The following is a 57,671-nucleotide window of genomic DNA, read 5'->3' as shown; positions in this document are numbered from 1 at the left end:
ACCACGTCGGGACGGAGCGCGAGCGCCTGGTCGACGGCGTCCTCACCGGTCGCGGCCTCACCGACCACCTCGCAGTCGTCGGTCGTGTCGAGGACCGCACGGAGACCACCGCGGACCAGGGCGTGGTCGTCGACGATCAGCACCCTCACCATCCGGACTCCCTCCCGGCGGGGACCGCGAGCTCCCAGGTGGTGCCGGCACCCGGGGCGGTCCGGAGCAACAGCGAGCCGTCGGCGTCCTCGGCGATCTGGCGGAGCAGGGTGGTGCCGAGGTGACCGCTGCGTCGTGACCGGAGCACGGCCTCCGCGTCGAAGCCGACCCCGTCGTCGGACACGCGGACGACGAGCTCGTCGTCCCGTCGGTCGACACGCACCCGGACGGTGGTCGCACGCGCGTGCCGGACGGCGTTCGCGACGGCCTCGCGGACGAAGCGCACGGCGGCGAGCAGCGCCGGGGGAGCGGCCGAGACGGTCGCGGGCACGTCGAGTCGCACCGCGAGACCGGCCGCGCGCCCGCGGGCGGTCGCGTCGTCGAGCGCTGCGCGGAGCCCGTCGCGGTCGGGGGCCGCCGGTTGGATCGCGGACATGGACGACCGCAGGGCCGACACCGCGGACCGCAGCGTCGTCGCGGACTCCTCGAGCACCGTGGCACCGGGTCCGGGCATGCTCCGGGCGGCGGCACCGAGGCCGAGCGCGAGTCCGGCGATGTCCTGCACCGGACCGTCGTGCAGGTCGGCGGCGAGACGGCGGCGCTCGGCGGTCTCAGCATCGAGGGCCCGGACGAGCAACCGCTCCCGGTCGTGTTGGCCGGAGCGCAGCCGCAGCAGCAGCCACAGCACGACGGGCAGCAACAGTGCGATGCCGACGCCGACGGTGCCGAACGCCAGCGTGGCGAACGCCGAACGGAGCGAGGCCGCGCTGCCGAGGACAGCGTCGTACGGGTAGTACACCTCGAGCAGCAGCGCGTCGCCGGAGGGCACGTGCACCGCCTGGTAAGCCTCGAGGAGCGGCCCCTGCCCCCGCTCGTACCGGTTCTCCGGCGCGGTCAGGTCGGACACCTCGGCGTCGGAGCGGTCGGACTCGAGCGCCTCGAGGTCGTCCTCGGACAGTGCGAACCGCTGCCCGACCAGGCGGGGTTCGTCGGACCACAGGACGGTGCCGTCCGCGGCCCAGAGCTTCACGCGGACTGCACCGGTCGCGGCGGTCACGGCCCGCACGGCGCGGTCCAGCCGGTCGGCGGCAGCACGACGGTCGGCGGCGGACGCCCCCGGGTCGGCCACGGCGTCGAGCAGCGCCGGTTCCACGACCGCGCGGGCGACGGCGGCGGTGTCGTCGGTCGCGTCCGCGACGGCGAACCCTTCCGCCGTGCGCTGCGAGACGAGCGTGCCGACCGTCGCCACGGCCGCACCACCGAGCAGGGCCGCGAGGACCACGCCCACCAGCACCCGTCGCCACGGTACCGACCGGGCCGGGCGGCGACGCAGGTCGCGTCGGACGACGAGCACGGCGTCGTCGCCGTACTCGGAGTCGAGGGTTCGTCGTCCGGGCACAGGGTCACCGTAACCCGCGCCCGAGCGGCCCCGGACGTGACGGGAGGCCCGTGGCGATCCCGCCACGGGCCTCCCGTCGAGGTGTCGACGTCGCTGCGTCAGCGCTGCTTCGTCGTCGCCACGAAGAGGTCGTCGAACAGCCCCTGGTCCTCCGTGGGCTGCTCGCCGTGCTTCCAGCGACGGCGCAGACGGCGGATGGTGGTGATGCGCACCGGATCGACGCCCGGCTCGGTCTCGTACAGGCCCATGGTGTCCCTTCCCGTCGGCGGTGACCCCCGTGCGAGGGGTCCTGATCGTGTCCGACGGTACGGCCGCGTTCGGAGCCACGCCCGGGCAAGTAGGTCGAGAAGTTACCCATCCGCGTTGCATGGACAATTCGCCCGGGTGCGAACCGACTGGCCCATAACCTGCCTTACGACGTGGGCGGCACCCCGCCGTCGAGCGCCCCGACGATGCGGTCGACGATGCGGACGAGGCGTCGGCGCTCTCGTTCCGAGAAGGAGGACAGGAGTTCGTGCAACTGCTCGTTGGTGCCGTCCAGCGCCGCTGCGAACACCTGCTCCTGGCCGGGCGTCAGCTCGATGAACCGGCTCCGACCGTCCTCCGGGTTCGGGACGCGCTGCAGGATCCCCTGACGTTCCAGCCGGTCGATCACGCCCGTCACCGCGGGCCCCGTGAGGCCGAGGTGCGACGTCAGGTCCTTCACCCGGACCGAGCGGTCGCCGCTCCTCGCTCGCCAGACGTACTGCAGGACCGACAGGTCCGTGCCGGAGACACCGGTGCGGTCGCGAAGGCGGTTCCGCAACGCGGCCGAGGCATGCTCCAGACGGGTCAGGGCACCCATGACGTCGAGGTCACTCACCGGATGCCCTCCTCGGTGCGTCGCGGCACACCGGAGTGGGGACCGGCGTGCTCGCCGCAAGGGTATCCAGATACCGCTGGTCTCGAGCACAGCGTGGTGACGACGTGAGCGAGTCGCTCGCTCCGGAACCCCGGGAGACCCGGGAGCCGGCCGGACGGGAGGCGCCCGCCGACACCGCGGTGCCGGTGCGGTTCGAGGTGGCCGGCTCCGACCCCGACGCCGCCGTCCGCGACCTCGCCGGCATCTACTCCGGCAAGCAGTGGCTGTCACGACGGACCGAGGGGGAGTACTCCTACCGCTACACGGCGATCGGCGACTCCGAGGTGTCGATGCGCCGGTCCACCATGAACGGCTTCCTCCGCGGCGCGTCGGCACCCGGAGACGACCTGGTGATGAGCTGGCTCACCGCGGGCTCCGGCACGCCGGACGTCCTCCGTGACCGGGTCGCCCTGCGTGTCGGAGTGCCGATGCTCTTCCCGGCGCACCGCGACGTCGTCTTCGTGGCCACCGACTACGACCAGCAGCTCGTCCACCTCGACCGTGGGTTCGTCCGGGAGGTCGCCGCCGAACGCTTCGACGTGGGCACGCGTGAGATGCGCTTCGACCACCTGCGGCCCGCGGACAGCCTGATCGTGCGGCACTGGCGGGACTCCCTCGGTGCCCTGGCCCGCGCACTGCGGGAGGGCGGGACCGGCTCCCTGGTCTGGCACGAGGCGAAGCGGCAGACCGTCGACGCCTTCCTGCGGGTCGTCCCGCCGCAGCTCGACCAGCTGCCCGCGGAACTGCTGCACCCGCGGCAGGCGAAGCTCCGAGCCGCCGTCGAGCACATCCACGCGCATGCCGACGACCCGATCACGATCACCGAGCTGGCGCAGGTCGCGGGGCTCAGCGTCCGCAGCGTGCAGGAGGCGTTCCGGCGCACCTTCGGGGTGTCGCCGCTGAGCTACCTGCGGCAGGTGCGGCTGGACCGGGTGCACGAGGAGCTGCTCGCGCTCGACCCCAGGACGGTCTCGGTCGGGCAGGTCGCCACCCGCTGGGGTTTCGCGCACCTCGGACGGTTCTCGGCGTCCTACGCGGAGCGGTTCGGCGAGTACCCCAAGCAGACGCTGCGGCGCTGAGGCGCGCCTGCCGGACGCCCGGAGGCGCTACGGTTCCGCCATGACCGGTACGCCGATGACCGCCGAGGCACCGCCGACCCCGCTCCGGCGTCGAGCGCTGGTGTCGTGGGCGCTCTGGGACTGGGGCTCCGCCGCCTTCAACGCCGTCGTCACGACGTTCGTGTTCAGCACGTACCTGGCCAGCCGGGCGTTCGTCGACCCGGCACTCGTCGCCGCCGAGGACTCGTCGTCCGCCGCGGCCGCCGCCGTCGAGCGCGAACTCGCCCACAACGCCGCGGTCGTCTCCACGGCGCTGACGATCGCCGGGATCGTCGTCGCCCTCGTCGCGCCGGCGATCGGCCGGCTCGCGGACACGTCCGGCCACCGGAAGCGCTCGGTGCTCATCGCCACGATCGGCATCGTCCTGTCGATCGTCGGCATGGTCTTCGTCGCGCCCGAGCAGCCGTACCTCGTGCTCGGGGCGGCCCTCATCGGCATCGGCACCGTCGCCTACGAGATCGCCTGCGTCGGCTACAACGCCATGATCGGCCAGGTCGCCACCGGGCCGAAGACCGGCCGCGTCTCCGCGATCGGCTGGGCCGCCGGGTACTTCGGCGGCATCGTGCTGCTCATCGTGCTGCTGCTGCTCTGCATCCAGGACTTCGGCGTCACCGGCAAGGGTGGCTTCCTGCAGTTGCCCGCGACCGTCGCGACCGGGCAGTGGGACGTCCGTGTCGCGATCGGCATCGCCGCCGTCTGGCTCGCCGTCAGCTCGATCCCGCTGTTCGTCGTCGTCCCGGAGGCGCCCGCCGACCCCGACCGCCGCGCGTCGATCTGGTCCGCCTACGCCGACCTCGGCCGCGACGTCGCCCGGCTCTGGCGCACCCGGCGGAACGTGCTGGCCTTCCTGCTCGCCAGCGCGGTGTTCCGCGACGGCGTCGGCGCGGTGTTCACCTTCGGCGGCATCATCGCCGCGCAGGTGTTCGGCTTCAGTCCGTCCGGCGTCATCATGTTCGCGATCGTGGCGAACGTCGTCGCCGGCATCTCCACCGTGGTCTCCGGACGGCTCGACGACCGCTTCGGGTCCCGGCCGCTCATCATGGTGTCGCTCGTCGGCCTGTCGGTGTTCGGCACCGCGGTGCTCTTCGCCGGGTCCGCGCAGGCGTCGTTCTGGGTGCTCGGTCTCGGGCTCTGCATGTTCGTCGGGCCGGTGCAGTCGTCCTCCCGGGCGTACCTGGCGAAGCTGGCGACGCCCGGCCGCGAGGGGGAGCTGTTCGGCCTGTACGCCACCACCGGGCGGGCGGCGTCGTTCATCGCGCCGGCGCTCTTCGGGGTCGCGGTGACGATCGGCGGCTCGACGCGGTACGGGATCCTCGGCGTCGTCGTGGTGCTCATCGCCGGACTCGTGCTCATGGCCTTCGTCCGCGACGAGTCCGCAGCGCCCGCCGCCTGACGCGCGGGACCTGCCGCCCCGCCCCCTTGCGGCCGCGCCGCGCCGCGCCTCCCCGCGCCCCTCTGCGGCTGCGCCGCGCTCTGCCTCCCCGCGGCCGAGCGGTCACGACACCCCGCTCACTTCCGCCGAGGTGTCGCGATCCGTCCCTCTCGCGCGCCCAGAGCGACGCATCGTGGCCTCTCGACGTGGGGCAGCCGGGGGTGTCACGGTGGCCGGCGGGCGGGAGGCGCGGTGCCGGACGCGGGGCGTGCCTCCCGTCCGGGGGCTGCCACGGTCGCGCGACACCCCGTTCACTTCCGCCGAGGGGTCGCGATCCGTCTCTCTCGGGCGCCCACAGCGACACATTGCGGCCTCTCGGCGTCGGGCAGCCGGGAGTGTCGCGGCGGCCGGCGGACGGGAGGCGCGGTGCCGGACGCGGGGCGTGCCTCCCGTCCGGGGGCTGCCGCGGTCGCGCGACACCCCGCTCAGTTCCGCCGAGGTGTCGCGATCCGTCTCTCTCGGGCGCCCAGAGCGACACATTGCGGCCTCTCGACGCCCCGCGCCCGCGCGCGTCGACGCCCAGCGCCCGCCCGGCCAGTACGCCCGCCCGCCTGTCCGCATGCCGCTCCGCCCTCCGTCGCCGCGGAGACCCCCGCGCGTAGCGTCCGCCCGGACGACCCACGAGGAGGAACCCATGAAGGCAGTTGTCTGGCACGGCATCGGCGACATCCGGCTCGACGAGGTTCCGGAGCCCACCATCCAGGACCCGCACGACGCGATCGTGCACATCACCCGTTCCGCGATCTGCGGCACCGACCTGCACTTCGTGCGCGGCACCATGGCCCCGATGGTCGAGGGCACGATCCTCGGGCACGAGGCCGTCGGCGTCGTCTCCCAGGTCGGCGAAGCCGTCCGCGGCTTCAGCCCGGGCGACCGCGTCGTCATCAACTCGACCATCTCCTGCGGCGCCTGCCGGTACTGCCGCATGGGCCAGACCGCGCAGTGCGACGTCGCGAACCCGAACGGACCGCAGGCGGGCACGAGCTTCTTCGGCGGCCCGCAGTCCACCGGCCCCGTCGACGGACTGCAGGCCGAGTACGTCCGCGTGCCGTGGGCGCAGAACACCATGCACCCGCTGCCGGAGAACGTCAGCGACGAGCAGGCGATCCTGCTCTCGGACATCTTCCCGACCGGCTGGTTCGGCGCCGAGCTCGCCGGCGTCCGCCGCGGCGACGTCGTCGTGGTGTTCGGGGCGGGCATCGTCGGCCAGTTCGCGGCCGCGTCCGCCTACAAGCAGGGCGCCGGCCGCGTCATCGTGGTCGACGGGCACGAGACCCGGCTCGCCGCGGCACTCGCGCAGCACTGCGAGGTCGTCGACTACAACCGGGAGGACCCGGTCCAGGCGATCATGGACCTCACCAACGGCATCGGTGCCGACGCGGTCATCGACGCGGTCGGCGTGGACGCGGAACGCCCGAAGCACGGCCCGGCCGCCGTGTCGGACGAGCAGGCTGCCGCGTTCGACGCCGAGGTGCAGCAGGTCGCTCCGGACGCCTCACCCGACGGGTTCGGCGACCAGCAGCAGTGGAAGCCCGGCGACGGGCCGTCGCAGGTCGCGCAGTGGGCGGTCGCCTCGGTGGCCAAGTACGGCCGGATCGGGATCATCGGCGTCTACGGCCCGACCGCGCAGTCCTACCCGATCGGCGAGGCGATGAACAAGAACCTCACCATCCGCATGGGCAACTGCGACCACCACTCGGTCACGCCGCCGCTCATCGACATGGTCGCGGCCGGGCAGTTCGACCCGACGGCGCTCATCACCGAGCACGAGGGCATCGGCTCCGCCATCGAGGCCTACGAGGCGTTCGACCGCCGCGAGCCCGGCTGGATCAAGGTCGAGCTGACGGACTTGACCGCCTGACGGTGGTGCCGGCCTGGAGGCCCGGTGCCGGTCCGACGGGCCGGCACCGGGCCTCCCGTGGTCCGGCCGCGACAGCCGGTGCGTGGCTCGGCGGCTCGGTGCGGCTTCCCCTGCACCGATGCGGTTCTCCGCGCAGTTGCCCACACATCGGCGCGACGGTCGGCCGCGGCCGGGGCAGTGCGCCAGGATGGGACGCATGACCGACCAGCGGATCGCCGTCGTCGTCCTCGCCGCCGGGCAGGGCACACGCATGAAGTCCTCGCTCCCCAAGGTGCTGCACCGGCTCGCCGGCCTGCCCCTCATCGCCCACGTGCTCCGGACCGCGGAGTCGCTGTCTCCGGAGCACGTCGCTGTCGTGGTGCGGCACGAGCGCGACCGCGTCGCTGCCGAGATCACCGAGCGAGCCCCCGACGCCCTCCTGGTGGACCAGGACGACGTCCCGGGGACCGGGCGTGCGGTCGAGGTCGCGGTGGACGCGCTCCCCGCCGACTTCGACGGTGTCGTCGTGGTGCTCTCCGGCGACGTCCCGTTGCTCGACGCGCAGAGCCTGCGCACCCTCGTCAACGCCCACGGCGGTGGTGGCCACGGCGCCACCTTCGTCAGTGCGATCGCTCCCGATCCGACCGGACTCGGGCGGATCGTGCGCGATGCCGACGGGTCGTTCGCCGGGGTCGTCGAGCACAAGGACGCCACACCGGAGCAGCTGCAGATCACCGAGGCCAACGCCGGCATCTACGCCTTCGACGTCACCGAGCTGCGCGCCGTGCTGCCGTCCCTGACGACCGAGAACGCCCAGGGTGAGAAGTACATCACCGACGTCCCGGCACTCATCGCCGCCCGCGGTGGCCGGGTGGACGTCGTCACGCTGACCGACCCGTGGCTCGTCGCCGGCGTCAACGACCGCGCGCAGCTGTCCGACGCGGCGCGGGAGCTCAACGCCCGGATCGTCCGCCGGCACCAGCTGGCCGGGGTCAGCGTGCAGGACCCCGCCTCGACGTGGATCGACCTCGACGTCACGATCGAACCCGATGCCGAACTGCTGCCCGACACCCAGCTCCTCGGTGCGACGGCGATCGCCACCGGCGCCGTCGTCGGGCCTGGCACCACGCTGCGGGACACCGAGGTCGGGGCGGGCGCCACCGTGAACCGGGTCGACGCCACCCTCGCGGTCATCGGGGAGGGCGCCTCGGTCGGACCCTTCGCCTACCTGCGGCCCGGCACGATCCTGGGCGAGCGGGGCAAGATCGGGACCTTCGTCGAGACGAAGAACGCCGTGATCGGCCGCGGCAGCAAGGTGCCGCACCTGTCCTACATCGGCGACACCGAGGTCGGCGAGGACTCCAACATCGGCGCGAACACCATCACGGCGAACTACGACGGCGTCCACAAGCACCGCACCGTCATCGGCTCCGACGTCCGGACCGGGTCGCACAACGTGTTCGTCGCCCCGGTTAGGATTGGTGACGGGGCGTACACCGGTGCAGGCACGACCGTCCGCAAGGACGTGCCGGCCGGGTCGCTCGCGATCAGCTACGCCCCACAGCGCAACACCGAGGGATGGGTCGAGGAGAACCGACCCGGTACCCCGGCGGCCGAGTCCGCTCGGCGTGCGCGAGGCGAATGACACCTTCGACGGTCCCCGCGGCCGTCAGCGGTGGGCCCCGACCGGAGCCCAGGACATCGGCCCCGGCGGGTCAGATCGGCCCCTCCACGGGGTCAGGGAGTGAGCACCACACGTGTCCGGAATCAAGACAACCGGCCAGAAGCGACTCGTCCTGGTCGCAGGGCGAGCGCACCCGGAACTGTCGAAGTCGATCGCGGAAGAGCTCGGTGTCGACCTCGTCCCGACCGACGCCCGGACCTTCGCCAACGGTGAGCTCTACGCCCGCTTCGACGAGTCGGTCCGCGGCTGCGACGCCTTCGTCATCCAGTCGCACACCGCGCCGATCAACGAGTGGCTCATGGAGCAGCTCATCATGGTCGACGCCCTGAAGCGTGCTTCCGCCAAGCGCATCACGGTCGTCGCGCCGTTCTACCCGTACGCCCGGCAGGACAAGAAGGGCCGTGGCCGCGAGCCGATCTCGGCCCGTCTGGTCGCCGACCTGTTCAAGGCCGCCGGCGCGCACCGCATCATGAGTGTGGACCTGCACGCCCCGCAGATCCAGGGCTTCTTCGACGGCCCGGTCGACCACCTGTTCGCGATGCCGGTGCTCCTCGAGCGCTTCCGCGAGATGCTCGACCCCGAGACGCTGACCGTCGTCTCGCCCGACATGGGTCGCGTGCGCGTCGCCGACATCTGGTCGGAGAAGCTCGGGGCGCCGCTGGCGATCATCCACAAGCGTCGCGACCCGCTCGTCCCGAACCAGGTCTCCGTGCACGAGATCGTCGGTGACGTCTCCGGTCGCTGGTGCCTGCTCGTCGACGACCTGATCGACACCGGCCGCACCATCGCCAAGGCGGCCGAGGCCCTCAAGGCCAGCGGGGCCAAGGGCGTCGTCGTCGCAGCCACCCATGCGGTGTTCTCCGACCCGGCGACCGAGCTGCTGCAGAGCGAGTTCATCGACCGCGTCGTCGTCACGGACACGCTGCCGGTCCCGCACGAGAAGCGTTGGGACAAGCTCGAGGTCCTGCCGATCGCACCGCTCATCGCCCGCGCCATCCACGAGGTCTTCGACGACGGCTCGGTGACGTCGATGTTCGACGGCGCCGCCTGAGTCCTCCGACGCAGCCGTGGCACTGACTCCGCGGGACGCCCTCGCCGCCCGACTCCGCGCGGCGGGGAGCGTCTTCGCCGAGGACGAGGCCGACCTGCTGCTCGCTGCCGGCGACGGCGACCCGACCCGGCTCCGCGGGCTGCTGCAGCGGCGCCTCGCGGGGGAGCCGCTCGAGTACGTCCTGGGCTGGGCGGCGTTCGACGGGCACCGGGTCCGCGTGACACCCGGGGTGTTCGTGCCGCGGGCTCGGACCCGGGTCGTCGTCACCGAAGCCGCCCGACGCCTGCACCGGTACGACCGCGTCGTCGACCTCTGCTGCGGTGCCGGCGCGATCGGCATGGCGCTGCTGGAACGGATCGGCGCGCTCGACCTCGTCGCGTCCGACATCGACCCGGACGCCACCGACGTGGCAGCGGAGAACCTCGGCGACCGGGGGATCGTCGTGACGGGTGACCTCTTCGCACCGCTGCCGACCCGGTTCCACGGCCAGGTCGACGTGCTCACCGTGAACGCCCCCTACGTGCCGACCGACGCCATCGGCACCATGCCGCCGGAGGCCCGGGACCACGAACACCGGGTCGCCCTCGACGGCGGCGCGGACGGCCTCGACGTGCACCGGCGGATCGCTGCCGGTGCGGCTTCGTGGCTGCGGCCCGGCGGGGCCGTCGTCATCGAGGTGTCGGGAGCGCAGGCGCCGGTGTCCGCGGGCCTCTTCCGTGCGGCCGGCTTCGCGGCCGAACTCGCCCGCGACGACGAGGTCGACGGCACTTGCGTGGTCGCGACCCTCCCCGCCGCCTGACGACTGCGGGCCGGAACGCCGCCGACTTCCCGAGACGCCGCCGTACCCCCGAGAGGGCGCCGAACCCCCGAGACGGCGCCGAACCCCCGCGACGGCGCCGAACCCCCGCGACGCCGCCGAAGTCGACGGCGTCGCGCGACTCCAGCGCCGCCGGAAGGAGACGGGGGCGTCTCGACGGCGGGACGGACCCGTCGGCGGGGACCCGCGCCTCCCGTCAGGACGCGGAGATGGTGACCCCGTGCCAGCCGCTCGCACCGTTCGGTGCCGGCGGCCGCTGCACGCTCGTCTGCACCTCGCCCTCGGCGCTGACCGCACGGACCTGCACCTCGTGCTGCCCGGCGACCGCCGTCCACCGGTAGACCCACTGCCGCCAGGTGTCGGACGAGACGGAGTCGGCGAGCTCGGCGTCCTGCCACCCGGCGGACCCGACCTTCACCTGCACGGCCTTCACGCCGATGTGCGGCTGCCAGGCGACGCCGGCGATCGGGACCCGGTCACCGACCTTCACGGAAGTGCCGTCGGCGGGTGTGTCGATCCGCGACTCGAGCTTCACCGGCCCGCGCTCGGACCACCCGCGGGGCGTCCAGTAGCCCTGCGCCTTCGCGAACCGCGTCACCTCGAGCTCGGTCACCCACTTGGTCGCCGAGACGTACCCGAACAGTCCCGGGACGACGAGTCGCGCCGGGAACCCGTGCTCGGCGGGCAGCGGCGATCCGTTCATGCCGACGGCGACGAGCGCCTGCGTCCCGGCGTCCTGCAGCACGTCGAGCGGCGTGCCGGCGGTGAACCCGTCGATGCTCCGCGAGAGGACCATGTCGGCTCCCGGCTTCGGCCGGGCACGGGCGAGAAGCGACCGGATCGGGTAGCCGAGCCAGAGCGCGTTGCCGATCAGGTCGCCGCCGACCTCGTTCGAGACGCAACTCAGCGTGGCCATGTGCTCTTCGAGGGGGAGGGCGAGCAACTCTGCCCAGGTGATCTCGACCGCTTCCTCGACCTCGCCGTGGATCTTCAGCGACCAGTCGGCGGGGTCGATCGACGGCACGCGGAGGGCGGTGTCGATCCGGTAGAAGTCGGCGTTCGGCGTGACGTAGGGCGTGATGCCCGTCACGTCGAGGCTCGCGCCGCTCGGCACCGGTGGCGCCGTGGTCGCCGGGGTCGGCAACCGCACGGCTCGGCGGACCGCGGCTGCGGCCTGCAGGGACGCCGACCCCAGCCGGGAGGCGCTCCCCACCACCGCCGTGACCGCTGCGGTGGTCACCGCCCAGCCGATGAACGAGCGACGCTGGACCCCGCCGGCGCGGTCGGCACCGGCGGTCGGGACGGCGCGGGCGTCCTCCCACCGGCGGAGGCGCTGCAGCAGGAGTCGGAGGGCGATGATCGACGCGGCCACCCCGAGGACGGTGGGTGCGCCGTCGAAGGTGCCGCTGCCGGAACGGGTGGTGACGGCGAGCAGGGCGAGCACTCCGCCGGCGGCGAAGACCAGGGCGCCGTACGGCGGTCGGCGACGCTCGAGGACCCCGGCGCCGGCGGTGACGACGACCAGGATGACCGTCATCAATGCGAACAACGCCACCTTGTCGCCGGTGCCGAACAGCGACACCATGAGGTCCTTCGCGGCCCGGGGCGCGAGGTCGATGACCGCCGAACCGACGGCGACGAGCGGACTGCCGGCACCGCCGAGCAGCAGCGCGCCGAGCTCCGCGACGGCCAGGAACGCGAGCATGGCGATCACCCCGACGAGCGCGGCGGCCCAGCGACGGTGCGGGAGGAGGCGCGGGTCAGGCTCGGTCACCCTCGGATGCTAGGTCAGCGCCGCTGGGAACGGGCGATCCAGGTGCGGACACCGGTTGGGGGAGCGTTCACCCATGGACGTGCCGACGGAGTCCGTCGCCGTGGCAGGATCGTCACCGTGCCGAGGCGACCGATCCGTGTTCCGGGTCCTGGTCGTGCCCGCGGCGACCGGGAGCGCTGGTCGCCGTACCGTCGGCTCCTGGCCCTGCGGTGGGCGATCGTCGGACTCTGGGCAGCCCTGGTGACCGCGCGCATCATCGTCGTGAACGCCGATCCGGACGCGGACCTGACGGCGTTCGGCATCGCCGAGGTCGCCGCCGTCGCGATCGGGGTGACGGTCATCGTCATCGCCGTCCTCCGCGCGCGGGCCATCGCCCGGCGACGAGCGGACGACCTGCTCGCAGTGGCCGTCCGGCGCGTGGACCCGACCGTCTGGCTGGTGCCGGCCTCCGCCACACCGGAGCTGCGCGGCGCGCTGGAAGCTGCACGCCCCGAGGTCACGCTCGCGCAGCACGTGACCTGGGCGTTCGGGGCGACCGAGGCGTCCCTGTGGGAACTCGACGGACGCCGCGCCACCCGGTTGCTCGTCATCCGGTGGAGCCGCGTCGTGCACGTCGGGGTCGAGGACGTCCTGGTCCCCGGTGCCGGGCGACGCACCGCGCCGGCGATCGTCCTGCACTACGTCCGACCGGACGACACCACGGCGGTCGCGACGTTCTTCGTCCGTGCGGCCCCGGGGTCCGACCGTCTGGTCGGCCGCGGCGACCGCCTGGACGAGTTGCTCGCCCGGCTGGCCCGCGAGCGCATCGTCGCCTGAGTCGCACATGGCGCGGCGAACACGGCGAACACGGCTCGCTGGACACCGACGGCCGACCACGGCTCGGCCAGGAGCGGGCCGGGTCCGCGCTGCCCCGGACGCACCGAGGGCCCCGTCGACGACGAGGCCCTCGGGCTGCAGCGGGTGCGATCAGTGCGTCGAAGGCTCCTGCTCGACCTCGGGGCGGCCGTCCTCGGACCAGAGCGTGTGGAACGTGCCGTCCTTGTCCGTGCGCTGGTAGGTGTGCGCTCCGAAGAAGTCACGCTGCCCCTGGATCAGGGCGGCGGGCAGGCGCTCCGACGCCAACGAGTCGAAGTACGACAGCGCCGACGAGAACCCGGGTGCCGGGATCCCGGATGCAGCCGCGATGCCGACGATGCGACGCCAGGCGGTTTCGCCCTCGGCGACGGCGTTCGCGAAGTACGGGTCGACGAGCAGGGACGCGAGCTCCGGGTCCTTGTCGTACGCCTCGACGATGCGGTTGAGGAACTGGGCGCGGATGATGCAGCCGCCGCGCCAGATCTTCGCCATGTCCCCGAGCGCGATGTCCCAGTCGTACTCCTTCGCCCCGGCGATGATGAGGTCGAACCCCTGCGCGTAGGCCACGACCTTCGAGGCGTAGAGCGCGGCGCGGACGTCATCGGCGAAGGTGTCGGGCACCTCGGCGATCGACGGGCGCTCCCGCACCGACTCCTGCACCGCAGCGCGCTGCGTCGCGCGTGAGGACACCGCGCGGGCGAACACGGCTTCGCCGATGCCGGACACCGGGATGCCGAGGCCGACCGCGTTCTGCACGGTCCACACACCCGTGCCCTTCGAACCGGCGGCATCACGGATGACGTCCACCAGCGGCTTGCCGGTGTCGGCGTCCTGCTGCTTGAGGACCTCTCCGGTGATCTCGATCAGGTAGGACTCGAGGTCGCCCTTGTTCCACTCGTCGAACACCTGCACGAGCTGGTCGACGCTGTAGCCACCGACGCGGCGGAGCAGGTCGTACGACTCGGCGATGAGCTGCATGTCGGCGTACTCGATGCCGTTGTGGACCATCTTCACGAAGTGGCCCGCGCCGTCGGTGCCGACGTGCGTGACGCAGGGTTCACCCTCAGCCACGGCGGCGATCGACTTGAGGATCGGCCCGAGGGTCTCCCACGCCTCGTCCGAGCCGCCGGGCATGATCGACGGCCCGTGCAGCGCGCCTTCTTCACCGCCGGAGATGCCGGTGCCGACGAAGTTGAGGCCCTTCTCCTTCAGGTCGTGCTCGCGGCGGATGGTGTCGTGGAAGTTGGCGTTGCCGCCGTCGACGATGATGTCGCCCTCCTCGAACCGGTCGGCGAGTTGCGAGATCACCGCGTCAGTGCCCTTGCCGGCCTGGACCATGATGATCGCGGTGCGCGGCTTCGACAGTGACGCCACGAACCCGTCGATGTCCTCGGACGCGATGAAGCCCATGTCGCCGTGCTCGTTCATGAGCTCTTCGGTGCGGGCGTAGGTGCGGTTGTAGACCGCGACGGTGTTGCCTTCGCGCGACGCGAGGTTCCGCGCCAGGTTCGAGCCCATCACCGCGAGGCCGATGACCCCGATGTTCGCCTTGTCGTTGTTCTCTGCCACGTCGACTCCTTCGTGTCTGGACGGCCATGGCCAACCTATGCAGGGCCACGTGTGCTCACCCAGGTCTTCCGCATGCTGTGGATCACGAGACCCCCTGTTCGTAGTGTGGAGGAATGGCCGATGCGACCGTCCTCCAGCCCGTGCTCGTGATGGGGGTCTCCGGATCCGGCAAGTCGACGGTGGGTGAGGCGCTGACCCGTGCACTCGTCGATCGGGGGCAGGCGGCGGAGTTCGTCGACGCGGACGGGCTGCACCCGCAGGCGAACAAGGACAAGATGCACGCCGGCATCCCCCTCACCGACGAGGACCGACGCCCCTGGCTCGACGCCTGCTCCGCACGCATCGCCGACGTGCAGCAGTCGGGCTCCCGGTGCGTCATGGCGAACTCGGCGTTGAAGCGCGCTTACCGCGACCGCCTGCGCGAGGACGCCCCGGACCTGTTCATCGCGTTCCTCGACGGCTCGCGTGAGCTCATCGCCGAGCGGCAGAGCCACCGGCACCACGAGTACATGCCGAACTCGTTGCTCGACTCGCAGTTCGCCACGCTCGAGCGTCCCGGTCCGGACGAGGCCTCGGCCGCGGTCCCGATCAGCGGATCGGTGGACGAGACGGTGGCGGCGATCCTCGCCGTCCTGCCCTGAGCATCCCGCGCAGGACGGCCTGAACGGGTGTCGGGCCTACTTCCTGTTGAGTTCCGATCGACGGGCGCGGTACTCCTCGGCGTCGATCTCGCCGCGGGCGAAGCGGTCGGCGAGCACCGATCGTGCGTCGGCGATCGCCCGTCCGGCACCACGGCGCAGGACTCCGAAGACGAGAGCCCCGATGACGAGCAGGAGCAGGATCACCGGGAACACGGGGAATCCGTGGGACGGCATCCCGCCGTGCCAGTACGGAGCGGTGGCAGCGAGTGTGGTGAGCATGGGGACCTCCGAGGTCGGTTGTGGTGCCGCGGTCGCGACATGACAAGGCTGTCGGCCGGGGGGCGCCACCCGCGTCCGCCAGGAGAGCCCACTCCGACCTGCTCCCGCCGGCCCACCCGCGCCCGTTCCTCCACAGGTGAGTACTCCGTCGGGCGTAGTCCACAGGCCCTCCCGGTGCGCGATGTCCTGAGCGAGCGCCGACCGTAGGCTCGCTGCATGACCACCGACACGCGCTCCGACACCCGCCCGGTGGGTGGACACCGGTTCGCCCGCGTGGGACGGGTGCTGCCGGTGGCGCTCGTGCAGATCCTCGGGACCGTCGTCGCCACCCGGTGGGCAGCCGGGGTCGGTCCCGGTCCCGGTGCCGTCGGTGGTGGTGGCCCACCGTGGACACAACGCCTGGGTGACGGCGTCGACCCGGTGTTCCTCGGGCCCCTGGCATGGGTGCTGCTCGTGGGCGGGATCGTCGTCCTGCCCTTCCGGTGGCGGTGGCCGGTCGTGGTCCTGGCCCTGACCCTCGGCACGACGATCGGCTACGCCCTGGTCGTCAGTCCGCGTGGACCGTTCGTCGCGGCGCTGACCATGGCGCTCGCGAACGCCTGGTTCCGCGGCCACCGGGTCCCCACCTACATCGCGGCCGCGGTCGCGACGGTCGTCCTGCCCTCGGCGGACACCCTGACCGGTCGCGCGCCCTTCCCGACCGTCACCACGATGACGCTCTGCCTGGCGTGGCTGACGGTCACCATCGCCGTCACCGAGCTCGTCCGGGTACGCGTGGCTCGCGCCGCCGACGTCCGTCGTGCCCGACTCGCGGTGGAGCAGCAGCGCGCCGGTGCCGAGCGGGTCCGCATCGCCCGGGAACTCCACGACTCGGTCGCCCACAGCATGTCGCTCATCAACCTGCAGGCGGGGGTGGCCCTGCACCTCGGGGCGGAACTGCCCGAGCAGACGCGGGAGTCGTTGCTGAACATCCGCGACTCCAGCAAGCAGGCGCTCGTGGAACTCCGGACGATCCTCGGCGTGCTGCGAGCCGTCGACGCGCCGTCCGGCACCTCCGACCGGGCCCCGGTCGCCGGCCTCGACCGCGTCCCCGACCTGGTGGACCGCGCCCGCGCAGCCGGAGTGGACGTGGAGCTGCACCTCGAGGGCCCGGTGGACGCCGTCGCCGGCGTCGTCTCGCGCAACGCGTTCCGCATCGTGCAGGAGTCGGTCACGAACGTCATGAAGCACGCCGCCGACCACCGCGCCACGGTCGTGGTCGACGTCGGTGCCGAGGTCGTCGACATCACGGTGACCGACGTCCCGTCGTCCGTCTCGACCGTCGCCGGTGCTCCGCGGACCGAGGAGGCGCACCGTGGGCACCGCCCGTCGTCTGCCCTCGCTCGTGCGGCGGGCCCGGACAGCGACGCCGAGCGGGTGGACCGCAGCAGCGGCAGCCGTCAGGGCAACGGCCTCGTCGGGATGCACGAGCGGGCTGCGGCCGTCGGCGGCACCCTCGCCGTCGGACCGACACGTGACGACGGTTGGTCGGTCCGCGCGCGCCTGCCCATCGGCGAACCCGCACGCACCGTGACCGTGCAGAAGGAGAGCGACGGATGACCACGCCCTCGACCACCACCACGCCCGACCCGATCCGGGTGGTGTTGGTGGACGACCAGAGCCTCATCCGGGCCGGGCTCCGCGCACTCGTCTCCGCCGAGCCCGGGATGCAGGTCGTCGGTGAAGCGTCGGACGGTGACGGTGCCGTCACGGTCGCCGCGAGGGAGCTGCCCGACGTCGTGCTCATGGACATCCGCATGCCGGGGACCGACGGCCTCACGGCGACGCGGCGGATCTCCGCGGACCCGGCGCTCGCCGCGGTGCACGTGGTGGTCCTCACGACCTTCGAGGAGGACGACACCGTGTTCGAGGCGATCCGCGGTGGTGCTGCCGGGTTCCTCGTCAAGGACACCGAGCCCGCCGAACTCCTCCGGGCGATCCGCACCGTGGTCGCGGGGGAGTCGTTGCTGTCGCCCGGACCCACCCGTTCCCTGGTCGAGGCGTACGCAGCGCACGCGAAGCCGGTGGCGCTCGCTCCCGAGCTCGACGCCCTGACCGACCGCGAACGCCAGGTCATGCGCCTGGTCGCGAGCGGACTCACGAACGCCGAGATCGCCGAGCGCCTCTTCGTCAGCCCGGCCACGACGAAGACCCACGTCTCCCGCGCGATGATCAAGCTCGGCGCTCGCGACCGCGCCCAACTCGTGGTCTTCGCCTACGAGACCGGCCTCGTCACCCCCGGGTGGACGGGATGACCAGGAACACCGGATCGATACCACTGCTCGACGACGTCCGAGCATCATCAGACACCTGACACCCGCCGTCCGTCACGCCTGAGCCGGGTCGCCGACCGTGGACACGCGGCCGCCGCCGGTGCCAGGCTCGACACGTGGACGTCGGACGCACCCGCACCGCCGCGGAGGGCCGCCGCGCCCACCTCGAGGAGGAACAACGCCGTGACCGATCCCGCGAACCCGACCCCCGGTGCGACCGATGCCCGACCTGACGGCGGAGGCCCAGCCTCCAGGCCGGACACCTGGGCGAGCACGGACCGCGGCCAGCTGCTCGACCGCGCCGAGGTCATCGTCACCAGCCCGGACCGCAACTTCGTCACCCTCAAGCTCACCACCGCCGACGGCGTCATCGGCCTCGGCGACGCCACCCTGAACGGCCGCGAACTCGCCGTCGCCGCGTACCTGTCCGAGCACGTCGTGCCGCTGCTGATCGGCCGAGACGCCAGCCGCATCGAGGACGCCTGGCAGTTCCTCTACCGCTCGTCGTACTGGCGCCGCGGCCCGGTGACGATGGCCGCGATCGCCGCCGTCGACATGGCGCTCTGGGACATCAAGGCCAAGGTCGCCGGAATGCCGCTCTACCAGCTGCTCGGCGGGGCGTCCCGCACGGGGCTGATGGCGTACGGGCACGCCTCCGGCAAGGAGCTCCCGGAGCTGTTCGACTCGATCCGCGAGCACCAGGCCGAGGGCTACCGGTCGATCCGCGTCCAGACCGGCGTGCCCGGGTTGGAGTCGATCTACGGCATCGCCTCGAACCGGACGACCGAGGGCAACACCGGCGTCCGCTACGACTTCGAGCCGGCACAGCGCGGCTCGTTCCCGGCGATGGAGGACTGGGACACCCGCGCCTACCTCCGGCACCTGCCGACCGTGTTCGAGGCCGTCCGCAACGAGTTCGGCCCGGAACTGCCGCTCCTGCACGACGGGCACCACCGGATGACCCCGATCCAGGCAGCGAAGCTCGGGAAGTCCCTCGAGCCGTACGACCTGTTCTGGCTCGAGGACTGCACACCCGCCGAGAACCAGGAGGCGCTGCGGCTCGTCCGGCAGCACACCACGACGCCGCTCGCGATCGGCGAGGTCTTCAACACCGTCTGGGACTTCAAGGACCTCATCCGCGACCAGCTCATCGACTACGTCCGCGGTGCCGTGACGCACATGGGCGGCATCACGCCGCTGCGGAAGACGATGGACTACGCCGCGATGTACCAGGTGAAGTCCGGGTTCCACGGGCCGACCGACATCTCCCCGGTGGGCATGGCCGCCCAGATGCACCTCGGGCTCGCGATCCACAACTTCGGCATCCAGGAGTACATGCAGCACGGGGACCGCACGAACCGGGTGTTCCGACAGACGTTCACCTTCACGGACGGGTTCCTGCACCCGGGTGACGAGCCCGGCATCGGCGTCTCGCTCGACGTCGACGAGGCCGGGAAGTACCCGTACGAGCAGGCCTACCTGCCCTTCAACCGACTGGCCGACGGCACCGTCCACGACTGGTGAGCCGTTCCCGGGCGTCCCACCGTGGGCGACGGGCAGAGTGGTGGCGTGGACTCCGCAGCGCTCGCCGACATCGCCCGCGAGTTGCTGCGCACCGCCCCGGGTGACTTCGTGGCCGACCGGACGACCCGCCAACGAGCTGTCCGCACGGACGACCGGGAGCTCGCGGCCGCGATCGGGAAGCTCAGGAAGCCCACACCGGCCGCGTGGATCGTCGACCTGCTCGCCTCCGAGAACGCGCTCGACGACGCCGTCGACCTCGGCCCTGCCCTCCGACAGGCCCAGGCCTCCGCCGATCCGCAGCAGATCGCGACGCTTCGGAAGCAGCGGTCCGAGGTCGTGGCGGCGCTCGCCGACACCGGAGCCGACCGCGCGGCGGCGGCCGGTCACCCGGCGACGCCCGCGGTGCTCGACCAGGTCCGGGCGACCATCGAGGCGGGCATGGCCGACCCGCACGCCGGCGCGGCCATCCGGTCGGGACTCCTCCTCCGGCCCCTCGAGAGCGTCGGCTTCGAGGACGTCGACCTGACGGATGCGCTCGCCGTCCCGGACGCCGTCCCCGACGCCTGGTCCGGCAGTGATGCCCCACCGATCCCGATCACGGCCGGGAGGCGCGGTGCACGCCGGTCCCGCGAGTCCGGTGCCGCAGAGGACGTCCCGGCGACCCCTGACGAACCGCAGACCGCCGACGAACCGCAGACCCCTGGCGAAGCGGAGAAGCCCGACGAGACGGACGCCCCTGGCGAACCGGACACCTCCGAGGAGCCGGACGCCCCGGACGCCCGGAAGAGCCCGGCCGCCGACGAGGACCAGCGCGACCCCGCAGCCGACCGCCGCGCTGCGCGCCAGGCCGAGGCGGCAGCACGGCGTGCCTCCCGCGACGCCGATGCCGCCCTCGACCAGGCGGAGTCCGCCCTCGAGGACGTCGAGGACCGCCGCACCGACCTCGACCGCCGTCGGCGCGACCTCGAGCGGCAGCTCAGTGCCCTCGACCAGGAGCGAGCCGACCTCGACGCAGAGGCCGACCGGCTCGGCCAGGAGCGCGACGACGCCGAGGCCGCGAGCGACCGCGCCCGGGAGGCCCTCGTCGCCGCCCGTCGGCACCGCCGCGCGGGCTCCTGACCGGTCCACTCATCCACTCGGATGAAAGCGGCTGTCTCCGCTCGCTCCGGCCGTGACCCCCGCCCTACGCTCGGCGCCATGCTCCTCTTCCTCCGCCGGTGGGCCCGGCACCTCGTGGCGCCGGTGGCCGGTGCGGTGTACCTCGCACTGTGGATCGTCGCCGAGGCCGGTCGCGCGGACCTGATCGGGCACGTCCTCGTGGTGTCGGCCTTCGCGGTCACCATCGGCCTCGCGAGTTGGATGCCGTCGACGAGCCTCGGTCTGGTCGTCGTCGTCCCCGTCCTGCAGGCGCTCCGGCTGCTCGACCGTCCGACGAGCACGACCTGGCCCGAGTACCTCGCCATCGCGATCGTCGTCGGCATCATCGGTGCCGGTCGGTCCGGACTGCTCCGCTGGCTCGCGATCCCGGCGCTCGGCCTCGCGAGTTCCGCAGCGGCCTGGGCGATGGTCGTCCCCACCGTCGCCGACCAGGACGTCTGGGGCGCGTGGACCGGTTCGCTCTCCGGGACACGGTCCGACCTGGCGTTCCTCGCCCTCGCGATCGCCGGTGCGAGCGGCATCGCGTGGGCCATCGGCGTGGCGGTCGGTGCGACCTGGCGCGTCGGGCTCGCCCGGGTCCGCGTCGTCGAGGCCGAGCAGGAGACCGAGGTCGCCAGCGCCGAGCTCCGCGCCGAGCAGGAGCGTGCCCGCATCGCGCGGGACGTGCACGACTCCTTGGCGCACTCCCTCGCCGTGGTCGTCTCGCAGGCGCAGGGTGCCGCGGCGCTCACGCTCCGGGACGGACCAGCCGCCACGGCGCTGCAGGACATCGCCGAGGTGAGCCGCACCGCCCTCGGGGACGTCCGCGCCCTCGTCGAGCGGATCCAGGGCACGGGCCAGGAGGCCCGACACGGCCTGACAGACGTCCCGCACCTGGTCGAGGACATGCGGGAGCTCGGCATGCAGGCCGTGTTCGAGCAGTACGGGGACCCACGGCCGATCGGGGCCGAAGCCGGGGGAGCGGTGCACCGGATCGTGCAGGAGAGCCTGACGAACGTGCTGAAGCACCAGGGCCGGACGGCGGCCGTGCGGGTGGTGCTGGACTGGCGCGGGCCGGGGCTCGGGGTCGTCGTGACCTCCACCGGCAGCAGTCCGCTCGTCGCGCTCGACGGCCCGGGGTCCGGGGTGTCGGGGATGCGGGAGCGCGCACGGCTGGTCGACGGTTGGCTGCGCGCCGGGGTCGGGGACGAGGAACACGAGTACGTCGTGACCGCGTGGTTGCCGACGGTCGGCGGATCGACGGTACCGTCCGGGACGGACGCGAGCACGGGCCTCCCGGTGGTCGTCGGAGCCGGAGCGGTCGACGCGACCGGACCCGGCGGGACGAGCGCCACGGGAGCGTCCCGGTGACGGCGATCCGCGTCGCCGTCGTCGACGACCAGCGGCTGTTCGCCTCGGGCATGCGGATGCTCGTCGATGCCCAGGACGACATGACGTGCGTCGGGACGGCAGCCGACGGCGCCGAGGCGCTCGCGCTCTGCGCGACAGAGCGGCCGGACGTGCTGCTCCTCGACCTCCGGATGCCGGTCCTCAACGGCATCGAGACGATGGTGCGCCTCGCCGAGCAGGGTGACGACCGGCCGCGGGTCGTCGCCCTCACGACGATCCGGCGCGACGACGCGGTCCTCGCCGCGCTGCGTGCCGGAGCGGCGGCGTTCCTGACGAAGGACGCGTTACCCGAGGTCGTCACGGCCACGATCCGTGACGTGCACGAGGGACGACCGGCACCCACGGAGACCGAGGCGCTCGACCTCCTCCGCGCCCAGGGCACCCTCGTCGAGTCCGAGCGGCGGGACGAGGTCCTCGACGCGCTCACGGCTCGTGAGCGCGAGGTGTTCCTGCTCGTGGCCAAGGGGCTCAGCAACCAGGAGATCGCCGCGTCCGTGTTCCTCAGCGAGGCCACGGTCAAGACCCACGTCCGGTCGGTGCTCACCAAGCTCGGGCTGCGGAACCGGATCCAGGTCGTCATCACCGCACACGAACGCGGCCTCGTCCGCGCCTAGGGGGAACCATGCGCATCACCGAACGGGCCGCGAAGACCGGGACCCTCGTCCTCGTCGTGGCCGGTCTCGGCGGAGCCGTCCTGCACGGCCTGCCGGAGCCCGTCGACCATGCTGTTCGACCGACGACCACGAAGGACGTCGCCGCGTGGACGATGCCCCTCGACGGGTACGTGCTCGCGTGGGGGCCGGCCTCGTACGCCGAGGACCTCGTCGAGCAGCCGTGCCTCCGGGCGGCCGGGATCGACGACCCGCCGCCGTGGGCGACGGTCGCGGGCCTCCGCGCCGAGGACGCCGCGCACGAGACCGCCGCCAGGGGCAACACGTCGCCGTCCCTCGCCGAGACCCGACCGTTGACCGCCGACGAGGCCTCGGCCCGGGGGTACCGCGGTCCGTCCCTCGCCGGAGCGAACAACGAGGGCTTCCGGCGGTGGGGCTCCTCCACGGAGCGCAACGCGGTGTTCGACGCCCTCCCTCCGGGGACCTCCGAACGGTGCATCCGGGAGGCGCGGTCGACGCTCGGCACAGGGGACGACGGGTCGAAGGACGCGGCCGCGCAGGTCGCGAAGCGGCTCACCTACCTGGCAGCGGTGGCGGCGCGGTCGGACCCGTCCGTCGTCGCCGCGGCTGCCGACTGGCGGTCCTGCCTCGCGGACGCCGCCGTCGGTCCGGTGGCCGGGGGTCTGCCGGCCGACCCGTCGGGGTTGCCGACCGCGTCGATGCGCGCCGTCGACCGGGTGACGGACCTGGACGACGAGGACGTTCCACGCGCCGAAGTCCGGCTCGCGGAGCAGGACGTGGCCTGCCAGGAGTCCACCGGCTACCGGCAAGCCCTGTACGACGCGGAGTGGCGGCGGCTGCTCCGGGTGACGGCGTCCGACGCAGCGGTGCTCGCGGCGGGTTCCCGGGACCAGGCGACCGTGGACAGGCGGGTGGAGGAGACGATCCGCCGGCTCGCTCCGAAGGCGCCGGCGGGCGTCCGCTGACCTCCGCTGCTCGCCGCGGGACGCGTCGGGCCGTCGGCAGCTGCACGTGGGGGGAGCTGCCGCCGGCCCGGGCGCTCGGACGGTGCGACACGCCCGGGCTGGTACTGGTAGGCTTGCGCAGGACTTCGGCGAGGGCCGCGTACGCGCGGCCGTGATCGACGCAGTGGGAGACCCGGCCAGACTCTGGGACCGTTCCTCACGCGTGCACGCGTTCGAGTTGCAACACCACAGACCCCCCGATGCCGGCACTCCGGCGTCGTCCCCGACACCAGGAGGCATCATGGCTGACTACACCAAGCTCGCGGCGGAAGTCCGCACCAAGTTCGGCAAGGGTGCGGCCCGCAAGCTCCGCGCTGCCGACAAGATCCCCGCCGTCGTCTACGGCCACGGTACCGAGCCGCAGCACATCAGCCTGCCGGGCCACGAGACGATGCTGCTCGTCCGTACCGCCAACGCGGTCGTCGACCTCGACATCGAGGGTGCGGCCCAGCTCGCCCTCGTCAAGGACGTCCAGCGTGACCCGGTGCGCCAGATCATCGAGCACATCGACCTCGTCGTCCTGCGCCGTGGCGAGAAGGTCACCGTCGACGTCCCCGTGGTCATCGAGGGCGAGTCCTTCTCAGGCACCATCCACGTGCAGGACCTCAACACCGTCTCGCTGCTCGTCCTCGCGACGGACATCCCCGAGCACGTCACCGTCAACGTCGAGGGCCTCGAGGACGGCGTGCAGATCCACGCCGCCCAGCTCGAACTCCCCGAGGGTGCCGAGCTCGAGACCGACGCCGAGGCGCTGGTCGTCGCGATCGTCACCCCGCGTGGCACCGCAGACGACGACGCCGCAGACGAGGCCTCGGCCGAGGCCGGCGCCGAAGCCGGTGCCGAGGGCGGCTCCGAGCCGGTCTCCGAGTAACACCCCTCTGCAGGTATCTGGTCGACGTTGATGGCGCTGCGCTCATGACGACGGGGACGTTCGTCGTGGTCGGGCTCGGGAACCCCGGGCCCGACTACTCGGGCAACCGCCACAACGTCGGCCAGATGGTCCTCGACGAACTGGCCGCCCGGATGGGCGCCACGTTCAAGAAGCACAAGACCCCGAACCAGGTCGCCGAGGGGCGCCTGGTGCCGGGAGGCCCGAAGCTCGTCCTCGCGAAGCCCGGGTCGTTCATGAACACCTCCGGGGGCCCCGTCTCGGCCGTCCTCGGCTTCTACAGCGTCTCGCCCGCAGACCTCATCCTGGTCCACGACGAGCTCGACCTGCCCTTCGACACCGTGCGCCTCAAGGGCAACGGCGGCCACGGCGGGCACAACGGCATCCGCGACGTCATCAAGGCGACGGACACGAACGAGTTCGCACGCGTGCGAGTCGGCATCGGCCGTCCCCCCGGGCGTCAGGACCCGGCGGACTACGTGCTGCGTGACTTCTCCGCGGCCGAGAAGAAGCTGCTGCCGAACCTGCTGGCCGACGCCGCCGACGCGGTGGAGGCGATCGTGTCCGACGGCCTGCTCGCGGCCCAGCAGCGCTTCCACGCTCCGGCATGACGACCGCGGTCGTGTTCGCGACGAGCCCGCTCGCGATGGGCGCGATCATCGTCGTCGCGGTCGTGTGCCTCACGCTCGTCGGGACTGCGCGCTTCCTCGGCCGCCGTGCGGCCGGGCAGGCTCGCGAGAGCGAGCCGACGACCCCGCCGGACGACCTGGAGCCCGGCAGCTCCTGACCCCGGACCGGCCGGGAGGCCCGTCCCGACTCCGCCAGTCGCCTCCTGTTCGCCCGTCGCGCACGGGGCGACGGCTGTCGGGGGCCCCCGGTACCATCGTGTGAGTGACGATCTCGGGCCTCATCCCTGCGCTCTCGCGCGCCTCCTCCTTCGATCGTGCGCTCCGTGCCGCTCCTCGCGACGCCGACTTCTCGGTCGTCGACGGGCTCCGCGTGCCGCTGTTCGCCGCCCTGCTGGCCGCTCGGAGCGGACCCCAGTGCGCCTTCGTCATCACCGCCACCGGTCGTGAAGCCGAAGCGGTCCGTGACGCCCTGAGCTGCACGATCCCGGATGCCGACGTGCTCGAGTTCCCGGCGTGGGAGACCCTGCCGCACGAGCGCCTCAGCCCCAGCCCGCAGACCGTCGGCACCCGCATCGCCACGCTCCGCGCACTGCAGCGCTGGCAGGACACACCCACCGACGAGCGTCGCACGACCGTCGTCGTCGCCAGCGTCCGGGCCGCGCTGCAGCCGATCGCCGACAACCTCACCGAACTCGCCCCGGTCGTCCTGCACACCGGGTCGCGGGGCAACGACCTCAGCCGACTCGCGTCGCAGCTCGTCGACCTGGCGTACGCCCGCGTCGACCTCGTCACCCGCCGTGGCGAGTTCGCCGTCCGCGGTGGCATCCTCGACGTCTTCCCGCCGACCGCCGACCACCCGGTGCGCGTCGACTTCTTCGGCGACGAGATCGACGGTGTCAAGGCCTTCTCGGTGGCCGACCAGCGTTCGACGGAGGACGACCTCGGCTCGGTCGAGCTCACCGCCTCCCGCGAACTGCTGCTGAGCGAGGACGTCCGGCAGCGGGCACGCGAGATGCTGCACGAGTTCCCCAACCTGTCCCAGATGCTCGCGAAGGTGTCCGAGGGGATCCCGGTGGAGGGCATGGAGTCCCTCGCACCCGCACTCGTCCGGAAGCTCGTGCCGGTCACGCACTACCTGCCCGACGCGGCGACGATCGCGGTGTTCTCGCCCGAGCGGGTCAGCGGTCGTGCGCACAGCCTGGCCGAGACCAACCAGGAGTTCCTGCAGGCAGCCTGGAGCGCCGCGGTGGCCGGGGCGCAGGCACCGATCGACCTCGACGCCGGCAACTTCATGACGGTGCAGCAGCTCAGGAACACCCGCGGGCAGCGCACCTGGTGGACGGTGTCGCCCTTCGACTCCGGGGCCGACGAACCGATCACCGACTCCGACGCCGTCGCCGAGGCGGGGGAGTACATCCGCGTCCCAGGCGACTCGGTCCCGAGCTTCGCGGGCAGCGCAGACGGTGCCGTCGCGCACGTCAAGGCGCTCACCGACGACCAGTGGGCCGTCGTGGTGACCGCGCAGGGCCAGGGGCTCGTCGAGCGGGCGGTCCAGGTCCTGGCGGAGGCCGGTGTCGCGGCACGGGCCGAAGCGCTGGTCGGGCCGCCGCAGCCGGGTGTCGCGATCGTGACGACCGCCAGCGTCGAGCACGGGTTCTCCGTCGCCGACCCGCGGATCGCGCTGTTCAGCGAGGCCGAGTTCTACGGCCGCAGCGTCCAGCAGGGCGCCCGAACCGTGAAGAAGCTCGCGAGCCGCCGCAAGAACGTCGTCGACCCGCTGCAGCTCAAGCCGGGCGACGTCGTCGTGCACGCGACGCACGGCATCGGCAAGTTCGTCGAGCTCGTCAGCCGAGAGGTCAGCTCCGGCGGCCGCAACGCCGTGAAGCAGCAGCGCGAGTACCTGGTGCTCGAGTACGCACCATCGAAGCGCAACTACCCCGGTGACAAGCTCTTCGTGCCGACGGACCAGCTCGACCAGCTCTCCCGGTACGTCGGCGGCGAGAACCCGACCCTGTCCAAGATGGGCGGTTCGGACTGGTCCGCGGCGAAGTCGAAGGCACGCAAGGCCGTCCGGGACATCGCGGTCGACCTCGTGAAGCTGTACTCGGCGCGCATGGCGTCGAAGGGGCACGCGTTCCGCCCGGACACCCCTTGGCAGCGCGAGCTGGAAGAGGCGTTCCCGTTCGCGGAGACCGCCGACCAGCTGACGACCATCGACGAGATCAAGCGCGACATGGAGAGCCCGATCCCGATGGACCGGCTGCTCTCCGGTGACGTCGGCTACGGCAAGACCGAGGTCGCGATCCGGGCCGCGTTCAAGGCCGTGCAGGACGGCAAGCAGGTCGCCGTCCTCGTGCCCACGACGCTGCTCGTCCGCCAGCACATGGAGACGTTCCAGGAGCGCTTCGCCGGGTTCCCGGTCAACCTCCGCGCGCTCAGCCGGTTCCAGACCGAGAAGGAGTCCAAGGAGACGCTCGCGGGTCTGGCCGACGGCACGGTCGACATCGTGATCGGGACCCACCGGATCCTGTCGCAGAACGTGCAGTTCAAGGACGTCGGCCTCGTCATCATCGACGAGGAGCAACGGTTTGGCGTCGAGCACAAGGACCAGCTCAAGAAGCTCAAGACGAACGTGGACGTGCTGGCGATGTCCGCCACGCCGATCCCGCGCTCGCTCGAGATGGCTGTGACCGGCATCCGCGAGATGTCGACGCTCGCGACGCCGCCGGAGGACCGCCACCCGATCCTGACGTTCGTCGGTCCGCAGTCGGACCTGCAGATCGCTGCGGCGATCAAGCGCGAGATGCTCCGGGAGGGGCAGGTGTTCTACGTGCACAACCGCGTGAAGGACATCCAGTCGGTCGCGTCGCACCTCGCCGAGATCCTGCCGGATGCCCGCATCGCCGTCGCGCACGGGCAGATGGGCGAGCAGGCCCTCGAGCAGGTCATGGTCGACTTCTGGGAGCGCCGCTTCGACGTCCTGGTGTCGACGACGATCATCGAGACCGGCCTGGACATCGCGAACGCGAACACGCTCATCATCGACAAGGCCGACAAGTACGGCTTGTCGCAGTTGCACCAGCTCCGCGGTCGTGTCGGTCGTGGACGCGAGCGCGGGTACGCGTACTTCCTCTACGACGCCGACAAGCCGCTGTCCGACACCGCCCAGGACCGGCTCGAGACCATCGCGGCGAACAACGAGCTCGGCGCGGGCATGCAGGTCGCGATGAAGGACCTCGAGATCCGCGGTGCCGGCAACCTGCTCGGCGGCGAACAGTCCGGGCACATCGCGGGTGTCGGCTTCGACCTGTACCTGCGGATGATCGGCGAGGCGGTGTCGCAGTTCCGCGGTGACGTCGCCGAGGGGCAGACCGAACTCCGGCTCGAGATCCCGGTCGACGCGCACATCCCGGACGACTACGTCGAGTCCGAGCGCCTGCGCCTCGAGGCGTACCAGAAGCTCTCGGCTGCGTCGGCTCCGGCCGCCCGGGCCGAGGCGATCGACATGGTCCTCGACGAGCTCACCGACCGCTACGGCACGCCGCCGCAGGCCGTCCTCACCCTCATCGAGGTCTCCCGTCTCCGCCGGATGGCGCAGCAGGTCGGCCTGTCCGACGTCGTCGTGATGGGCTCCAACCTCCGGGTCGCCGGCAAGGAACTGGCGGACTCCGCGCAGGTGCGCCTGAAGCGGATGTTCCCGGGAGCGCGTTGGTTCCCGCAGCAGGACGCGGCGAGCATCCCGGTGCCGAAGCCGCACGGCGAGACCCTGCCGGACGACGCCCTCATCGGCTGGGTGGAGAGCATCCTCACCGCCGTCTACGGGGCGCCGGCGCGCGAAGAGGCGTCGACCGTCTGACTCGTCTGATCGTTCGGCCGTCGGTCCCCCTGTCGGACGGGAGGCCCGTGGTGGATCCGCCACGGGCCTCCCGTCCGACAGCGGTCCTGCTACTCGGTGGCTTCGGCTTCGGAGAGCTCGCGGCGCTGGCGGTAGCGGCGGGCGCGAACCGAGACGACGATCGCGGAGGCGACCATCGCGATCCCGGACCCGACGAGCACGGCGAGGACGCCCTCGTCGACGATCTCCTGGTTCGCGGCGAACGCCAGCTCGTTCATGAGCAGCGACACGGTGAACCCGATGCCGCCGAGCACCCCGACGGTCATCACCGAGCCGAACGACAGCGCCGACCGGCCGGGGCCGCGGAAGACCCGACCGGCGATCGTGCCGAAGAGCGTGATGCCGATGACCTTGCCGACCGGCAGCGCGAGGACGACACCCCAGAAGGTCGGCGAGAGCTCGGCGATCCCGACGGCGGGGATGACCACCGCGGCGGAGACGAACGCGAACACGGGCAGGACGATCGCGTTCGACCACGGCTCGACGTGCTCGTGCAGGGTGCCACCCGGACGTCGGGGCAGGACGAGCCCCAGCGCCACTCCGGCGATCGTGGCGTGCACGCCGGAGTGGTACACGAGCCACCAGGTGACCAGGCCGATCAGGACCATCGCGACGATGCGGAACGGCTGCGCACGGCCACCGGGGCGCAGACGACGGCCGAGCACCGCGAACAGCACGAGCAGGACCGCGGCACCGCCGAGTGCCAGGAAGTCGGTGCCGTGCGCGAAGACGACGGCGATGATGACGATCGCGATGAGGTCGTCGAGGACGGCGAGGGCGAGGAGGAACACCCGGATCGTCGAGGGCAGTCCGCGGCCGAACATCGCCAGGACCCCGAGCGCGAACGCGATGTCCGTCGCGGTCGGGATCGGCCAGCCGTGCGTGTACTGCGTGCCGGACGTGACGAGCAGGTAGACCAGCGCGGGGACGAGCACGCCGCCGACGGCCGCGATCGCGGGGACCACGGCGGTCTTCGGGTTCGCGAGCTCCCCCACCACCAGCTCGTGCTTGAGCTCGACGGCCACGAGCAGGAAGAAGACCGCGAGCAGACCGTCGCTGACCCAGTGCGCGATCGACAGGTCCAGGCCGACCGCTCCCCACGGCGTGTGCCAGTCGAGGCCTCGCTCGAGCCCGGGGCCGAGGGCGGTGTTCGCGACGACCAGGCCGAGGACGGCGGCGGACAGCAGCGCGATGGCGCTGAAACGAGGGGAACGGACGAAGGAGGGCATGCGTCTCCGGAGGCGATCGGGTACGGGGAACGGATCGTCGACCAGACTTCCCGACACGCCTCGACCACCGTACCGTTCGGACCCTGGTGTTCGATCCGTGCAGAGCGGACGGTGGCAGCATGGCGTCATGACATCCGTTGACGAACTCGTCGCCGTCGTGGACCGCCTGCTCGACCCGGAGCACGGATGCGTCTGGAACCGCGAGCAGACCCACGCGAGCCTCGCCCGGTACGCCGTGGAGGAGACCTACGAACTGGTCGACGCCATCGACGGCGACGACACCGACGAACTGCGTGAAGAGCTCGGCGACGTGCTGTACCAGGTGGTGTTGCACGCCGGGATCGCCGCGCACGAGGGACGGTTCGACCTCGACGACGTCGCCGACGGTGTCCGCGAGAAGATGCAGCGCCGCCACCCGCACGTGTTCGGCGACGAGGAGGCGCACACGGTCGAGGACGTCGTCCGCGTCTGGCGCGCCGCGAAGGCCGCGGAGAAGGCCGGACGCAGCAGCGTGTACGCGGGGGTGCCGCGGGCGATGCCGCCACTCGAGCGTGCCGTGAAGCTGTTCGAACGGCTGGAGGAGCGCGGCGAGTTGCACGCGGCGGTGGCCTCCGTGACGGACGGCAGTGTCGTCGAGCAGGTCGGTGGGTCGGACACGGGCGGTGCCGGTGCGACCGCGCAGCAGCCGTTCGGGAGTCGCGTCGACGCGGCCTGGGGAGCGGGCATGCTCGCCGAGGTGGCGGTGGTGCACGAGCAGGGCGTCGATCCGGTCGCGAGCCTGCGGGCGGCGGTGACGCTGCTGGAGGCGGCGGCTCGCCAGGCGGAGCAGGCGCTGGCCGGGCAGGAGCCGGAGGTGCAGGCACCGTCCGGGCAGGAGCCGGAGGTGCCAGCCGGGCAGGAGCCGCAGGCGCAGACACAGCAGGGTGACGAGGAGCGGGCGTCCTCCTAACCCGAAAAAGGAGGACGCCCGCGAGCGGGAGAAGACGTCGCCAGGGAGCAACGTCGTCAGGGGATCCCGCTCGAACCGCGTGGGCGATTGCAGCACTTGCCCCCGCTGACGACCGACGAGTGGATCAGGCACCCATCGGCCGAGGTTCTGGATGAAGCATATCAGCGGACACCACTCGGCTGCAACCGGGCACCGTGCTCTGCGACAATCGACGGCATGGCGACGACCGTGACGGCCCCCCGGGGCATGCGAGACCACCTCCCCGCGGACAAGTCCCGGCGCGAGCACGTGCTCGGGGTCATCCGGGGTGTGTACGCACGCCACGGGTTCGACGAGATCGAGACGCCCGTGCTCGAGGACGCCGCCCGGCTGCACTCGGGACTGGGTGGCGACAACGAGAAGCTCGCGTTCGCGGTGATGAAGCGCGGCCTGACCACCGACGACCTCCAGCGGGCCGGAGCACCCCTGGACCTCGCCGACCTCGGCCTCCGGTTCGACCTGACCGTCCCGCTCGCCCGCTTCTACGCGTCGCACCGCGCCGAGCTGCCCACCGTCTTCCGCGCCGTGCAGATCGCGCCGGTCTGGCGGGCTGAACGGCCGCAGAAGGGCCGGTACCGCCAGTTCGTGCAGTGCGACATCGACATCCTCGGAGAGCCGGGGCAGCTGGCCGAGATCGAACTGATCACCGCGACCACGGCGGCACTCGACGCCCTGGGCATCGCCGGGACCTCGATCCGCATCAACGACCGCCGCATCCTGCTCGCGCTCCTCGCCTCGTGGGGGATCACGGAGCAGGCCGCGGCCGACCGGGCCCTCATCACCGTCGACAAGCTCGACAAGATCGGGCCGGACGGCGTCGCGAAGGAGCTGGGCGAGTCGCTGGACCTCGACGGCGCCGGACTCGCGGACACCATCCGCGCGCTCGAGTCCGCCGACTGGGACAGCGTCCGCGGCGCCGCGTGGCTGGATGCCGACGCGTTCGCCGACCTCGAGCGTCTGCGGGCAGCCCTCCCGGGCGTGGACGTGCGCTTCGACCCGACGCTCGTGCGCGGCATGGGCTACTACACGGGCACGATCTTCGAGGTCGCGCACCCGGACTTCGGTTACAGCCTGGGCGGCGGCGGGCGCTACGACGGCATGATCGGTCGCTTCCTGGGCCAGGACGTGCCAGCGGTCGGGTTCTCGCTCGGGTTCGAACGGCTCGTCGACCTGGTCACGCTGCCGGACGCCGACGCGGACGACGCCGTCGTGCTCGTGTACGACAAGGACGTCGACCCGGTGCGCCTCGCCGCCCTCAAGACCGAGGCCCTCGGGTCGCACCACCGGGTGCGTCTCGAGAAGCGCACGAAGAACATGAAGAACCTGCTCGCCGGCCTGGTGGAGCAGGGCTTCGGGTCGTTCGCCACGGTGGACGCCGACACGACGACGCTCGACGGCGTCACGTTCCGGCCGCTCGCCTGATCGACGCCCACCGGTCATCCACAGGCCGCCGTCGTCCGAGACCGGCGTCGCTAGGATCGACCGTGAACCACAACAACCCAACGACAGGGAGTACCAAGTGGCAGTGATCGATGCCGTAGGCGCACGCGAAGTCCTCGATTCCCGAGGCAACCCGACGGTCGAGGTCGAGGTCCTCCTGGATGACGGCGTCGTCTCGCGCGCGCTCGTCCCCTCCGGTGCCTCCACCGGCGCCTTCGAAGCGTACGAACTGCGTGACGGCGACGACTCGCGCTACGGCGGCAAGGGCGTCCTCAAGGCCGTCGAAGCCGTGCTCGACGAGATCGGCCCGGCGCTCGAGGGCTTCGACGCCACCGACCAGCGACTCGTCGACGCCGCGCTCATCGAGCTCGACGGCACCGAGAACAAGTCCCGCCTCGGCGCGAACGCGATCCTCGGCGCCTCGCTCGCCGTCGCCCGTGCCGCGGCCGACTCGGTCGACCTGCCGCTGTTCCGCTACCTCGGTGGCCCGAACGCGCACACGCTGCCGGTCCCGCTCATGAACGTCGTCAACGGCGGTGCCCACGCGGACACCAACGTCGACATCCAGGAGTTCTTCCTGGTGCCCTACGGCGCCGAGTCCTTCTCGGAAGCGCTCCGCTGGGGTGTCGAGACCTACCACGCCCTCAAGGGTGAGCTGAAGAAGCAGGGCCTGGCGACCGGCCTCGGTGACGAGGGCGGCTTCGCCCCGGAGCTCGCCTCGAACCGCGCGGCGCTCGACTTCCTGCTCGCCGCGATCGAGAAGGCCGGCTTCACCCCGGGCAAGGACATCGCGCTGGGCCTCGACGTCGCCAGCACCGAGTTCTTCCACGACGGCAAGTACACGTTCGAGGGCAAGCAGCTCTCGAGCCAGGAGTTCACGCAGTACTTCGTCGACCTGGCGCGCGACTACCCGCTCGCCACGATCGAGGACCCGCTGGCCGAGGACGACTGGGAGGGCTGGACCCACCTGACCGCCGAGCTCGGCTCGAAGCTGCAGATCGTCGGCGACGACCTGTACGTCACGAACCCGAAGCGCCTGCAGCGTGGCATCGACGAGAAGGCCGGCAACTCGATCCTGGTGAAGGTGAACCAGATCGGCACGCTGACCGAGACCCTCGACGCGGTCTCGCTCGCGCAGCGCCACGGCATGACGGCGATCCTGTCCCACCGCTCCGGTGAGACCGAGGACACCACCATCGCGGACATCGCGGTCGCGGTCGACGGCGGCCAGATCAAGACCGGTGCGCCGGCTCGTTCGGACCGTGTCGCGAAGTACAACCAGCTCCTCCGTATCGAGGAAGAGCTCGGCGACGCCGCGGTCTACGCCGGCCGCTCGGCGTTCCCGCGCTCGGCTTCGCTGTAACCAGCACCTCCGGAACGCCGTCCTCCCGCCGGGAGGGCGGCGTTCCGCCGTGTCGGGCCGATGCGATCCCGGGAGGCGGGTCGCGCCTCCCGGCCGAGACGCCTCCGTCTGCCCGAGACGCCGCCTCGTGCCCGAGACGCCGCGGACCCCGGCGGCGTCTCGCGGCCTCCGCGGCGTCTCAGGGGCACGGCCGTGTCTCGGCGCGGGAGCCCGGGGAGGCGAGCCGACGGGAGGCGAGCGGACGGGAGGGCCGGGGCGCGCCTCCCGGCCGGCTGCCGTCCCTGAGAGGGTCCGGCACACGCGCGTGCCGGAGTGGCGCACCGCCGGCACCGCGTTATCGTCGACGGGTGCCCAGCCAGAAGCCCCGAGTCCGCCGCGTCCCCGTGGCGATGCCCGAGGGAGCCGCCTCCGCGCAGCCCTGGTACCGCTCGCTGCACTTCTCCGGCTTCAGCCTGCTGATGCTCGCGATCATCGTGCTGTTCGTCGTCGTCCTGGCGCCGTCGCTCCGGACCCTCGTGCAGCAGCAGGAGCAGATCGCCGGCATGCAGCGGCAGGTGGCGGCGCAGAAGGCCGACGTGGCGCAGAAGAAGCACGACCTGGCCCGCTGGGACGACCCGGCGTACATCGAGGCGCAGGCTCGCGACCGTCTGCTCTACGTGTACCCGGGCGAGGAGAGCTACCTGGTGATGGGTGCCGAGAAGGGCACCACGGCGACGCCGCCGCCCACCACTGAATCCGGCACCCCGGTCAGCTCCACCGTGCAGACCCCGAAGGTGGACTGGGTGCAGTCGCTGCTGTCCTCCGTCATGCAGGCCGGTCTGTCCGACGAGACCCGCAGCGAACTCGAGCGCACCGGCAGCACCGACAGCGACTCGTCACCGAAGTAGGGGCCGCGCGCGGAGTCCGGTAGGCTCACGTCCCCGTGACGACCCCTCCGTTCGACCCGCCGACCGCCCACGACGTCGCGGTGGTGTCCGCTCAGCTCGGACGTCCCGCTCGTGACGTCATCGGCATCGCGGCGCGCTGCGTCTGCGGCAACCCGACGGTCGTGTCCACGAAGCCGCGTCTCGGCAACGGCACCCCGTTCCCGACGCTGTACTACCTGTGCCACCCCGCCGCCACCGCGGCGGTGAGCACCCTCGAGGCGAACCAGGTCATGCCCGAACTGGCCGCGCTCCTCGAGGACCCCGACACCGCTGAGCAGTACCGCCGCGCACACCAGGCGTACCTCGACGACCGCGAGTCGATCGAGCACGTCGAGGAGATCGCGGGCATCAGCGCGGGCGGCATGCCCACCCGTGTCAAGTGCCTGCACGCGCTCGTCGGTCACGCCCTCGCCGCCGGCCCCGGCGTCAACCCCATCGGTGACCTCGCGCTCGAGCGCGCGGACTGGTCGCCCTCCCGGTGTGTGTGCCGGGCATATGATGAGGATGCAGACGCCGGAGTCGGGGCGGGTGGCGGCGAGAACTGACCAGCCTCCCAGCAGCTCACCCCACCCCAAGGAGAACACGAACCGTGCCCAAGATCCTCGTCGTCGGCGGCGGTTACGCCGGCTTCTACACCGCCTGGAAGCTCGAGAAGCACCTTCGCAAGGGCGAAGCCGACGTCGTCATGGTGGACCCGCTGCCGTACATGACGTACCAGCCGTTCCTGCCCGAGGTCGCCGCCGGCTCCATCGAGCCGCGTCACGCCGTGGTGTCGCACCGCCGCCACCTCAAGTCCACGCGCGTCGTCACCGCGAAGGTCACCGCGGTCGACCACGCGAACAAGACCGCGACGATCACCCCCGAGCTCGGCGAGCCCTGGGAAGAGTCGTACGACCAGATCGTCATGACGGCCGGCGCCGTGTCCCGCACGTTCCCGATCCCGGGTGTCGCGGACGAGGCCATCGGCCTGAAGACCATCGAAGAGGCCGCCGCGATCCGCGACAAGATCCTCACCAACTTCGCCAAGGCGGCGAACCTGCCGGCCGGCCCCGAGCGTCAGCGTCTGCTCACGGTCGTCGTCGTCGGCGGTGGCTTCGCCGGCATCGAGGTGTTCGCCGAGCTCCGCTCCTTCGTGTCGGACCTGCTCAGCAGCTACCCGCAGATCGCCTTCGAGGACACGCACTTCCACCTGGTCGAGGCGATGGGCCGCATCATGCCCGAGGTCTCGCTCGAGACCTCGCACTGGGTCCTCAAGAACCTCGCCGAACGCGGTGCCACGGTGCACCTCGAGACCCAGCTGGCCTCGGCCGTGGGCGGTGTCTGCCAGCTCAAGGCCAAGGACGAGTCGATCGAGGTCATCGAGTCCGACCTGATCATCTGGACCGCCGGCGTGATGGCGAACCCCATGGTCAAGGGCACCGACTTCCCGCTCGAGCCCCGCGGTCGCATCACCGTGCAGCCCGACCTCCGCATCGTCGACGAGGGCACCGTCATCGCCGACGCCTGGGCCTGCGGCGACGTCGCAGCCGTCCCTGACCTCACCGGTGGTGGCGTCGGCGGCATGTGCGTCCCGAACGCCCAGCACGCCGTCCGTCAGGCCAAGCAGCTGGCCAAGAACCTCGTCGCCACGATCCGCGGCGAGGCGACGGTCGACTACAAGCACGAGAACCTCGGCGCAGTCGCGGGCCTCGGTCTCGGCATCGGCGTGTTCCAGTCCGGCAAGTTCGCGATGAAGGGCTTCCTCGCCTGGGGCGCCCACCGTGGTTACCACGGCCTGGCCATGCCGTCGTGGGAGCGCAAGATCCGTGTCGTCGGCGACTGGGTCGGCAACTTCTTCCTGGGCCGCGACATCGCGTCCCTCGACGACCGCGAGACCCCCCGCGCCGCCTTCGAGGCCTGGGCCTCCCGCCCGAAGCCGGCCGTCGAGGCCGCTCCGGAAGCGGAGTCGCCGGCCGCCGGCCAGCCCGCCGGTGCTGCCGGTCCCGCGTACGCGACGCCGGCCGAGGACGTCTCGAAGGAAGCCGAGCCCGTCGCTGCCGGCGAGTCGGCGAAGACCGAGTAGAGACCGCACGCACGCAGTCGAGAGGGCGGTCACCCGATGGGTGGCCGCCCTCCGGCGTCGGTAGGCTGTCCCGGCCCGACCGTCACGGTCGTGCGCCCCCGTGGCCCAATCGGTAGAGGCATGCGACTTAAAATCGCCGAGTTGTGGGTTCGAGTCCCACCGGGGGTACGAGCACGGACGGGTAGGCGACTCAACATCGCCGAGTTGTGGGTTCGAGTCCCACCGGGGGTACGAGGACCGGGCGGGCAGCGCCGTCGGAACGCCACCACTCGTTACGCTGACCCTGTGGTCGGGATCGGGAGTGCGCTGACGAACCTCCGGGACGCCCTCCGGCGCCCCGAGGCCCACGTCGAGGTCATCGACGGCGAGACCGTCCCGATCGGCATGCTCCTCGGCACGCTCGGCACCCTGCTGCTGGACGCCGGCAGCTCCGTCACCGACGTCCGGTCCGCGCTCGAGAAGACCCGCGACGCCGCCGGTGTCGGCGACGGTCTGGCGATCGGCGTGCTGCCGGCGCTCGTGATCGTCAGCGAGACCGCGACCGGCGCCGCCACCATCGTCAACGCCGAGGGCATCGAACTGTCGTTCCGCCAGTCGGCCCGCGCGAACCGTCTGGTCCTCGGCCTGGAACGCGGCGCGATCGCGCTGGCCGAGATCCCGGCCCGTGTCCGCAGCATCCGGCAGGGCACCCGTCCACCGGCACCGCTGCCGTGGGTGCTCGGCAACGCGCTGACGTCGGCCGGGCTCGCCGTCGTGTTCCGGGTCCCGTGGTGGGCGGTGCTCGTGGCCCTCGTCGTCGGGGCGCTGGTCGGGGTGATCGGGCTGCTGCTCCGGCGCTTCCGGGAGGCCGTCGCCGTCGTCCCGTTCCTGGCGGCCTTCTGTTCGACCGCGGTCGTCGGGCTCGTCGCTGCGAGCACCGGGTTCGACCACGTCCCCCTCTACGCCGTCTGCGCGCCGGTCGCGGTGTTCGTGCCGGGAGCGCTCATCACCAACGCGCTGCTCGAACTCACGGCAGCCGACATCGTCACCGGTTCGGCGCGGCTGATGCAGGGCCTCATCATGCTCGGCTTCATGGCGGCGGGCATCGCGGCCGGTAGCGCCGTCACCGGGCTGCGCGTCGACCCGACGTCCGCGGCGCTCGTCGGCGAGGTCGCCGGCATCGGCACGGACCGCGCGGGCTGGGAGGCGGTCCCGGCCCTCTGGGTGTCGTGGGTCGCCGTCGTGGTCCTGGCGACCGGCATCAGCCTGGTCTTCGGCTCGGGGTGGCGCCTCACCGCGGCCTCGGTCGTCGTGATGGTCACCGCCTACGCGGTCGTCTCGTGGCTGACCCCGTTCAGCGGCAGCGTCGTCGCGACCGGCCTGGCCGCGGCACTGCTCTTCGTCGCGACGCGCGTGCTGGAGCGGATGGTGCCGGTCATCCCGGCGACGGTGTCGTTCCGACCCGCGTTCCTGTTGCTCGTCCCGGGCACGGTCGGCCTGGTCGCGGTGGCGACCTTCGACGCCGGAGCGCTCGCGACGCCGCTCGCGACGTTCGTCAGCCTCTGCGTCGGCACGAAGATCGGTGGCCTCCTGCCCGGCCTGTTCGCCCGCTCGGCCCCCACGCACTGAGCCCGGTCCCGGGACACCGCCGATGGCGGGACGGGAGGCCCGTGGCGGGCTCGTGCCGAGCCTCCCGGCAGTCAGGCAGTCAGGCAGTCACACCGACAGACCGACAGGCAGACAGACAAGGTGACCGGCAACTGTTGCCGGGCGCTTCAAGACCGGATGCCGGCCCCGTCGAACCGGAGCCACGCCCAGGCGGCCGCGGCCGCCACGAGCACCACGCCGACCCCGGTGGCCATGGCGGCGACCGGGACGTGGGTGCCAGCCGTGCCGGAGTAGACCGCTGCGGCCAGGCCGACGCCGACCGCCGTGAGGGCCGCGTAGCTCGGTCGCGAGACCGAGGCGAGCGCGGCACCCGCGGTCCCCCGGAGCGGCAGCAGCGTGACGACGAGAGCACCGAGCCCACCGACGCAGAGGGTGCTGGCGAACTCGGAGACGAGCGACCCTGCGAACCCGGAGGCCGGGGTGAGGCTGTGCAGCACCCATCCGACGACCGCGAGGACGAGCAGTGCCACCGAGCGCCAGATCGCACTCCGCGCACACGCGGCGAGGCCCCGTCCGAGGTGCATGGCGGCGGTGCCCCCGTCGGTGCGGGCGACCGGGACGAGGAGGACCCCGACGACGAGGGCGGGGGAGAGGTCGGCGGCGCGGGTCAGTCCGCTCGCCAGGACCGCTGCGAGGAGCAGGCCGGGGGACAGCTGGTACGTGACGGTGTGTCGGTCCTCGCCCGCGGTCCAGCGGGTGGCGAGGACGACCCCGGCGCTGAGCACGGCGACGCCGGCGACGACGCCGATCGCGAGACGGACGTAGCGTGCCTCCAGCGCGATGCCGGTCCCGAGGAGCGTGAGCACCCCGGCGACGGCGATCCCGAGGGTGACCGTGACCCAGCTCGCCACGGCGTCGTCGCCGTGGCGACGTTCGGAGCGGGTGCGGTTGCGGCCGGTGAACCGGGCGGCCCGCAGGGGTGCCCGTTCGCGGAGGGCGCCAGCGAGGACGCGGACCGGGCCGGCGACGAGCAGGAGGAACACGGCGGCGACGCCGGCCGCGACGGCGAGGGTGCGCCACGAGGACGCGGACTGGATGGTGGGCACGGCGTGGTCGTACCCGGTGGCGACGGTCCAGTCGCCGGCGGGACCCGTCCAGTCGGGGCGGCCGCCGTGGCTGCCGGAACCGCCGGCGCCACCGCCGGGCAGCGCGCTGCCGGACGTACCGTCGTCGCTCGACCCGGTTCCGGCCCTGCCGATGCCGGACCCGTCGGCCGTGTCGGAGCCCGATCCGTGGGCCGGGGCGGTGCCGCTGCCGTGCGCGCCGCCACCTCCGGCGCCGCTGCCGGGGGTGGTGCCGGGGGAGCTGGCGGCGTCGACGGAGGCGCCGCGGGAGACGCGGAACGCGACGGCGGTCGCCGCGGACGAGGTGTTGCCCGCTTCGTCCTGGGCCACCGCACGGGCCATGTGGGACCCGGCGCGGAGGCTGTCGGCTGCGCGGCAGGACCACGATCCGTCCGCGGCGACGGACGCCCGGCAGACCGCGGTCGAGTCGACGTAGGCGGTGACGACGGTGCGCGGCTCGGCCGTCCCGGTGATCCGGACCCCCTGCGTGCTGCCCGGGGCCGATCCGGCCGGCGCGGTGATCCGCGGCGCGGCCGGGGCGGTCCGGTCGACGACGAGGGTCCGAGCGGCCGAGGCGGCACTCCGGAGGTCCGATCGGTACCCGGTCGCGGTGCTCGCGGTCTGCGTGGCACTGACACTGACGCTGCCCTCGGCCGGTGCGCCCGGGCCGGTGCCCCATCGAGCCGCCCAGGTGCCGGCCGCGGTGACGACCGCGGTGAGCGCGGCGGAGGAGCCGGCCCGGCCGACGGTCACGGTGGCACCCGGGAGGCCCGTGCCGGTGACGGTCCCCGTGGTCGGGCGCCGGGCGTCGATGGTCGGCGGCACGATGACGTCCGACGGTGCCGCATCGGCGTTCGGCAGCGCGGACGCCGTCATGTCCAGGACGGTGAAGACCTGGGCCGGGCCGGAGCGCACCGTCCCGACGCAGGACCAGGTCCCGCCGGGCGTCGCGGTGGCGCGGCAGACCGACGCCGAGGGGACGGCGGGCTCGGCCACGCGGACCTGGTGGCCCGGTGTCGCACGACCGGCGAACCGCGCGAGGGCGGTCGTGATGTCCCCCGGGTCGACGATCGTCGGCGCGGTCGGGGTACCGCCGGACGGTGGGATGGGGGTGTTCGTCGGGACCGGGCTCGAGGCGTCCCCCGGGCCGGGCGCCGGCGCGGGCACCGGGTTGGAGTAGACGGGAGGCTGCGTCGGGGACGGCTGCGGCGCGTCCACCGTTCCAATGCCGGCTCCGGTCCCGGCGCCGGGGAGCGTGGTGGTCGTCGCGAGGGCGGGAACGGACACCAGGGGCAGGAGCACCAGCCCGACGATGGTGACGAGCGACCGGGCGGCAGTCCTCCGGGATCGTCGACGACGGACGTCGCCCCCGACGTCCTGGTGCTGCACGTTGTCCCCGCCCGTGTCCATCCTGTCCATCCCATGCGATCCGGGCCCTCCGGTCAACACCCCGCGCGGCGGAACACCCCGGTTCCGCATCATCCGTGCCCTTCCGTGCGTCGATCGGGGCCCCCTCCGGACGCGGTCCGCGAGCCCGGTGTGCGTCACTCGGGAATCGGCCGTGAAGATCGGCGAGCGGCGAGGTCGCTCCGAGGCGCTCGGTAAGATCGATCCGGACCGCTGAGGTCCGACAGCGGGCTGCGGAGGTCCGCACGCAACTGCGGCCCGACGCGCAAAGGAGTACGCCCGAATGGACACCGGACTCGTCACGACGCTCATCGTGATCGGCGTTGTGGTCGTCGTCCTCGTGGTGATCGGCATCTGGTTCTGGTCCAGCCAGAAGTCCCTCGTCGCGTTGCAGCAGCGCGTCGACACGGCCTGGGCCGAGATCGCCGCGCAGCTCCACGAACGCGCCGAGCTCCTCCCCACCATCGTCGACACCGTGCAGGGTCATGCGGCGCACGAGAAGTCCGTCCTGACCGCCGTCACCGACGCCCGGGCCGAGACACTCGCTGCGCACGACGCCGTCGCCGCCTCCACTGCCGAGGGGCACATGCAGAAGGCGCTGAAGAGCGTGTTCCGGGTGGCCGAGGGGTACCCGCAGCTGCAGTCCAGCCAGTCCTTCCTCGAGTTGCAGTCGCGGCTCGTGTCCACCGAGGACAAGATCCAGTCCGCCCGCCGGCACTACAACGGTGGCGTGCGCGAACTCAACACCAAGGTCAAGTCGTTCCCGGCTTCGAGCATCGCGAAGCGTCGGGGCGTCGGGCCGGCGCCGTTCTTCGAGACCGCCGAGCCGGCCGCCATCGCCGAGCCGCCGCGGGTGCAGTTCTAGCGGTCCCGGCCGTCGAGTCCCCGGCACGCGCCGTCGAGTCCCCGGCGCGCGCCGTCAGGGCCGGGGAGTGACTCCGAGCGCTGCGGCGAGTGCGCGTGCCGCAGTTCCGCGGTCGGTGACCTCGACCCCGTCGAGCCCCTGCCACGCCGCCGTCCGCCGGAGCAGTGCTGCGAGCCGCTCGACGTCGATCACGGCTCCGGGCTCGTGCCACGCCGTCCGGACGTGCAGGACGCCGCGCTGCCGATCGCTCTTCAGGTCCACCCGCCCGACCAGGGCGTCGTCCTGCAGCACCGGGAGCACGTAGTACCCGAACACCCGTTTCGGCGCGGGCGTGTAGATCTCGATCCGGTAGTGGAAGCCGAACAGCCGCTCGGCCCGCGGACGGAACCACACCACCGGGTCGAAGGGGCTGAGGACGGCGTCGACCTCGACCCGACGCGGCACCCGGGCGTCGACGTGCATCCACGCCCGGTCCCGCCAGCCCTCGACCGTGACCGGGACCAGCTCGCCGGCGTCCTGCAGGTCGGCGATCGCGGCAGCGGTGTCGTCCGCACGCAGTCGGTGGTGGTCGGCGAGGTCGGCGCGGGTGCCCACGCCCACGGCCCGGGCCGAGCGGCGGACCAGCTCCCGGACGGCGTCGGCCCGGCCAGGTGCGGTCGCGAAGTACCCCGACGGCAGCACCTGCTGCGGCAGGGCGTAGACCCGCTCGAACCCGGACCGTCCCGCGCTGACGACGTCACCCCAGCGGAAGAGCTGCTCGAGCCCGTGCTTCACGTCGCTCCAGCCCCACCAGGGGCCCCGTCGGACGTTGGACTCGTGTTCGACCGCACTCGCGGGCATCGGTCCCTCGGTGGCGAGCAGGGCCAGGAGCTCGTCGCGCACCCGGGCAGTGCGTTCCACGCCGGGGATCCGGAGCGGGTTGGTCGTGTCACGCTGCCGGTAGGCGTCCATCCGCCACCGGAACAGCCGGAGGTCATCACGCGGGACGAACGCCGCCTCGTGAGCCCAGTACTCGATCCAGGGGCTGCGCTGCGTCAGCGTCAGCCGGTCGAGGGCGCCCTTGTCGTACGGACCCAGCCGGGCGAAGAGCGGCAGGTAGTGGCTGCGCTCGAAGACGTTGACGGAGTCGATCTGCAGCACACCGAGTCGGGCGAGGCCGGCCGACACCGCCCGGTTCGGGACGAGCACCGCCGGCGAGCCCGAAGGCGACGGGACCGCCGTCGAGGGCGACGGGACCGCCGCCGAGGGTGTCCGGCCGAACCCCTGCGCGGCGAGGGCGACGCGGCGGGCCTCGGCAGCGGAGAGCGTGGTCCTGACCATGACGGGAACGCTACCGATCCCCGCCGACGCCCGGACCGGCCCCGGGACGGACGTCGCACATGCCCGGACCGGCACCTGCCCGGTTCCGCGTGGCTACAGTGGCGGAATGGCATGGGGCAAGAAGACTCATCCCGACCCCGTGGTCGAGGATTCGGTACCACTCGGCATGCGCATCGCGGGGGCGTTCTCGTGGCGCGTGCTCGTCATCGCGGGCGTCATCGCCCTCTTCATCTGGCTGATGACGATCTTCAGCGAGATCCTGATCCCCTTCCTGATCGGCGTCGTGATCTCCGCCCTGCTCGTGCCGCTCTCGAACCGGCTGCAGCGCTGGCACGTCCCGAAGTGGCTCGCGGTCATCATCAGCCTGCTCGGCGGGCTCGCCGCGGTGGCCGCCCTCGTGTGGCTCGTGATCGACCAGATCGTCGCCTCGTACCCGTCGCTGCGGGACCGGACGGTGTCCCAGTACGGCAACGTCCGGTCGTTCGTGCTCAACTCCGGATTCGGGATCTCACAGAAAGACGTCAACACCTGGCTCGACGAGGCCACCAAGTGGGTGCAGGACAACTCCGGCACGATCCTGTCGGGCGTCGCGAGCGCCGGCTCGAGCGCCACGCACGTGTTCGAGGCGCTGTTCATCATCCTGTTCACCACGATCTTCCTGCTCATCGACGGCAAGAACGTCTGGCGTTGGACGGTCCGGCTGTTCCCGCGCAAGGCCCGGGCGACCGTCGACGGTGCGGGCGTCGCCGGCTGGATCACCCTGACGAGCTTCATCCGGGTGCAGATCTTCGTCGCCTTCGTCGACGCGGTCGGCATCGGCCTGGGTGCGTTCATCGTCGGCCTGTTCTTCGGCGGAATGCCCCTGGTCATCCCGATCGCCGCGATCGTGTTCCTCGGCGCCTTCATCCCCGTCGTCGGTGCGATCGTCACCGGCTTCCTCGCCGTCTTCGTCGCTCTGATCTTCAACGGCCCGCTGGCCGCGCTCCTGGTGCTCGGTGTCGTCCTGCTCGTGCAGCAGATCGAGGGCCACATCCTGCAGCCGCTCGTGATGGGCAACGCGGTCAAGGTGCACCCGCTGGCCGTCGTGCTCGGCGTGACCGCAGCCTCCGGTCTGGCCGGCATCGCCGGTGCGTTCTTCGCCGTCCCGCTGATCGCCACCCTGAACGCGATGGTCACCACGATCGCGAGCGGTCGCTGGCGTGGACTCGACTCGGACCACGTGCTCGAGGCGACCCCGAAGCACGGTCAGCACGGCAGGATCCAGCTGCTGCGGCGACGACGGCACCAGGTCGGCGACGACGTCCCGGCGCCCGGCAGCGACGCGCAGCCGGCCGCCGAGCCCGGCACCGCCAGCACCAACTGAGCGTCACGTGGCAGCCGCGGAGTCCGCGACCGACGATGATGGGATCGTGACCGACACGACTGCGCCCCCGATCCCGACGCTCGCCGACATCGAGGCGGCGCGCGCGACGATCGCCGGGGTCGCACGGGTCACCCCGATGGAGACGTCGAAGTTCCTCGAGGGACTGCTCGGCTCGCCCGTCCACCTGAAGTGCGAGAACCTGCAGCGCACCGGTGCGTACAAGGTCCGCGGCGCCTACAACCGGCTGTCGACCCTGTCGGCGGCCGAACGGGAGGCCGGCGTCGTCGCCGCCAGCGCCGGCAACCACGCGCAGGGGGTCGCCTTCGCCGCCCGTGAACTCGGCATCCCCGCCACGATCTTCACCCCGGTGGGCGTCGCCCTGCCCAAGCTGCAGGCCACCCGCCGCTACGGCGCCGACGTGGTGCTCCGCGGGCACTCCGTCGAAGAGGCGCTGTCCGCCGCGAAGGAGTTCGCGGCCCGCACCGGAGCGGTCTTCATCCCGCCGTTCGACCACCCCGCCGTGATCGCCGGCCAGGGCACGCTCGGACTCGAGATCGTCGACCAGGTCCCCGACGTCGACACGGTCGTCGTCCCGATCGGCGGCGGCGGCGTCATCTCCGGCATCGCGATCGCCGTCAAGGGCCTCGCCGAACGCCTGGGCCGCGAGATCCGGGTCATCGGCGTGCAGGCCGAGAACGCCGCCGCCTACCCGTCGTCGATCGTCGCGGGGGAGCCGCTGACGATCACGACCTCGCCGACGATCTCCGACGGCATCGCGGTCGCACGTCCGGGCGACATGAACTTCCCGATCATCCGCGACCTGGTCGACGAGATCGTCACCGTCTCGGACGACGACACCGCCCGGGCCCTGCTCGTGCTCCTCGAGCGCGCGAAGCTCGTGGTCGAGGCCGCCGGAGCGGTCGGCGTCGCCGCGATCATGTCCGGCGCCGTGCACGACACCGGCAGGACCGTGGTGTTGCTCAGTGGCGGCAACATCGACCCCCTCATGATGGAGCGGATCATCACCCGCGGCCTCGTCGCGGCGTCGCGCTACATCGGCATCCGGATCATGCTGCCGGACCGCCCGGGCCAGCTGGCCCGCGTGTCCCAGATCATCTCGGACGCCGGTGCGAACGTCGTCGAGGTCCTGCACACCCGCCACGGCCAGGGACTCGTCATCAACGAGGTGGCCCTCGACCTGTCCATCGAGGCGCGTGGACCCGGCCACGCGGATGAGGTGATGGCGCGTCTGCAAGAAGCCGGGTTCCGCCCGGAGCAGCTCACCAACTGACGGATCGCCGCGCGGCGGCAGCGGCCGTCCTGGAGGCCCGCCCCGGCTCCGGCGTCCGGCTCACGCCGGACGTGCCACGGGCCTCCAGATCGATGTCGGCCACGGTCGACGGGGTCCGGACGCGGATCGTCGACGGAGCGCACCGCTCGGGTCGACTCGACGTCCGCCCGGTCGGCCGCACGACGTGGGAGACCCGCACACTCGTCGTCCACCCGCCCGGCACGGACCGACACGAACGCCTGCTGCTCCGGTTCGCGCACGCATGGCCGCTGGCGGGCCTGGTGGTGGCGGGAGCGGCCACGGTGGCCTGGACCGGGGTGAGGTGACCACTCGGTGGGCAGGCACGAGCGCGCACACGCAACAGCCCGACGTGCGCGAGGGAGAGCGCACGCCGGGCTGGAGTGTCAGGTGCCGGGCGGCAGCGACGGCCTAGGGCTCGTAGCGCTCGACGTTCGTGACCTCGACCGCGATCTCCTTGCCGTTCGGCGCGGTGTACGAGGTCTTGCCGCCGGTGCGGAGGCCGAGGATCGCGGCGCCCACCGGGCTGACCGGGCTGTACACGGTGAGGTCCGAGCCCTCGGCGACGATCTCGCGGTTGCCCACCAGGAACGTCGACGGGTCGCCGGCGATGGTGGCCGTGACGACGGTGCCCGGCTCGACGGTGCCGTCGAACTCGGCCTCCGTCACCGTGGCGTGCTTGAGGAGCTCGGTCAGCGACCGGATGCGGGCCTCGATCTTGCCCTGCTCGTCCTTCGCGGCGTGGTAGCCGCCGTTCTCCTTGAGGTCGCCCTCTTCACGGGCGGCCTCGATGCGGCTCGCGATCTCGATGCGGGCCGGGCCGGTGAGCTGCTCGAGCTCGGCGGTGAGACGGTCGAACGCCTCCTGGGTCAGCCAGGTGCCCTGCGTGTCGTTGCTCATGTCGTTTCCCTTCGGCCGTGGTGGTCGGGACCGGTCACGGCGTGTGGCGCAAAAGAATCGAGACCGGCCGGCGGCCGGTCTCGATTCGTGATTCCGAGCAGTCTAGGGAACCCAGCACGAGTGGATCAACCCGGTGACCGCCCGCGTCGTCGTCTTCACCTGCGTCGAGATCGAGCGGTCACGCTGATCCTCCGCGGGCAGCGTCACGACCCGCCATCCGACGATCGTGTACGACTTGTCCAGCGCCTGCACCGCGCACTCCACACGGGTGCCCGGGTCGACGGCGACCTGGGTGTGCACGACGACGCTGTGGTCGGACAGGACCTCGTACCCGACGTCGTCGGTGTCGAGCCCGTGCGTGGTCTGACCGGGGCCTGCCCAGATCACCCAGACGGCGAACACGACCGCGATGGCCGCCGCGATCACGACGGCGAGCAGCTTGCCGCGCCGCCGGGTGTCCACGCTGCGTCCGTACCGGTCGTCGAGCGACGTCCGGTCGTCGAGGACGGCGGACGTACCGCGTTCGGTTCCGCCTGCTGGGGCGTGGTGCTGATCGGACAGTTCGGGGCTCCCGGGGTGATTATCCTGATCCAAGGGTAGTTCACGCTCGCCGTGCGCCACCCGCGACCGCAAGTCCGCGAGCTGTGAAGGAACGCCGTGCCCCATCGTCTGCTGGCCGTGCACGCCCACCCCGACGACGAGTCGAGCAAGGGAGCGGCCACGGCGGCGAAGTACGTGGCCGACGGCGCCCAGGTCCTCGTCGTCTCGTGCACGGGTGGTGAGGCCGGAGACATCCTCAACGGGCAGCTCCCGGACACCGCGAAGGCCCGGGCGCACCGCGACATGGCCGGCTTCCGGCGTACCGAGATGGCCGCAGCGCAGGCAGCCCTCGGCATCGACCACGTGTGGCTCGGGTACCACGACTCCGGTCTGCCCGACGCCGAGAAGGGCGAGACCGTCCGGCCCGGCACCTTCGCGACCGTGCCGCTGGAGTACAGCACCGAGGCACTGGTCCGCGTCATCCGGCGCTTCCGTCCGCACGTCCTGGTCACCTACGACGAGAACGGCGGGTACCCCCACCCGGACCACATCCGGACGCACGAGGTCTCGGTCGCCGCCTGGCGCGATGCCGCCGACCCCGAGACGTACCCGGATGCCGGCCCGGCCTGGTCGGTCTCGAAGCTCTACTACGAGCGCACGATGAACCCGCGCCGGATCACCGCCTTCCACGAGGCGCTGCGCGAGCGGGAGCCCGACAACCCGCTCCTCGAGCAGCTCGGCGAGTGGGTGGAGCGGTTCGCGGACCGCCCGGACCTCGCCACGTCGCACGTCGACGTGCACGAGTACTTCGACGCGCGCGACGCCGCGCTCCGCGCACACGCCAGCCAGGTGCCGCCGGACAGTCCTTTCTTCTTCTGGCCGAACGACCTGCTCGCCGAGGTCTGGCCGACCGAGGACTACCAGCTCGTCGAGTCCCGGGTCCCCACCGAGCTCCCCGAGTCCGACCTGTTCGCAGGCATCCCATCCGAAGAGGACGCACACGCGTGAGCACCATCGCCGCGGTACTGGCCGCCACCACCCCCAGTCCGAGCCCGAGTGGTGTCCCGGACGTCGACGTCACCCCGGGGGTCGCCGGCTTCGTCGCGATCGCCCTGGTCGCCATCGTGACGATCCTGCTGGTGGTCGACATGACCCGACGCATCCGCCGGACCCGCTACCGCGCCGAGATCCGGGAGCGCCTGGAGGCCGAGGTCGCCGGCGACTCCGGCGACGGTGCCGTGACGGACGAGCCGGCGCGTCGTGTCGCCGAGGACGGCCGGGCCGACGTCGGCGACGACACCGAGCGCGGCTGACGCGACGCGCTGAGGGACGGGAGGCTCCCCACCGGCTGGTGGGGAGCCTCCCGTCCGTGTCCGTGTGGTCGCGCCCCGCCGTCTGCGGGAGACACCGTCGTGTGCGCGAGACGCCGCCGAGATCGGCGCAGTCTGGCTCGGACGGCGGCGTCTGGCGCAGACGGGGCCCCTGGCGGCCGGGTCAGCGCACCGGGTGCAGCGCGATCACCAGGATGCCGGCCCACTGCGCCGCGAAGGCGACGACGGTGAGGGCGTGGAAGACCTCGTGGAAGCCGAAGAACGTCGGCGAGGGGTCCGGACGCTTGAAGCCGTAGACGGCCGCGCCGAGGATGTAGGCCAGTCCGCCGGCGAGCACGAGCACCGTCATCGGCACGCTGGCGGCGAAGAGCTGCGGCAGGATCAGGAACGCCGCGCAGCCGAGCGCCAGGTACAGCGGCACGTACAACCACCGTGGTGCGCCGATCCAGAAGACGCGGAACGCGACGCCGAGCAGCGCGCCGCTCCACATCACCCACAGCACGATCACCATCAGTTCGTGCGGCAGCGCGCAGACCGCGACGGGTGTGTAGGTGCCGGCGATGAGCAGGAAGATGTTCGTGTGGTCGATGCGCTTGAGCACGCGCTTGACGACCGGTCGCCAGGGGAAGCGGTGGTAGGTCGCCGAGACGCCGAACATGATCAACGACGTGGCCATGAACACGGCGCTCGCACCCTTCGCCGCCGGGGTCGCCGCGAGCGTGATGAGCACGATGCCCATGGCCGCTGCGAACGGGAACGTGCCGGCGTGGATCCAACCGCGCCATGCCGGGCGGGCGTCGGCGGGACCGGTCGTGGTCGGGGTGGTCTCGGCCTCCTCCGTGAACGGCACGTGGGGGAGGGCGGGCACGCCCTGGTCTGACTGCATGCTCCGACCGTACGGCCGGCGGACGGGACGGTGGCTGAGAGTCAGCACGAGGGGTGCTTGCACTACAGTCGACGCGTGACGGGCAAGCTGGGATGGGCGGGACGCGGGCTCCTCTACCGCGCCTACCAGAACCGCATCCGCCGCCAGATCGACGGGGCGCAGAAGCCCCGGCACGTCGCGATGATCGTCGACGGGAACCGGCGGTGGGCCCGGCAGCTGGGCCTGGAGACCGCCGCCCACGGGCACCGGGCTGGCGCGGCGAAGATCCCCGAGTTCCTGTCCTGGTGCGAGGACCTCGACATCCAGGTCGTCACGCTCTACCTACTCTCGGCCGACAACCTGAAGGGTCGTGGCGGCGAGGAGCTCGACCAACTCGTCGGGATCATCGCGGACCTGGCCGAGCGGCTCTCGCGCCACCGCACCTGGCGTGTCCAGCACGTCGGCTCGAACGACGGCCTGCCGCCGGAGCTCGTCGCGGCACTCGCAGCCGCCGAGGAGCGCACCGCCGACCACACCGGGCTGCACATCAACCTGGCGGTCGGCTACGGCGGCCGGCGAGAGATCGCCGACGCCATGCGGAGCATCGTCCGGAGCCATGGTGAGGGCGGCGGGACGCTCGACACCCTGGCCGAGGTCCTCACGCCCGAGCTCATCGGCGACCACCTGTACACGCAGGGGCAGCCGGACCCGGACCTGATGATCCGGACCTCGGGGGAACAGCGGCTGTCGGACTTCCTGCTGTGGCAGAGCGCGCACAGCGAGTTCTACTTCGTCGAGGCGTTCTACCCGGACCTCCGGGAGGTCGACTTCCTCCGGGCGGTCCGCGACTTCGGGTTGCGGTCGCGCCGGTTCGGCGGCTGACCGGACAGGTCTGAGCGCCCGCACAGGAAGCGAGACGTCCTCATGGCTTCCGGTCGCCAGCATCCGCCTCCTGGCGTTCCGCGGACTGCATTCGCCCGCATGCACGGGTCCCAGTAGGCTCACAGGGTTCTGCCCACTGGAAGGTGCCCCCGTGACCACGATCGACGAGTACGTCGCCGGCTTCGCCGAGGAGCCCGGATACCTCGACCACGCTGCCTTCGGTCCCGTGCAGACCGCCGTCCTCGAGGAGCAGCGTGTCCTCGGCCACATCCAGGAGCACATGCGCTTCGGGGCCATGGAGACGCTCGACGAGCAGGACGCCCGCGTCCGCGCCGTCGCCGCCCGGCTCGTCCGCCGCCGCGAGGACCAGGTCGTCTCGCAGACCGCCACCACCCCCGGCCTGCTGCACACCGCGTTCGGCCTGACCGGCGGGGTGCTCGTCGCCGCCGACGAGTACCCGTCGCTGCCGCTCGCCCTCGCCAGCGCCGCCTCGGCCACCGGCGGCCGCGTGCAGCCCGTCGTCATCGAGTCCGGCGCCGGCTGGCTCACGCCCGACCTCATCCGCGAGCGTCTGTCGGACGACGTCACCGCGGTCGCGCTGTCCCTCGTCGACTGGCGCACCGGGTACCTCGCCGACCTCGCCGCCATCCGCGATGTGATCGGTGACCGTCTGCTCATCGTCGACGCCATCCAGGGCTTCGGCATCGTCGACGCTCCGTACGAGGTCGCCGACGTCGTCGCCACCGGCGGCCAGAAGTGGCTGCACGCCGGGTGGGGCACCGGGTTCACCGCGTTCAGCGACCGCGCCCTCGAGCGCGTCAAGCCGGCACTGTCCGGACCGCACGGCACGACCGGCTGGCCCACCGACGTGCCGAGCGTCCGCCCCGCAGCCGCCGCCTTCGCCATGTCGCGCGTGGACCCGGTCTCGCAGGCCCGCCTCGCCGTCTCGCTCGAACGCCTCACCGCCGTCGGCGTCGCCGCCGTGCAGGAGCGCATCGCCGACCGGGTGGACCGGATCATCGACATGGCGGACGAGTTCGGGCTGCCCGTCGAGTCCAGCCGCGACCCCCGCGAGCGTGCCGGCATCGTCGTCCTCCGACCAGCCGCCGGACGGCTGACGGCGCTCACCGCGGCGATGCACAACCACGGCGTCACCGCGACCGCTCGTCTCGGCGAGGTGCGGGTGTCCGCGTTCGCGTCCACCACGGACGAGACGCTGGGCATGTTCCGCGACGCGTGCATCTCGTACGCGACGATGGGCTGACGCCGGCGCTTCTGGTCCGGCTCTGCTCGGCCTCGTCCGGCGCCGAGTGGTGACGACTCCCCGTCGGCACTCCGCCGAGCGGTCGCGTTGTGTCCCCTTGGGGCGGCGGGAGCGACGTTTCGCGACCGCTCGGCGCGGGGTGCTGGGCGTGGCAGGACGGGCGGGAGGCGCGTGGCGGGGCCGTACCGCGCCTCCCGTCTGCGTCCGCCGAGCGGTCGCGACTCCCCGTCGGCACTCCGCCGAGCGGTCACGTTTCGTCGCTCTGGGGCGGCGGGAGCGACGTTTCGTGACCGCTCGGCGCGGGCTGCTGGGCGTGGCGGGACGGACGGGAGGCGCGTGGCGGGGCCGAACCGCGCCTCCCGGACGTTCAGCCACGCGACACACGACCGTAACCGCAGGACCAGGCGTGTCGCTGGTGCCGTCGCACCGCGCGTCGTAGCTTGGCGACATCGGGCAACGCGCCCGGTCGGAGCGGCCACGGTCGGTGCTCCGGGACCGCTCCAGTGGCCGCGTCGAAGGACATGACCGGGCCGAGCGCGGCCCGGGGATGGAGTGGTCGTGACCTCTCAGAACGTCTCTCGCGGAACGTCTTCCACCTCGCCGCAGCACACCGCTGCGAGCAGCCGGGCCGCGGACTCGTCCACGCCGGTCGCCCAGCGCACCTACGTGCTGGACACCTCGGTGCTGCTCAGCGATCCGCGCGCCCTGTTCCGCTTCGACGAGCACGCGGTGGTCCTGCCGGTCGTGGTCGTCAGCGAACTCGAGTCGAAGCGCAACGACCCGGAGATCGGGTACTTCGCCCGGCAGGCGCTGCGGATCCTCGACGAGCTGCGCATCGAACACGAACGACTCGACTTCCCCGTCGCGGTCGGGGACGGCGGCTCCTTGCGCGTCGAGTTGAACCACTCCAACCAGTCGGTCCTGCCCTCCGGACTGCAGCTCGGCGACAACGACTCCCGGATCCTGGCCGTCGCGTCGAACCTGGCGAACGACGGGCTCGACGTGGTCGTCGTGTCCAAGGACCTGCCCCTCCGGGTGAAGGCCGCCTCGATCGGCCTCGCCGCGCAGGAGTACCGCGCGGAACTCGCCGTCGACAGCGGCTACACCGGCATCACGACCCTGCAGGTGTCCGGGGACCAGGTCGCCGACCTCTACGAGACCGAGGAGATCCGGACCCCCGAACTCGACGGCGTCCCGGTCAACACGGGTGTGGTCATCCACTCCGAACGTGGCTCAGCGCTGGGCCGCGTGCATTCGGCCGGCGCGGTGTCGCTGGTGCGCGGCGACCGCGAGGTGTTCGGCCTCCGCGGCCGCTCCGCCGAACAGCGACTGGCGATCGACGCCCTGCTCGATCCGGAGATCGGCATCGTCTCGCTCGGCGGCAGCGCCGGCACCGGGAAGTCGGCGCTCGCGCTGTGCGCCGGACTCGAAGCCGTCCTGGAACGCCAGCAGCACAAGAAGATCATGGTGTTCCGGCCGCTGTACGCCGTTGGCGGGCAGGAGCTCGGGTTCCTGCCGGGCGATGCCTCCGAGAAGATGAACCCCTGGGCGCAGGCGGTGTTCGACACCCTGGGGGCGCTCGTCTCCGACAACGTCCTGGAGGAGGTCGTCGAGCGCGGCATCCTCGAGGTCCTGCCCCTCACCCACATCCGCGGACGGTCCCTGCACGACGCGTTCGTCATCGTCGACGAGGCGCAGTCCCTCGAACGGAACGTCCTGCTCACCATGCTGTCCCGGATCGGACAGAACTCCCGCGTCGTGCTCACGCACGACGTCGCCCAGCGGGACAACCTGCGCGTCGGGCGGCACGACGGGGTCGCCTCGGTGATCGAGCGGCTCAAGGGGCACCCGCTGTTCGCGCACGTGACGCTGACGCGCTCGGAGCGGTCCGCGATCGCGGCACTCGTGACCGAGATGCTCGACTCGCCGGACCTCGCGTAGCGGGCAGGCGGCGCGCCGCGGCCGCTGGCGCGGCCGGCGCGGTCTGCCGGCGCTGGCCGGACAGGCACAACGGAAACCGCTCCGAACCACGGGATGCCGTGGTTCGGAGCGGTTTCCGTTGTGCGCAGCCGCCTCGCGCCGCGGCGCAGTGGACGCCAGCAAGGACGGGCGGGAGGCGCGGTGCGGGCCCGCACCGTGCCTCCCGTCCCTCGCGGTGCGAGACGCCGCCGGGCTGGCGAGACGGCGCCGGGCTCCCGGGACGGCGCCGGACGTGCGAGACGCCGCCGAAGTCGGTGGCGTCTCGGGCACTCGGCGGCGTCACGTGCGGACGCCGGCGTCCTGCGGACCGGTCAGTTCGGGTGCGTCATGCTCAGGACGTCGAGGGCGCTGTCGAGCTGCTCCTCGGAGACCTCACCGCGCTCGACGAACCCGAGGGCGACCACGGCCTCGCGGACCGTGAGGCCCTCGGTGACGGCGTACTTCGCGACCTTCGCGGCCGACTCGTAGCCGATGACCCGGTTCAGCGGCGTCACGATCGACGGCGAGGACTCCGCGAAGGCACGCGCCCGCTCGAGGTCCGCCTGCAGACCGTCCACCGTCTTGTCGGCGAGCACCCGAGAGCTGTTCGCGAGCAGTCGGATCGACTCGAGGAGCGCCGTCCCCATCACCGGGATCGCGACGTTCAGCTCGAACGAGCCGGAGGCGCCTGCCCACGACACGGTGGCGTCGTTTCCGATCACCCGGGCGGCGACCATGAGCGTGGCCTCCGGGATGACCGGGTTCACCTTGCCGGGCATGATCGACGAGCCCGGCTGCAGGTCGGGGATGTGCAGCTCGCCGAGGCCCGTGTTCGGCCCGGAGCCCATCCAGCGCAGGTCGTTGTTGATCTTCGTCAGGCTGACCGCGATGACCTTCAACGCGCCGGAGGCCTCGACGAGGGCGTCACGGGCGCCCTGCGCCTCGAAGTGGTCGAGGGCCTCGGTGATCGGCAGGCCGGTGTCCTCGGCGAGCTGGGCGATGACCTGCTGCGGGAACCCCTTCGGCGTGTTGATGCCGGTGCCGACGGCGGTGCCGCCGAGCGGGACCTCGGCGACTCGGGGGAGCGTGGCGTTCACCCGCTCGATGCCCAGGCGGATCTGTCGCGCGTAGCCACCGAACTCCTGCCCGAGAGTCACCGGGGTGGCGTCCATCAGGTGCGTCCGGCCGGACTTCACCGCGTCCGCCCACTCGACGGCCTTGCGCTCGAGGGACTCGGCGAGGTGTTCCAGCGACGGCACGAGCGACCGGATGAGGGCATCGGTGACGGCGACGTGCACCGAGGTGGGGAAGACGTCGTTCGAGGACTGTGACGCGTTGACGTGGTCGTTCGGGTGGACCTCGGTGTCGGCGACGCGAGAGGCCAGGGTCGCCAGGACCTCGTTCATGTTCATGTTCGACGAGGTGCCGCTGCCGGTCTGGTAGACGTCGACCGGGAAGTGGTCGTGGTGCTCGCCACCGATCACCGAGTCGGCCGCGGTGGCGATGGCCTGCGCGACGGCGTCGTCGAGGATGCCGAGGCGACCGTTCACGAGCGCCGCGGCCCGCTTGATGCGGGCGAGGGCCACGATCTGCGCCGACTCGAGGCCGGTGCCCGAGATCGGGAAGTTCTCCACGGCCCGCTGCGTCTGGGCACGGTAGAGGGCCGACGCGGGGACCCGCACCTCGCCCATCGTGTCGTGCTCGATGCGGAACTCGCCGTCAGCGGGGGTGGTGGTGTCGGTCACGTCGTCGTGGTCCTTCCTCGTGGTGCTCACACCGGGTCGCGGTCGCGGCGGTGTCGGTGGCGCTCCGGCGGCTCGTCGCTGCCGGAGCGGTCACGTCATCGGGTCAGGCCTGTCCGACGACGGTGTCGATCGTGACCTCGCCCGTGGTGAGGTCGTAGGTCGCGCCGACCACGGCCAACCTACCGTCCGCGATCGCGTCGGAGACGGCGCCCGACCGGTCCAGGATCGCCTTCAGGCTGGACTCGAGGTGCGCAGACCCGACGGCCTCCTGGGCGACGTCGGGATCGGTGGCGCGGACCCGCTCGACGCTCGGGGTGATCGCGTCGACGAGGGCCTGCAGGTGCGGGGCGGGTACCGGCTCGCCGGACCGTGCGGCAGCGACGGCGCCGCACTGGGTGTGGCGGAGCACGACGACCAGCGGGGTGCCGAGCGCGACGACGGCGAACTCGATCGAGCCGAGCACGACGTCGTCCACGATCTGCCCGGCGTTGCGGATCGCGAAGACGTCGCCGATGCCGGCGTCGAAGACGTGCTCGAACGGCACGCGGGAGTCCGAGCAGCCCAGGACGGTCGCGAACGGGGCCTGGGAGCCCTGCAGCTCGGAGCGGCGCTCGGGGTCGATCCGGCCGGTGCGGCGCTTGTCGGCGGCGAAGCGGGCGTTGCCCTCGACGAGGAGTCGCAGGGCGTCGGCGGGGGTGGAGGCGGCGCGGTCGGTCATCGTGTGTCGTTCCTCGGGCTGTTCGGGTTCGCGGGGGTGTTCGGGTTCTCGGTGGTGTGCGGGGTCGCGTGCTACTGCCGGCGGAGGTGCTGCCTAGCGGGTGAGTTCCTTGCCGACCGCCGTCGCCACCGTCGTGAAGGACTTCTGGTCGGCGGTGCCGGCGAGCACCACGGTGTCCTTGCCGGAGGTGGTCACGAGGGCGTACGCGTTGTTGCCCGCGCCCTTGCCCTCGTCACGGCGGTCGTAGACGGTCCACTTCGTCCCGGCGATCGTGCGCGACCCGGTCGCGGGCTTCTGCTCGAGCTGGTCGGCGATCCAGGTGTCGTTCGCGTCGATGCCCTGGTGCATGCCGATGTACTGGTCGTCGGGCGTCAGGAGGCCGATGGTCCACACCGCGACCCCCCGCGCCGAACCGGACTGGTACTCGGCGTGGTTCGAGGTGTACGACGACGGCAGGTCCGGCACGAGGAGCAGCGCCCCGGAGACGTCGGCCTGCTGCGCGACCTGTCGGTAGTCGACCGAGCGGTCGACGGCCTGGTCGGGGCGGACCACGACGGCGACCAGGAACAGCACGATGCCGAGCGACGCGATGAGCGCCAGCACGAGGTTGAACGCCGTCTGGTGTTCACGGCGGGCTCGGCGGGCGGTGTCCTTGCGCGCCCAGGTCTCCTCCGCCGTCTCGGGGCGCCCGAGTTCGGCGACGATCGGGCGACCGGTCTCCGGGTCGCTCATCGGGCGTCTCCCGCTGCGGACTGGTCCGCGCTGCCGTTCTCGGTCGCGGAGCGGGCCGCGTCGAGTCGGGCGCGGGCGCCGACGAGCCACTCTTCACACCGCGCGGCGAGGGCTTCGCCGCGCTCCCAGAGGCCCAGGGACCGCTCGAGGGTCGCCGACCCCTGCTCGAGCTCGGAGACGACACGGACGAGTTCGTCACGCGCCGCTTCGTAGCTCAGCGAGCGGACGTCGGACTGCTCGGACTGCTGCTCGGAAGACACATGCCGATCCTACCGAGCCGCCACCGACGTGGCCGCTGCCGCCCAACTCCGTGGAGGACACGGCGCCTGTGGAGGACGGCAGTGGTGGAGGGGCGGAGGCGTGCGTCCTGGCGGAGTGGGGACGGGCCTCCCGGCTCAGGAACCCGAGCCGTCGGGACCGGGCCCGTCCGCCTCGAGCGTCCCGACCGCGGTCCCCGTGCCGAGCGTGACGTGCACCGGTGTCGCCCCGTGGAGGTCGGTCGCGCCGCGCACCACCGCCCCGGTGTCCGTCTGGACGATCGCGTACCCGCGGCGCAGGGTGTCCCGCGGGGACAGGGCGCGGAGCCGACCGGTCAGGTGGCCGACCTCGGAGTGGGAGCGCTCGATGCGCCGGTCCAGGAGTTCCCGGGCGCGCGAGAGGTCACGAGCGACCTCTTCGGCGCGGGTGTCCACGAGCCAGGCGGTGGACGCCAGTGCCGGACGCGAGCGGAGGGCCGCGATCCGGTCGGCCTCCACCGAGAGCGTGTGCGAGAGCCGCAGCCCGAGCCGGGCGCGGGCCTGCCGGACGTTG

The 57,671-nt window shown here is 72.2% G+C and carries 52 protein-coding genes, 1 tRNA gene and 1 pseudogene (2 of these 54 cut by a window edge); 36 read left to right on the top strand and 18 right to left on the bottom strand.

Features of this window, described 5'->3' with window-relative positions:
- The 4 genes from DEJ31_RS04355 to DEJ31_RS04345 all read right to left on the bottom strand — a co-directional run.
- Positions 1-152, bottom strand: the 5' portion of a protein-coding gene (locus DEJ31_RS04355) for a response regulator transcription factor (protein WP_111044610.1). The gene continues 490 nt to the left of window position 1, outside the view; 152 of the gene's 642 nt are visible here — the first part of the coding sequence; the start codon lies at positions 150-152; its stop codon lies beyond the left edge, outside the window.
- Positions 146-1,549, bottom strand: coding sequence for a sensor histidine kinase (locus DEJ31_RS04350; protein ID WP_181433451.1), 1,404 nt, complete (start codon positions 1,547-1,549; stop codon positions 146-148). The genes DEJ31_RS04355 and DEJ31_RS04350 overlap by 7 nt, the downstream gene beginning before the upstream one ends.
- A gap of 98 nt (positions 1,550-1,647) precedes the next feature.
- Entirely contained in the window at positions 1,648-1,797 is a 150-nt protein-coding gene (locus DEJ31_RS17120) for a hypothetical protein (protein ID WP_181421545.1), read from the bottom strand.
- A 164-nt stretch (positions 1,798-1,961) separates the two neighbouring features.
- On the bottom strand, positions 1,962-2,411 hold the full coding sequence (locus DEJ31_RS04345; RefSeq protein WP_111044612.1) for a MarR family winged helix-turn-helix transcriptional regulator: 450 nt from the start codon (positions 2,409-2,411) through the stop codon (positions 1,962-1,964).
- Between the two features lie 104 nt (positions 2,412-2,515).
- Here DEJ31_RS04345 and DEJ31_RS04340 point away from each other — a divergent pair, with 104 nt between their 5' ends.
- The 6 genes from DEJ31_RS04340 to DEJ31_RS04315 all read left to right on the top strand — a co-directional run bounded on the left by DEJ31_RS04340 (position 2,516) and on the right by DEJ31_RS04315 (position 10,374).
- Positions 2,516-3,529, top strand: a complete 1,014-nt coding sequence (locus DEJ31_RS04340; protein WP_110903370.1) for a helix-turn-helix transcriptional regulator — start codon at positions 2,516-2,518, stop codon at positions 3,527-3,529.
- 40 nt (positions 3,530-3,569) lie between these two features.
- Positions 3,570-4,961 (top strand): MFS transporter, encoded by a 1,392-nt coding sequence (locus DEJ31_RS04335; RefSeq protein ID WP_258366144.1) that lies wholly within the window; start codon positions 3,570-3,572, stop codon positions 4,959-4,961.
- Positions 4,962-5,634: 673 nt separating this feature from the next.
- Positions 5,635-6,861: an alcohol dehydrogenase catalytic domain-containing protein gene (locus tag DEJ31_RS04330; RefSeq protein ID WP_110903369.1), complete on the top strand. Its 1,227-nt coding sequence runs from the start codon at positions 5,635-5,637 to the stop codon at positions 6,859-6,861.
- A 196-nt stretch (positions 6,862-7,057) separates the two neighbouring features.
- Positions 7,058-8,485 carry a bifunctional UDP-N-acetylglucosamine diphosphorylase/glucosamine-1-phosphate N-acetyltransferase GlmU gene (glmU, locus tag DEJ31_RS04325; RefSeq protein WP_110903368.1) on the top strand — a complete coding sequence of 476 codons (1,428 nt, stop codon included), beginning with the start codon at positions 7,058-7,060 and terminating at the stop codon, positions 8,483-8,485.
- 112 nt (positions 8,486-8,597) lie between these two features.
- Positions 8,598-9,575, top strand: coding sequence for a ribose-phosphate diphosphokinase (locus tag DEJ31_RS04320; RefSeq protein ID WP_110903367.1), 978 nt, complete (start codon positions 8,598-8,600; stop codon positions 9,573-9,575).
- 16 nt (positions 9,576-9,591) lie between these two features.
- Entirely contained in the window at positions 9,592-10,374 is a 783-nt protein-coding gene (locus DEJ31_RS04315; protein ID WP_258366141.1) for a putative protein N(5)-glutamine methyltransferase, read from the top strand.
- Between the two features lie 214 nt (positions 10,375-10,588).
- On the opposite strand, the gene DEJ31_RS04310 is transcribed toward DEJ31_RS04315, so the two are convergent.
- Positions 10,589-12,166, bottom strand: a complete 1,578-nt coding sequence (locus DEJ31_RS04310) for a molybdopterin-dependent oxidoreductase (RefSeq protein WP_309146512.1) — start codon at positions 12,164-12,166, stop codon at positions 10,589-10,591.
- Between the two features lie 117 nt (positions 12,167-12,283).
- Here DEJ31_RS04310 and DEJ31_RS04305 point away from each other — a divergent pair, with 117 nt between their 5' ends.
- Positions 12,284-12,982 (top strand): hypothetical protein, encoded by a 699-nt coding sequence (locus tag DEJ31_RS04305; protein ID WP_111079250.1) that lies wholly within the window; start codon positions 12,284-12,286, stop codon positions 12,980-12,982.
- A 150-nt stretch (positions 12,983-13,132) separates the two neighbouring features.
- On the opposite strand, the gene gndA is transcribed toward DEJ31_RS04305, so the two are convergent.
- Entirely contained in the window at positions 13,133-14,590 is a 1,458-nt protein-coding gene (gene gndA / locus DEJ31_RS04300; RefSeq protein WP_111121269.1) for an NADP-dependent phosphogluconate dehydrogenase, read from the bottom strand.
- A 113-nt stretch (positions 14,591-14,703) separates the two neighbouring features.
- Here gndA and DEJ31_RS04295 point away from each other — a divergent pair, with 113 nt between their 5' ends.
- Complete coding sequence (locus tag DEJ31_RS04295; RefSeq protein WP_110903364.1) at positions 14,704-15,231, top strand: gluconokinase; 528 nt, start codon at positions 14,704-14,706, stop codon at positions 15,229-15,231.
- A gap of 36 nt (positions 15,232-15,267) precedes the next feature.
- Here DEJ31_RS04295 and DEJ31_RS04290 read toward each other — a convergent pair whose 3' ends face one another.
- A complete protein-coding gene (locus DEJ31_RS04290) occupies positions 15,268-15,510 on the bottom strand; it encodes an SHOCT domain-containing protein (protein WP_258366138.1) in 243 nt (80 codons plus the stop codon).
- Positions 15,511-15,726: 216 nt separating this feature from the next.
- Here DEJ31_RS04290 and DEJ31_RS04285 point away from each other — a divergent pair, with 216 nt between their 5' ends.
- The 11 genes from DEJ31_RS04285 to mfd all read left to right on the top strand — a co-directional run bounded on the left by DEJ31_RS04285 (position 15,727) and on the right by mfd (position 28,903).
- Complete coding sequence (locus DEJ31_RS04285) at positions 15,727-17,109, top strand: sensor histidine kinase (RefSeq protein WP_110903363.1); 1,383 nt, start codon at positions 15,727-15,729, stop codon at positions 17,107-17,109.
- Complete coding sequence (locus tag DEJ31_RS04280) at positions 17,106-17,804, top strand: response regulator transcription factor (protein WP_110903362.1); 699 nt, start codon at positions 17,106-17,108, stop codon at positions 17,802-17,804. Before DEJ31_RS04285 ends, DEJ31_RS04280 begins: the two co-directional genes overlap by 4 nt.
- Positions 17,805-18,110: 306 nt before the next feature.
- On the top strand, positions 18,111-19,346 hold the full coding sequence (gene manD, locus DEJ31_RS04275; protein WP_110903404.1) for a D-mannonate dehydratase ManD: 1,236 nt from the start codon (positions 18,111-18,113) through the stop codon (positions 19,344-19,346).
- Positions 19,347-19,391: 45 nt separating this feature from the next.
- Positions 19,392-20,465 carry a hypothetical protein gene (locus DEJ31_RS04270; protein ID WP_146243094.1) on the top strand — a complete coding sequence of 358 codons (1,074 nt, stop codon included), beginning with the start codon at positions 19,392-19,394 and terminating at the stop codon, positions 20,463-20,465.
- Between the two features lie 78 nt (positions 20,466-20,543).
- Positions 20,544-21,854, top strand: a complete 1,311-nt coding sequence (locus tag DEJ31_RS04265) for a sensor histidine kinase (RefSeq protein WP_146243093.1) — start codon at positions 20,544-20,546, stop codon at positions 21,852-21,854.
- Positions 21,851-22,507 (top strand): response regulator transcription factor, encoded by a 657-nt coding sequence (locus DEJ31_RS04260; RefSeq protein WP_110903359.1) that lies wholly within the window; start codon positions 21,851-21,853, stop codon positions 22,505-22,507. Before DEJ31_RS04265 ends, DEJ31_RS04260 begins: the two co-directional genes overlap by 4 nt.
- Before the next feature lie 8 nt (positions 22,508-22,515).
- A complete protein-coding gene (locus DEJ31_RS04255) occupies positions 22,516-23,490 on the top strand; it encodes a hypothetical protein (protein WP_111121266.1) in 975 nt (324 codons plus the stop codon).
- A 280-nt stretch (positions 23,491-23,770) separates the two neighbouring features.
- Positions 23,771-24,400 carry a 50S ribosomal protein L25/general stress protein Ctc gene (locus tag DEJ31_RS04250; RefSeq protein ID WP_110903357.1) on the top strand — a complete coding sequence of 210 codons (630 nt, stop codon included), beginning with the start codon at positions 23,771-23,773 and terminating at the stop codon, positions 24,398-24,400.
- A 44-nt stretch (positions 24,401-24,444) separates the two neighbouring features.
- Complete coding sequence (gene pth / locus DEJ31_RS04245) at positions 24,445-25,029, top strand: aminoacyl-tRNA hydrolase (RefSeq protein ID WP_111121265.1); 585 nt, start codon at positions 24,445-24,447, stop codon at positions 25,027-25,029.
- Positions 25,026-25,205, top strand: coding sequence for a hypothetical protein (locus DEJ31_RS04240; RefSeq protein WP_111121264.1), 180 nt, complete (start codon positions 25,026-25,028; stop codon positions 25,203-25,205). The genes pth and DEJ31_RS04240 overlap by 4 nt, the downstream gene beginning before the upstream one ends.
- Positions 25,206-25,309: 104 nt before the next feature.
- A complete protein-coding gene (mfd, locus tag DEJ31_RS04235; protein ID WP_111121263.1) occupies positions 25,310-28,903 on the top strand; it encodes a transcription-repair coupling factor in 3,594 nt (1,197 codons plus the stop codon).
- A gap of 89 nt (positions 28,904-28,992) precedes the next feature.
- Here mfd and nhaA read toward each other — a convergent pair whose 3' ends face one another.
- A complete protein-coding gene (gene nhaA, locus DEJ31_RS04230; protein ID WP_111121262.1) occupies positions 28,993-30,171 on the bottom strand; it encodes a Na+/H+ antiporter NhaA in 1,179 nt (392 codons plus the stop codon).
- Positions 30,172-30,298: 127 nt separating this feature from the next.
- Here nhaA and DEJ31_RS04225 point away from each other — a divergent pair, with 127 nt between their 5' ends.
- From DEJ31_RS04225 to DEJ31_RS04190, 8 genes are all read left to right on the top strand, one after another.
- Positions 30,299-31,120 carry a MazG family protein gene (locus tag DEJ31_RS04225; protein ID WP_181433450.1) on the top strand — a complete coding sequence of 274 codons (822 nt, stop codon included), beginning with the start codon at positions 30,299-30,301 and terminating at the stop codon, positions 31,118-31,120.
- A gap of 216 nt (positions 31,121-31,336) precedes the next feature.
- A complete protein-coding gene (hisS, locus tag DEJ31_RS04220; RefSeq protein ID WP_111121260.1) occupies positions 31,337-32,581 on the top strand; it encodes a histidine--tRNA ligase in 1,245 nt (414 codons plus the stop codon).
- A gap of 97 nt (positions 32,582-32,678) precedes the next feature.
- A complete protein-coding gene (gene eno, locus DEJ31_RS04215; RefSeq protein WP_111044623.1) occupies positions 32,679-33,962 on the top strand; it encodes a phosphopyruvate hydratase in 1,284 nt (427 codons plus the stop codon).
- A gap of 347 nt (positions 33,963-34,309) precedes the next feature.
- Positions 34,310-34,849, top strand: coding sequence for a septum formation initiator family protein (locus DEJ31_RS04210; RefSeq protein ID WP_258366137.1), 540 nt, complete (start codon positions 34,310-34,312; stop codon positions 34,847-34,849).
- 35 nt (positions 34,850-34,884) lie between these two features.
- Complete coding sequence (locus tag DEJ31_RS04205) at positions 34,885-35,433, top strand: DUF501 domain-containing protein (RefSeq protein ID WP_110903350.1); 549 nt, start codon at positions 34,885-34,887, stop codon at positions 35,431-35,433.
- A gap of 44 nt (positions 35,434-35,477) precedes the next feature.
- Positions 35,478-36,950: an NAD(P)/FAD-dependent oxidoreductase gene (locus tag DEJ31_RS04200; RefSeq protein WP_110903349.1), complete on the top strand. Its 1,473-nt coding sequence runs from the start codon at positions 35,478-35,480 to the stop codon at positions 36,948-36,950.
- Positions 36,951-37,044: 94 nt separating this feature from the next.
- Positions 37,045-37,118, top strand: a tRNA-Leu gene (locus DEJ31_RS04195).
- A gap of 117 nt (positions 37,119-37,235) precedes the next feature.
- Positions 37,236-38,558 carry a threonine/serine exporter family protein gene (locus DEJ31_RS04190; protein WP_181427409.1) on the top strand — a complete coding sequence of 441 codons (1,323 nt, stop codon included), beginning with the start codon at positions 37,236-37,238 and terminating at the stop codon, positions 38,556-38,558.
- Positions 38,559-38,704: 146 nt separating this feature from the next.
- On the opposite strand, the gene DEJ31_RS17705 is transcribed toward DEJ31_RS04190, so the two are convergent.
- Entirely contained in the window at positions 38,705-41,071 is a 2,367-nt protein-coding gene (locus DEJ31_RS17705) for an Ig-like domain-containing protein (protein WP_111121259.1), read from the bottom strand.
- A 280-nt stretch (positions 41,072-41,351) separates the two neighbouring features.
- Between DEJ31_RS17705 and DEJ31_RS04180 the strand changes: the two genes are divergently transcribed.
- Positions 41,352-41,933 (top strand): LemA family protein, encoded by a 582-nt coding sequence (locus DEJ31_RS04180; protein ID WP_110903347.1) that lies wholly within the window; start codon positions 41,352-41,354, stop codon positions 41,931-41,933.
- Positions 41,934-41,987: 54 nt separating this feature from the next.
- Here the strand turns inward: DEJ31_RS04180 and DEJ31_RS04175 are convergent, their stop codons facing one another.
- Entirely contained in the window at positions 41,988-43,253 is a 1,266-nt protein-coding gene (locus DEJ31_RS04175; RefSeq protein ID WP_111121258.1) for a winged helix-turn-helix domain-containing protein, read from the bottom strand.
- A 106-nt stretch (positions 43,254-43,359) separates the two neighbouring features.
- Here DEJ31_RS04175 and DEJ31_RS04170 point away from each other — a divergent pair, with 106 nt between their 5' ends.
- From DEJ31_RS04170 to DEJ31_RS04160, 3 genes are all read left to right on the top strand, one after another.
- Positions 43,360-44,616 (top strand): AI-2E family transporter, encoded by a 1,257-nt coding sequence (locus DEJ31_RS04170; RefSeq protein WP_258366136.1) that lies wholly within the window; start codon positions 43,360-43,362, stop codon positions 44,614-44,616.
- 46 nt (positions 44,617-44,662) lie between these two features.
- Positions 44,663-45,907: a threonine ammonia-lyase gene (gene ilvA / locus DEJ31_RS04165; RefSeq protein WP_110903400.1), complete on the top strand. Its 1,245-nt coding sequence runs from the start codon at positions 44,663-44,665 to the stop codon at positions 45,905-45,907.
- A 92-nt stretch (positions 45,908-45,999) separates the two neighbouring features.
- Entirely contained in the window at positions 46,000-46,233 is a 234-nt protein-coding gene (locus tag DEJ31_RS04160; RefSeq protein ID WP_110903344.1) for a DUF6611 family protein, read from the top strand.
- Between the two features lie 103 nt (positions 46,234-46,336).
- On the opposite strand, the gene greA is transcribed toward DEJ31_RS04160, so the two are convergent.
- Both greA and DEJ31_RS17115 read right to left on the bottom strand, forming a co-directional pair.
- Positions 46,337-46,825: a transcription elongation factor GreA gene (greA, locus tag DEJ31_RS04155; RefSeq protein WP_110903343.1), complete on the bottom strand. Its 489-nt coding sequence runs from the start codon at positions 46,823-46,825 to the stop codon at positions 46,337-46,339.
- A gap of 102 nt (positions 46,826-46,927) precedes the next feature.
- Positions 46,928-47,287, bottom strand: coding sequence for a DUF4307 domain-containing protein (locus DEJ31_RS17115; protein WP_181421540.1), 360 nt, complete (start codon positions 47,285-47,287; stop codon positions 46,928-46,930).
- Positions 47,288-47,482: 195 nt separating this feature from the next.
- Here DEJ31_RS17115 and mca point away from each other — a divergent pair, with 195 nt between their 5' ends.
- Together mca and DEJ31_RS04140 are read left to right on the top strand one after the other, a co-directional pair.
- Positions 47,483-48,373 carry a mycothiol conjugate amidase Mca gene (gene mca, locus DEJ31_RS04145; protein ID WP_181433449.1) on the top strand — a complete coding sequence of 297 codons (891 nt, stop codon included), beginning with the start codon at positions 47,483-47,485 and terminating at the stop codon, positions 48,371-48,373.
- Positions 48,370-48,678, top strand: coding sequence for a hypothetical protein (locus DEJ31_RS04140; RefSeq protein ID WP_110903341.1), 309 nt, complete (start codon positions 48,370-48,372; stop codon positions 48,676-48,678). The genes mca and DEJ31_RS04140 overlap by 4 nt, the downstream gene beginning before the upstream one ends.
- Before the next feature lie 181 nt (positions 48,679-48,859).
- Here DEJ31_RS04140 and DEJ31_RS04135 read toward each other — a convergent pair whose 3' ends face one another.
- Entirely contained in the window at positions 48,860-49,582 is a 723-nt protein-coding gene (locus tag DEJ31_RS04135) for a hemolysin III family protein (RefSeq protein WP_110903398.1), read from the bottom strand.
- A 75-nt stretch (positions 49,583-49,657) separates the two neighbouring features.
- Between DEJ31_RS04135 and DEJ31_RS04130 the strand changes: the two genes are divergently transcribed.
- The 3 genes from DEJ31_RS04130 (at position 49,658) to DEJ31_RS04120 (ending at position 53,648) form a co-directional block, all read left to right on the top strand.
- Entirely contained in the window at positions 49,658-50,443 is a 786-nt protein-coding gene (locus DEJ31_RS04130) for an isoprenyl transferase (protein WP_181427411.1), read from the top strand.
- Positions 50,444-50,594: 151 nt separating this feature from the next.
- On the top strand, positions 50,595-51,707 hold the full coding sequence (locus DEJ31_RS04125; RefSeq protein WP_111044628.1) for an aminotransferase class V-fold PLP-dependent enzyme: 1,113 nt from the start codon (positions 50,595-50,597) through the stop codon (positions 51,705-51,707).
- A gap of 552 nt (positions 51,708-52,259) precedes the next feature.
- Positions 52,260-53,648 (top strand): PhoH family protein, encoded by a 1,389-nt coding sequence (locus DEJ31_RS04120; RefSeq protein WP_375334555.1) that lies wholly within the window; start codon positions 52,260-52,262, stop codon positions 53,646-53,648.
- 350 nt (positions 53,649-53,998) lie between these two features.
- Here DEJ31_RS04120 and DEJ31_RS04115 read toward each other — a convergent pair whose 3' ends face one another.
- The 5 genes and pseudogenes from DEJ31_RS04115 to xseA form a co-directional block, all read right to left on the bottom strand.
- On the bottom strand, positions 53,999-55,411 hold the full coding sequence (locus DEJ31_RS04115) for an aspartate ammonia-lyase (protein ID WP_110903395.1): 1,413 nt from the start codon (positions 55,409-55,411) through the stop codon (positions 53,999-54,001).
- Between the two features lie 103 nt (positions 55,412-55,514).
- On the bottom strand, positions 55,515-56,129 hold the full coding sequence (locus DEJ31_RS04110) for a carbonic anhydrase (RefSeq protein WP_110903339.1): 615 nt from the start codon (positions 56,127-56,129) through the stop codon (positions 55,515-55,517).
- Between the two features lie 93 nt (positions 56,130-56,222).
- The gene (locus DEJ31_RS04105) at positions 56,223-56,861 is read right to left on the bottom strand and encodes a DUF4245 domain-containing protein (protein ID WP_111121257.1); all 639 of its coding nucleotides are present in this window, start codon (positions 56,859-56,861) and stop codon (positions 56,223-56,225) included.
- Positions 56,858-57,121, bottom strand: a complete 264-nt coding sequence (locus tag DEJ31_RS04100; protein ID WP_110903337.1) for an exodeoxyribonuclease VII small subunit — start codon at positions 57,119-57,121, stop codon at positions 56,858-56,860. The genes DEJ31_RS04105 and DEJ31_RS04100 overlap by 4 nt, the downstream gene beginning before the upstream one ends.
- Positions 57,122-57,219: 98 nt before the next feature.
- Positions 57,220-57,671: pseudogene (gene xseA, locus DEJ31_RS04095) on the bottom strand (exodeoxyribonuclease VII large subunit) (its annotated part continues 827 nt past the right edge of the window); the annotation flags it as partial.

It is taken from the genome of Curtobacterium sp. MCPF17_031 (assembly GCF_003234035.1).
In the GTDB taxonomy this organism is placed as follows: Bacteria; Actinomycetota; Actinomycetes; order Actinomycetales; family Microbacteriaceae; genus Curtobacterium.
This window is presented reverse-complemented; position numbering and strand designations above follow the sequence as displayed.

What these genes read in the sequence shown, in the direction of transcription:
- DEJ31_RS04105 (WP_111121257.1), bottom strand. Translation starts at nt 56,861, where the DNA reads ATGAGCGACCCGGAGACCGGTCGCCCGATCGTCGCCGAACTCGGGCGC.
- DEJ31_RS04335 (WP_258366144.1), top strand. Translation starts at nt 3,570, where the DNA reads ATGACCGGTACGCCGATGACCGCCGAGGCACCGCCGACCCCGCTCCGG.
- glmU (WP_110903368.1), top strand. Translation starts at nt 7,058, where the DNA reads ATGACCGACCAGCGGATCGCCGTCGTCGTCCTCGCCGCCGGGCAGGGC.
- DEJ31_RS17120 (WP_181421545.1), bottom strand. Translation starts at nt 1,797, where the DNA reads ATGGGCCTGTACGAGACCGAGCCGGGCGTCGATCCGGTGCGCATCACC.
- DEJ31_RS04255 (WP_111121266.1), top strand. Translation starts at nt 22,516, where the DNA reads ATGCGCATCACCGAACGGGCCGCGAAGACCGGGACCCTCGTCCTCGTC.
- DEJ31_RS04280 (WP_110903362.1), top strand. Translation starts at nt 17,106, where the DNA reads ATGACCACGCCCTCGACCACCACCACGCCCGACCCGATCCGGGTGGTG.
- DEJ31_RS04250 (WP_110903357.1), top strand. Translation starts at nt 23,771, where the DNA reads ATGGCTGACTACACCAAGCTCGCGGCGGAAGTCCGCACCAAGTTCGGC.
- DEJ31_RS04170 (WP_258366136.1), top strand. Translation starts at nt 43,360, where the DNA reads ATGGCATGGGGCAAGAAGACTCATCCCGACCCCGTGGTCGAGGATTCG.
- greA (WP_110903343.1), bottom strand. Translation starts at nt 46,825, where the DNA reads ATGAGCAACGACACGCAGGGCACCTGGCTGACCCAGGAGGCGTTCGAC.
- DEJ31_RS04110 (WP_110903339.1), bottom strand. Translation starts at nt 56,129, where the DNA reads ATGACCGACCGCGCCGCCTCCACCCCCGCCGACGCCCTGCGACTCCTC.
- DEJ31_RS17705 (WP_111121259.1), bottom strand. Translation starts at nt 41,071, where the DNA reads ATGGACACGGGCGGGGACAACGTGCAGCACCAGGACGTCGGGGGCGAC.
- DEJ31_RS04240 (WP_111121264.1), top strand. Translation starts at nt 25,026, where the DNA reads ATGACGACCGCGGTCGTGTTCGCGACGAGCCCGCTCGCGATGGGCGCG.
- DEJ31_RS04290 (WP_258366138.1), bottom strand. Translation starts at nt 15,510, where the DNA reads ATGCTCACCACACTCGCTGCCACCGCTCCGTACTGGCACGGCGGGATG.
- DEJ31_RS04265 (WP_146243093.1), top strand. Translation starts at nt 20,544, where the DNA reads ATGCTCCTCTTCCTCCGCCGGTGGGCCCGGCACCTCGTGGCGCCGGTG.
- DEJ31_RS04330 (WP_110903369.1), top strand. Translation starts at nt 5,635, where the DNA reads ATGAAGGCAGTTGTCTGGCACGGCATCGGCGACATCCGGCTCGACGAG.
- DEJ31_RS04160 (WP_110903344.1), top strand. Translation starts at nt 46,000, where the DNA reads ATGTCGGCCACGGTCGACGGGGTCCGGACGCGGATCGTCGACGGAGCG.
- DEJ31_RS04225 (WP_181433450.1), top strand. Translation starts at nt 30,299, where the DNA reads ATGACATCCGTTGACGAACTCGTCGCCGTCGTGGACCGCCTGCTCGAC.
- DEJ31_RS04295 (WP_110903364.1), top strand. Translation starts at nt 14,704, where the DNA reads ATGGCCGATGCGACCGTCCTCCAGCCCGTGCTCGTGATGGGGGTCTCC.
- DEJ31_RS04175 (WP_111121258.1), bottom strand. Translation starts at nt 43,253, where the DNA reads ATGGTCAGGACCACGCTCTCCGCTGCCGAGGCCCGCCGCGTCGCCCTC.
- pth (WP_111121265.1), top strand. Translation starts at nt 24,445, where the DNA reads ATGACGACGGGGACGTTCGTCGTGGTCGGGCTCGGGAACCCCGGGCCC.
- DEJ31_RS04135 (WP_110903398.1), bottom strand. Translation starts at nt 49,582, where the DNA reads ATGCAGTCAGACCAGGGCGTGCCCGCCCTCCCCCACGTGCCGTTCACG.
- nhaA (WP_111121262.1), bottom strand. Translation starts at nt 30,171, where the DNA reads ATGCCCTCCTTCGTCCGTTCCCCTCGTTTCAGCGCCATCGCGCTGCTG.
- DEJ31_RS04285 (WP_110903363.1), top strand. Translation starts at nt 15,727, where the DNA reads ATGACCACCGACACGCGCTCCGACACCCGCCCGGTGGGTGGACACCGG.
- DEJ31_RS04180 (WP_110903347.1), top strand. Translation starts at nt 41,352, where the DNA reads ATGGACACCGGACTCGTCACGACGCTCATCGTGATCGGCGTTGTGGTC.
- hisS (WP_111121260.1), top strand. Translation starts at nt 31,337, where the DNA reads ATGGCGACGACCGTGACGGCCCCCCGGGGCATGCGAGACCACCTCCCC.